Source organism: Cellulomonas cellasea (assembly GCF_006538745.1).
Classification (GTDB): domain Bacteria; phylum Actinomycetota; class Actinomycetes; order Actinomycetales; family Cellulomonadaceae; genus Cellulomonas_A; species Cellulomonas_A cellasea.
On record NZ_BJLR01000043.1, the window covers coordinates 1 to 55,801 of the forward strand.

Annotated in this window: 54 protein-coding genes (1 of these 54 cut by a window edge); 37 read left to right on the forward strand and 17 right to left on the reverse strand. The window is 75.2% G+C overall.

Features of this window, described 5'->3' with window-relative positions:
- The 8 genes from CCE01nite_RS21890 to CCE01nite_RS22450 form a co-directional block, all read right to left on the reverse strand.
- On the reverse strand, positions 1-384 hold a 384-nt coding region (locus CCE01nite_RS21890; protein ID WP_218026497.1), incomplete at its 3' end, for a hypothetical protein.
- On the reverse strand, positions 381-914 hold the full coding sequence (locus tag CCE01nite_RS20310; protein WP_141372912.1) for a DUF6318 family protein: 534 nt from the start codon (positions 912-914) through the stop codon (positions 381-383). The genes CCE01nite_RS20310 and CCE01nite_RS21890, both read right to left, overlap by 4 nt.
- Positions 915-1,237: 323 nt before the next feature.
- Complete coding sequence (locus tag CCE01nite_RS20315; RefSeq protein WP_141372913.1) at positions 1,238-1,528, reverse strand: WXG100 family type VII secretion target; 291 nt, start codon at positions 1,526-1,528, stop codon at positions 1,238-1,240.
- An 89-nt stretch (positions 1,529-1,617) separates the two neighbouring features.
- Positions 1,618-2,529, reverse strand: coding sequence for an HD domain-containing protein (locus CCE01nite_RS20320; protein ID WP_307722762.1), 912 nt, complete (start codon positions 2,527-2,529; stop codon positions 1,618-1,620).
- 68 nt (positions 2,530-2,597) lie between these two features.
- Positions 2,598-4,382 (reverse strand): sensor histidine kinase, encoded by a 1,785-nt coding sequence (locus CCE01nite_RS20325; protein WP_246056795.1) that lies wholly within the window; start codon positions 4,380-4,382, stop codon positions 2,598-2,600.
- Positions 4,379-5,113 carry a response regulator transcription factor gene (locus CCE01nite_RS20330; RefSeq protein ID WP_141372914.1) on the reverse strand — a complete coding sequence of 245 codons (735 nt, stop codon included), beginning with the start codon at positions 5,111-5,113 and terminating at the stop codon, positions 4,379-4,381. The genes CCE01nite_RS20325 and CCE01nite_RS20330 overlap by 4 nt, the downstream gene beginning before the upstream one ends.
- Positions 5,114-5,341: 228 nt before the next feature.
- Positions 5,342-6,067, reverse strand: a complete 726-nt coding sequence (locus CCE01nite_RS20335) for a PspA/IM30 family protein (protein ID WP_141372915.1) — start codon at positions 6,065-6,067, stop codon at positions 5,342-5,344.
- Positions 6,068-6,157: 90 nt separating this feature from the next.
- Positions 6,158-8,215 (reverse strand): TPM domain-containing protein, encoded by a 2,058-nt coding sequence (locus CCE01nite_RS22450; RefSeq protein WP_218026498.1) that lies wholly within the window; start codon positions 8,213-8,215, stop codon positions 6,158-6,160.
- A gap of 304 nt (positions 8,216-8,519) precedes the next feature.
- On the opposite strand from CCE01nite_RS22450, the gene CCE01nite_RS20345 reads away from it, so the two are divergent.
- From CCE01nite_RS20345 to CCE01nite_RS22295, 3 genes are all read left to right on the forward strand, one after another.
- Positions 8,520-9,299, forward strand: coding sequence for a type 1 glutamine amidotransferase (locus tag CCE01nite_RS20345; RefSeq protein ID WP_246056797.1), 780 nt, complete (start codon positions 8,520-8,522; stop codon positions 9,297-9,299).
- 193 nt (positions 9,300-9,492) lie between these two features.
- Positions 9,493-9,840, forward strand: a complete 348-nt coding sequence (locus tag CCE01nite_RS20350; RefSeq protein WP_141372917.1) for an ArsR/SmtB family transcription factor — start codon at positions 9,493-9,495, stop codon at positions 9,838-9,840.
- A complete protein-coding gene (locus CCE01nite_RS22295; protein ID WP_176594920.1) occupies positions 9,833-10,849 on the forward strand; it encodes an SRPBCC domain-containing protein in 1,017 nt (338 codons plus the stop codon). Before CCE01nite_RS20350 ends, CCE01nite_RS22295 begins: the two co-directional genes overlap by 8 nt.
- Before the next feature lie 111 nt (positions 10,850-10,960).
- Here CCE01nite_RS22295 and CCE01nite_RS20360 read toward each other — a convergent pair whose 3' ends face one another.
- Positions 10,961-12,655, reverse strand: a complete 1,695-nt coding sequence (locus CCE01nite_RS20360) for a DNA repair helicase XPB (RefSeq protein ID WP_141372918.1) — start codon at positions 12,653-12,655, stop codon at positions 10,961-10,963.
- On the reverse strand, positions 12,648-15,647 hold the full coding sequence (locus tag CCE01nite_RS20365) for a helicase-associated domain-containing protein (protein ID WP_141372919.1): 3,000 nt from the start codon (positions 15,645-15,647) through the stop codon (positions 12,648-12,650). The genes CCE01nite_RS20360 and CCE01nite_RS20365 overlap by 8 nt, the downstream gene beginning before the upstream one ends.
- A gap of 141 nt (positions 15,648-15,788) precedes the next feature.
- On the opposite strand from CCE01nite_RS20365, the gene CCE01nite_RS20370 reads away from it, so the two are divergent.
- From CCE01nite_RS20370 to CCE01nite_RS20385, 4 genes are all read left to right on the forward strand, one after another.
- Positions 15,789-17,045 (forward strand): EAL and HDOD domain-containing protein, encoded by a 1,257-nt coding sequence (locus CCE01nite_RS20370; protein ID WP_141372920.1) that lies wholly within the window; start codon positions 15,789-15,791, stop codon positions 17,043-17,045.
- Positions 17,046-17,182: 137 nt separating this feature from the next.
- The gene (locus CCE01nite_RS20375; protein WP_141372921.1) at positions 17,183-17,566 is read left to right on the forward strand and encodes a cold-shock protein; all 384 of its coding nucleotides are present in this window, start codon (positions 17,183-17,185) and stop codon (positions 17,564-17,566) included.
- A gap of 1 nt (position 17,567) precedes the next feature.
- Entirely contained in the window at positions 17,568-18,833 is a 1,266-nt protein-coding gene (locus CCE01nite_RS22555; protein ID WP_141372922.1) for a DUF3027 domain-containing protein, read from the forward strand.
- A complete protein-coding gene (locus CCE01nite_RS20385; protein ID WP_141372923.1) occupies positions 18,830-22,246 on the forward strand; it encodes a sacsin N-terminal ATP-binding-like domain-containing protein in 3,417 nt (1,138 codons plus the stop codon). Before CCE01nite_RS22555 ends, CCE01nite_RS20385 begins: the two co-directional genes overlap by 4 nt.
- Before the next feature lie 163 nt (positions 22,247-22,409).
- On the opposite strand, the gene CCE01nite_RS20390 is transcribed toward CCE01nite_RS20385, so the two are convergent.
- The 6 genes from CCE01nite_RS20390 to flgN form a co-directional block, all read right to left on the reverse strand.
- Positions 22,410-22,643: a DUF2530 domain-containing protein gene (locus CCE01nite_RS20390; RefSeq protein ID WP_034633452.1), complete on the reverse strand. Its 234-nt coding sequence runs from the start codon at positions 22,641-22,643 to the stop codon at positions 22,410-22,412.
- A gap of 145 nt (positions 22,644-22,788) precedes the next feature.
- A complete protein-coding gene (locus tag CCE01nite_RS20395; protein ID WP_052104361.1) occupies positions 22,789-24,012 on the reverse strand; it encodes an EAL and HDOD domain-containing protein in 1,224 nt (407 codons plus the stop codon).
- Between the two features lie 83 nt (positions 24,013-24,095).
- The gene (locus tag CCE01nite_RS20400) at positions 24,096-24,530 is read right to left on the reverse strand and encodes a flagellar assembly protein FliW (protein WP_034633454.1); all 435 of its coding nucleotides are present in this window, start codon (positions 24,528-24,530) and stop codon (positions 24,096-24,098) included.
- Positions 24,527-25,396, reverse strand: a complete 870-nt coding sequence (gene flgL / locus CCE01nite_RS20405) for a flagellar hook-associated protein FlgL (protein WP_246056798.1) — start codon at positions 25,394-25,396, stop codon at positions 24,527-24,529. The genes CCE01nite_RS20400 and flgL overlap by 4 nt, the downstream gene beginning before the upstream one ends.
- A gap of 16 nt (positions 25,397-25,412) precedes the next feature.
- Entirely contained in the window at positions 25,413-26,846 is a 1,434-nt protein-coding gene (gene flgK, locus CCE01nite_RS20410; RefSeq protein ID WP_034633459.1) for a flagellar hook-associated protein FlgK, read from the reverse strand.
- 10 nt (positions 26,847-26,856) lie between these two features.
- Complete coding sequence (gene flgN, locus CCE01nite_RS20415) at positions 26,857-27,342, reverse strand: flagellar export chaperone FlgN (protein WP_034633462.1); 486 nt, start codon at positions 27,340-27,342, stop codon at positions 26,857-26,859.
- A 463-nt stretch (positions 27,343-27,805) separates the two neighbouring features.
- Between flgN and CCE01nite_RS20420 the strand changes: the two genes are divergently transcribed.
- The 17 genes from CCE01nite_RS20420 to CCE01nite_RS20500 all read left to right on the forward strand — a co-directional run bounded on the left by CCE01nite_RS20420 (position 27,806) and on the right by CCE01nite_RS20500 (position 42,811).
- Positions 27,806-28,687 carry a sigma-70 family RNA polymerase sigma factor gene (locus CCE01nite_RS20420; protein ID WP_034633464.1) on the forward strand — a complete coding sequence of 294 codons (882 nt, stop codon included), beginning with the start codon at positions 27,806-27,808 and terminating at the stop codon, positions 28,685-28,687.
- 201 nt (positions 28,688-28,888) lie between these two features.
- Entirely contained in the window at positions 28,889-30,052 is a 1,164-nt protein-coding gene (locus tag CCE01nite_RS20425) for a flagellin N-terminal helical domain-containing protein (protein WP_034633466.1), read from the forward strand.
- A 164-nt stretch (positions 30,053-30,216) separates the two neighbouring features.
- Positions 30,217-31,605, forward strand: a complete 1,389-nt coding sequence (fliD, locus tag CCE01nite_RS20430; protein WP_052104362.1) for a flagellar filament capping protein FliD — start codon at positions 30,217-30,219, stop codon at positions 31,603-31,605.
- A 29-nt stretch (positions 31,606-31,634) separates the two neighbouring features.
- On the forward strand, positions 31,635-32,090 hold the full coding sequence (locus CCE01nite_RS20435; RefSeq protein WP_034633468.1) for a flagellar export chaperone FliS: 456 nt from the start codon (positions 31,635-31,637) through the stop codon (positions 32,088-32,090).
- A 25-nt stretch (positions 32,091-32,115) separates the two neighbouring features.
- A complete protein-coding gene (locus tag CCE01nite_RS20440; RefSeq protein ID WP_084142879.1) occupies positions 32,116-32,457 on the forward strand; it encodes a hypothetical protein in 342 nt (113 codons plus the stop codon).
- Positions 32,458-32,733: 276 nt separating this feature from the next.
- Positions 32,734-33,078: a flagellar basal body rod protein FlgB gene (locus tag CCE01nite_RS20445; protein WP_034633499.1), complete on the forward strand. Its 345-nt coding sequence runs from the start codon at positions 32,734-32,736 to the stop codon at positions 33,076-33,078.
- Positions 33,078-33,479, forward strand: a complete 402-nt coding sequence (gene flgC / locus CCE01nite_RS20450) for a flagellar basal body rod protein FlgC (protein ID WP_034633470.1) — start codon at positions 33,078-33,080, stop codon at positions 33,477-33,479. The genes CCE01nite_RS20445 and flgC overlap by 1 nt, the downstream gene beginning before the upstream one ends.
- Positions 33,479-33,814, forward strand: coding sequence for a flagellar hook-basal body complex protein FliE (fliE, locus tag CCE01nite_RS20455; protein ID WP_034633474.1), 336 nt, complete (start codon positions 33,479-33,481; stop codon positions 33,812-33,814). Before flgC ends, fliE begins: the two co-directional genes overlap by 1 nt.
- Positions 33,814-35,412 carry a flagellar basal-body MS-ring/collar protein FliF gene (fliF, locus tag CCE01nite_RS20460; RefSeq protein ID WP_034633477.1) on the forward strand — a complete coding sequence of 533 codons (1,599 nt, stop codon included), beginning with the start codon at positions 33,814-33,816 and terminating at the stop codon, positions 35,410-35,412. Before fliE ends, fliF begins: the two co-directional genes overlap by 1 nt.
- Positions 35,412-36,416 (forward strand): flagellar motor switch protein FliG, encoded by a 1,005-nt coding sequence (fliG, locus tag CCE01nite_RS20465; protein WP_034633479.1) that lies wholly within the window; start codon positions 35,412-35,414, stop codon positions 36,414-36,416. The genes fliF and fliG overlap by 1 nt, the downstream gene beginning before the upstream one ends.
- A complete protein-coding gene (locus tag CCE01nite_RS20470) occupies positions 36,409-37,230 on the forward strand; it encodes a FliH/SctL family protein (RefSeq protein WP_141372924.1) in 822 nt (273 codons plus the stop codon). Before fliG ends, CCE01nite_RS20470 begins: the two co-directional genes overlap by 8 nt.
- Positions 37,227-38,570 (forward strand): FliI/YscN family ATPase, encoded by a 1,344-nt coding sequence (locus CCE01nite_RS20475; RefSeq protein ID WP_141372925.1) that lies wholly within the window; start codon positions 37,227-37,229, stop codon positions 38,568-38,570. The genes CCE01nite_RS20470 and CCE01nite_RS20475 overlap by 4 nt, the downstream gene beginning before the upstream one ends.
- Positions 38,567-39,019, forward strand: a complete 453-nt coding sequence (locus tag CCE01nite_RS20480; RefSeq protein WP_141372926.1) for a flagellar export protein FliJ — start codon at positions 38,567-38,569, stop codon at positions 39,017-39,019. Before CCE01nite_RS20475 ends, CCE01nite_RS20480 begins: the two co-directional genes overlap by 4 nt.
- Positions 39,016-39,741 (forward strand): C40 family peptidase, encoded by a 726-nt coding sequence (locus tag CCE01nite_RS20485; RefSeq protein WP_141372927.1) that lies wholly within the window; start codon positions 39,016-39,018, stop codon positions 39,739-39,741. The genes CCE01nite_RS20480 and CCE01nite_RS20485 overlap by 4 nt, the downstream gene beginning before the upstream one ends.
- Complete coding sequence (locus CCE01nite_RS20490) at positions 39,738-41,123, forward strand: flagellar hook-length control protein FliK (RefSeq protein ID WP_141372928.1); 1,386 nt, start codon at positions 39,738-39,740, stop codon at positions 41,121-41,123. The genes CCE01nite_RS20485 and CCE01nite_RS20490 overlap by 4 nt, the downstream gene beginning before the upstream one ends.
- A 12-nt stretch (positions 41,124-41,135) precedes the next feature.
- Positions 41,136-41,588, forward strand: coding sequence for a flagellar hook assembly protein FlgD (locus CCE01nite_RS20495; RefSeq protein ID WP_141372929.1), 453 nt, complete (start codon positions 41,136-41,138; stop codon positions 41,586-41,588).
- Positions 41,589-41,626: 38 nt separating this feature from the next.
- Positions 41,627-42,811, forward strand: coding sequence for a flagellar hook protein FlgE (locus tag CCE01nite_RS20500; protein WP_141372930.1), 1,185 nt, complete (start codon positions 41,627-41,629; stop codon positions 42,809-42,811).
- Between the two features lie 127 nt (positions 42,812-42,938).
- Here the strand turns inward: CCE01nite_RS20500 and CCE01nite_RS20505 are convergent, their stop codons facing one another.
- A complete protein-coding gene (locus CCE01nite_RS20505) occupies positions 42,939-43,847 on the reverse strand; it encodes a formate/nitrite transporter family protein (RefSeq protein WP_141372931.1) in 909 nt (302 codons plus the stop codon).
- Positions 43,848-44,200: 353 nt separating this feature from the next.
- Between CCE01nite_RS20505 and CCE01nite_RS20510 the strand changes: the two genes are divergently transcribed.
- The 13 genes from CCE01nite_RS20510 to CCE01nite_RS20570 form a co-directional block, all read left to right on the forward strand.
- A complete protein-coding gene (locus CCE01nite_RS20510) occupies positions 44,201-44,542 on the forward strand; it encodes a flagellar FlbD family protein (protein ID WP_246056800.1) in 342 nt (113 codons plus the stop codon).
- Positions 44,542-45,309, forward strand: coding sequence for a motility protein A (locus CCE01nite_RS20515; RefSeq protein ID WP_141372932.1), 768 nt, complete (start codon positions 44,542-44,544; stop codon positions 45,307-45,309). The genes CCE01nite_RS20510 and CCE01nite_RS20515 overlap by 1 nt, the downstream gene beginning before the upstream one ends.
- Positions 45,306-46,283, forward strand: a complete 978-nt coding sequence (locus CCE01nite_RS20520) for an OmpA/MotB family protein (RefSeq protein ID WP_281282416.1) — start codon at positions 45,306-45,308, stop codon at positions 46,281-46,283. The genes CCE01nite_RS20515 and CCE01nite_RS20520 overlap by 4 nt, the downstream gene beginning before the upstream one ends.
- A 2-nt stretch (positions 46,284-46,285) precedes the next feature.
- Complete coding sequence (locus CCE01nite_RS20525) at positions 46,286-46,819, forward strand: flagellar basal body-associated FliL family protein (protein WP_141372933.1); 534 nt, start codon at positions 46,286-46,288, stop codon at positions 46,817-46,819.
- A 157-nt stretch (positions 46,820-46,976) separates the two neighbouring features.
- A complete protein-coding gene (locus tag CCE01nite_RS20530; RefSeq protein ID WP_141372934.1) occupies positions 46,977-47,933 on the forward strand; it encodes a flagellar motor switch protein FliM in 957 nt (318 codons plus the stop codon).
- Positions 47,933-48,643 carry a flagellar motor switch protein FliN gene (fliN, locus tag CCE01nite_RS20535; RefSeq protein ID WP_141372935.1) on the forward strand — a complete coding sequence of 237 codons (711 nt, stop codon included), beginning with the start codon at positions 47,933-47,935 and terminating at the stop codon, positions 48,641-48,643. Before CCE01nite_RS20530 ends, fliN begins: the two co-directional genes overlap by 1 nt.
- A complete protein-coding gene (locus CCE01nite_RS20540) occupies positions 48,643-49,377 on the forward strand; it encodes a flagellar biosynthetic protein FliO (protein ID WP_141372936.1) in 735 nt (244 codons plus the stop codon). The genes fliN and CCE01nite_RS20540 overlap by 1 nt, the downstream gene beginning before the upstream one ends.
- Positions 49,374-50,258 (forward strand): flagellar type III secretion system pore protein FliP, encoded by an 885-nt coding sequence (fliP, locus tag CCE01nite_RS20545; RefSeq protein ID WP_371861066.1) that lies wholly within the window; start codon positions 49,374-49,376, stop codon positions 50,256-50,258. Before CCE01nite_RS20540 ends, fliP begins: the two co-directional genes overlap by 4 nt.
- Before the next feature lie 2 nt (positions 50,259-50,260).
- Positions 50,261-50,533: a flagellar biosynthesis protein FliQ gene (fliQ, locus tag CCE01nite_RS20550; RefSeq protein ID WP_141372937.1), complete on the forward strand. Its 273-nt coding sequence runs from the start codon at positions 50,261-50,263 to the stop codon at positions 50,531-50,533.
- A 19-nt stretch (positions 50,534-50,552) separates the two neighbouring features.
- Positions 50,553-51,311, forward strand: a complete 759-nt coding sequence (locus CCE01nite_RS20555) for a flagellar biosynthetic protein FliR (protein ID WP_174774719.1) — start codon at positions 50,553-50,555, stop codon at positions 51,309-51,311.
- Positions 51,308-52,516 (forward strand): EscU/YscU/HrcU family type III secretion system export apparatus switch protein, encoded by a 1,209-nt coding sequence (locus tag CCE01nite_RS20560; RefSeq protein ID WP_141372938.1) that lies wholly within the window; start codon positions 51,308-51,310, stop codon positions 52,514-52,516. Before CCE01nite_RS20555 ends, CCE01nite_RS20560 begins: the two co-directional genes overlap by 4 nt.
- Before the next feature lie 17 nt (positions 52,517-52,533).
- Positions 52,534-54,591 carry a flagellar biosynthesis protein FlhA gene (locus CCE01nite_RS20565; protein WP_141372939.1) on the forward strand — a complete coding sequence of 686 codons (2,058 nt, stop codon included), beginning with the start codon at positions 52,534-52,536 and terminating at the stop codon, positions 54,589-54,591.
- Positions 54,569-55,801: the 5' portion of a hypothetical protein gene (locus CCE01nite_RS20570; protein WP_141372940.1), read on the forward strand. The gene runs 18 nt beyond the window's last position; the window shows 1,233 of its 1,251 coding nt (coding positions 1-1,233); its start codon is at positions 54,569-54,571; the stop codon falls past the right edge of the window. The genes CCE01nite_RS20565 and CCE01nite_RS20570 overlap by 23 nt, the downstream gene beginning before the upstream one ends.

The window sequence follows — 55,801 nt, forward strand, 5'->3', positions numbered from 1 at the left end:
CGGTGCGTCTGCGGTGGTGCGGGTGCGGGACCACAGGGGGAGCAGCGGGGCGATGCCCGGGCCGCAGTCCGGTGGGGTGATCGCTCCGTCGCCGGGGTCGCACGCGCCGTCGAGGGTCGAGGTGAGGAACTGCGAGGACACGTCGCACATCTCCGCACGGGCGTACTCCACCAACCTCGCCGCCGGGACGCCGGACGCCTTCGCGGACAACCACCCGCTCTCTTGAGCCGCAGCTCTCTTCGCGTTCAGATCGATGGCACTGTCTTGCGCCACCGCACCGATCTCATCAGCATGAGCGACGCCGGCGCCGAGAAGAGACAGCGCGGTCGCGGCAAGAATCCCACCGACCGCCGGGCCCAGGCGGGAAGCCCTCGGTGCGTTCATGCGCTCGGAGTCGCCTCAGCAGCACGGATGACCCAGCGCTCAGAGTCGCGTACCACCGCGAGCGTGAACGCGTAGTTCTGTGCGGGCCCGCTGCGCACTGGTTCTCCTTGCAACCCGACGACGGTCCACTCGCCCTGGGCAACATCGAGCCGGACGGAGAACCAGACACCGGCTTCGACCTCTGCGCTCTCACGCGGGACGAGTGTCAGCTCGGTCCCCTCCTGCCGCTGACCGAGCGCGTGCATCTCGTCGACGCTGGACGAGACGCTCGCGCAGAAGACGCACTCCGGGTGGCTCAGTGCCTTCCACGCCGTGAGGTCGCCGGTGTTGTAGACGTACGGGTACAGCGACAGGAAGTACGTCGCCGCGGCGACCGCTCCGTCAACACCGGGGTCGTCCATCGCGGTCGGCCGCTCCGGCTCCGGCGTGGTGGTCGGCGTCGGCGTGGGCTCCGCTGTCGGGCTCGCGCTCGCCGTGCGCGTGGGTGTCGGCTCGGCCGCAGGCTCGCCGGTGCACGCCGTCAGCGACACCGCCAGCACCACCACGGCGCCGACAGCCGCGGCATCCGCCCGTCGGAAGCGGCGGAGGCGTCGAGCAGGGCGGCGGGCGTCGTCGGCCGCACGAGGCGAAGGCATGCCCGCGAACCTAGCGAAACCGGGGCGGGCCGGTCACTGCTCGTCCGACATCTGTGGACGACGCGAGCGGCCGCGTCGTCGAGCGGATCGGTGCTTCTGCCGGTTCACACAACCCTTGCGCACGCGACAGGGTTGTGTGAACCGGTCCCGGCGAGAGGGCAGCGCTCCGGCGGAGGGCGGGAGGTGCGTGGTGCACCGTCCCGCCTCCCGCCACGGCGTCACCGCAGGAACAGCCGCGACGCCTGGTCCTCCGCGTCCGAGTACGTGCGGGCGGCGGCGGACAGCGCCGCAGTGATGTGGTCGAGCGACTGCTCGACGCGCGCCTGCGTCGCGGACCACTCGGTCATCACGCCGGCGAACGCCGTGGCAGCGCCGCCGCGCCAGGCGCCCTGCAGCTCGGCGAGCTGGCGCTGCATCGCCGCGACCTCGCCGCGGACGGCCGTCGTGCGGGCCTGCACCCCGGCGGCTGCCTGCGCGACCAGCGCGCTGTCGACCTCGTACCTGCTCATCTCGTCCTCCTGTGCTCGTGGAGGTCCGGACGCTACGCAGGCGACGTCGCGGTCGAGCGCCGCAGCCCGAGGGGCGTCGGCGCCGCGCGTCAGCGGCGGGCTGTGGGCGGCTGAGCGGCGACCGACGTGCGCACGCCCGACGCGCTCTCCCCGGCCACCGGTGCGCCCGTGCCCGTGCCCGGGGCCGTCGCGTCGCCCTGGCCGGACGGCGTCGTCCCGCCCTCGCCCGGCGCCCCCGCCTCGGCGGCTGCCGGCGCGTGCCCGTCCGAGGGCGCCGTGCCCGACTCCGCGTTCGCGGCGTCGATCTTCGCGAGCTCCTTCTCGAGCCGCTGGAGCTCGGCGCCGAGGTTCTGGCGCGCCGCCTCCTCCCACGCCGCACCGAGCGGGCTGACGAACAGGCTCGTGCGGCCGAGGAGCTTGCGGACGATGTTCACCCGGGCCCGCACGTAGTGCTCGACGGGCAGGTGCGCGTACTCGGCGCGGATGTCGTGCAGGTAGGACTTGTAGCGCTGCGGCTCGGCGGCCAGCATCGCGAGGTCGGCGTCGCACAGGACGGCGCAGTCGAAGTCCGACGCGTCGGTGTTGTGACGTCGGAGCGCTACCACCAGGTCGTGGACGCGGCGGGCGCGCTTCTCGGAGACCCCGAGCGCCGTGAGCTCCTCGAGCGCGAGGCGCGCGCTCGCGAGCTCGTCCTCGCCGCCCCGGTTCGCGTACGCCGCGGCGTCCGCGGAGTCGAAGATCGCCCCGTGGTACCAGGCCGCGAGCCGCACGAGCTCCGGCTCGTGGGTCTCGGCGGCGAGCTCGTCGACGCGCGCGAGGACGTCCACGAGGTGCTTGAGGTTGTGGAAGTCGCGTCCCTTGGAGGACCAGCGGTCCACCAGGGCGACCCCTGCTGTCTTGATCTCCTCCGGCGGAGCGGTGGCTCCGGCCCCGAGTGCGCTGCGGACGAACGCGGAGAGCAACCACTGCGGTGCGTCGTAGACGCCCATGACCAGCCTCACGAACGGTGACCCTTGCTTCGGACCCGACATCGTAACCACGGTGCCGCGCGACGGCATACGCCTCGACGTCAGTGTTCGTCGTGGGCGGAGGTGGCCGTCGTGCGTGCGTCGTCGGGCTCCGTGCCCGCCTCGCCGGCGTCGTCCCCGTGCTCGTCCCCGACGTCCCCCGGCTCCGCGAGCGGGAGGCTCACGCGCACCGTCGTCCCGCCGCCCGGGGTCTGCGCGAGGCTCACCTCGCCCCGGTGCGCCGTGACGATCGCGGCGACGATGGCCATGCCGAGCCCCGCGCCACCGCCCGTGCCCCCGCCGGCCGTCCCGCCGCGCGTGCGGCTCGCGTCGACCCGGTAGAACCGCTCGAAGACGCGCGCGGCGTGCTCGGGGTCGATCCCCGGGCCGTGGTCGCGCACCTCGAGCACGCCCTCGCCGGGCCGGTCGCCGACCACGCCGACCGCGAGCTCGACCGGCGTTCCTGCGGGCGTGTGCTGCACGACGTTGCCGACGAGGTTCGACACGACCTGGCGGAGCATCCGCTCGTCGCCCGCGACGACGCAGGACCGGATCGGGGCACCGTCGGGGCCGAGCAGCGCCGTCGCGCGCGACGGGTCGAGCGCGTGCAGGTCGCTCAGCGCGTCGGCCGCGAGGACCGCGAGGTCGACGTCGGCGAGGTGCATCGGGCGGCCGTCGTCGAGCCGTGCGAGCGCGAGCAGGTCCTCGACGAGCCCGCCCATCCGGGTCGCGGACTCCTCGACGCGCCGGAAGGTGTCGTCGACCTGGTCGCTCTCGGTGAGCGCGCCCATCCGGTAGAGCTCGCCGTACCCGCGGATCGCGGCGAGCGGGGTCCGCAGCTCGTGCGAGGCGTCGGCCACGAACCGCCGCATGCGGGCCTCGGACGCCGTGCGGTCCGCGAACGCGCTCTCGATCTGGGCGAGCATCCCGTTGAGCGCGGCGCCGAGCCGGCCGACCTCGGTGGTCTCCGGGGCGGTCGGGACGCGCCGCGACAGGTCCCCGGCGGCGATCGACGCCGCGGTCGACTCGATCTCGCGCAGCGGGCGCAGCGAGCGGCGGACCGCCCAGCTCCCGGCGAGCGCGCCGAGCACGATGATGCCGAGCCCGCTCGTGAGCAGCAGGAGCGTGATGCGCTTGACGGTGCGCTGGACGTCGCCGAGCGGCAGGCCGACGCTCACGGTGCCGATGGCCTCGCCGCCGGTCGACATCGAGAAGGCGACGAACCGCCACGACGACCCGGGGCGGCTGCTCGGGACGTCGAAGGGGCGGCGCTCGGTCGCGCGGGCCTCGGCGGGGGTCAGCTCGGGCGGCGCCGGGACGCCGTACTCCCGGTAGGTCGTGTCCCGGCCGGAGATCGTGCGGCCACCGAGGACGTCCCGCACGACCAGCACGTAGTCCGTGGGCACGAACGAGGCGGCGCCCGGGCGGGCGTCCCCGAACAGGCTGTCGGCCTCGCGCTGCGCGAGGTACTCGGCCTCCGTCGCGAGGCGCCGGTCGACCTGCCCGACGAGGTAGCGCTCGAGCAGCGTCGCCGTCGTCAGCCCCGCGATCATCAGCCCCACCGCGAGCAGCGCCGTGATGATCCCGACCAGCCGGGCGCGCAGCGGGACGCCGAGCCAGGCGCCGCGGGCACGGTCCGCCACGAGCGCGGACCGGGAGGGGGTCGACGGGGCGGCGCCCTCGGCCGTCGGCCCCTCGCCCGGCACCGGCTCCTCGCCCGGCGCCGGCGCCGGCGCCGGCCCGGTCGTCGGCTCGGGTGCGGCCGCCTGCGGCACGGCGGCCGCCTGCGGCTCACCGGCGGTGCGCGACCGGCCCGGGGCGGGAGCGCCGGCGGGCGTCGCGCTCACGGGGTCGCGACGCGGCGCAGCAGGTACCCGACGCCGCGCTTGGTCTGGATGAGCGGCTCGACGGGCTGCCCGCCCGGCCCGGTGACCTGGTCGACCTTGCGGCGCAGGTAGGAGATGTACGACTCGACGATGTTCGCGTCGCCGCCCCAGTCGTACTGCCACACGTGGTCGAGGATCTGCGACTTCGACAGGACCCGGCCGGGGTTGAGCATGAGGTAGCGCAACAGCTTGAACTCGGTGGGGGACAGGTCGACGACCTGACCGGCGCGGCGCACCTCGTGGCTGTCCTCGTCGAGCTCGAGGTCGCCGACGCGCAGGATGCTCGACTCGTCGACGTCGCCGGGGTGGGTCCGGCGCAGCACCGCGCGGATCCGGGCCACGACCTCCTCGAGGCTGAACGGCTTCGTCACGTAGTCGTCGCCGCCGACCGTGAGCCCGGTGACCTTGTCCGAGGTGTCGTCGCGCGCGGTCAGGAACAGGACCGGGACGTGCTGGCCCTTCTCGCGCAGCCGCCGGGTCACCGTGAAGCCGTCCATGTCGGGGAGCATCACGTCGAGCACGACGAGATCGGGCTCGACCTGGCGGGCGAGGCGCAGCGCGGAGGCGCCGTCGGCCGCGGCGTGCACCTCGAAGCCGGCGAAGCGCAGCGACGTCGCGAGCAGCTCGCGGATGTTCGGCTCGTCGTCGACGACGAGCAGGCGGGCCTCGGGCTGCGCGGGGGTCCCGGTCATGGTCCCAGTGTGCGGCGCGGGGCTGGGAGCGACCTGGGAGGGCGCTGCGGACGGCGTGGCGTCGGCCGGTGCGGCACATGCCCACTCGGGTGGTCCGGCGACGCGCGCCCCGGCCCGCAGCGCGCAGCCCGTGCTGCGGGGCCTTCGCAGCGGGCGCGCCGACGCCCGCGGTCCGGCCGCTCGGGGAGCAGCAGGGCGCGCGGGCGTCGGCGGGGGAGCGGTGGTGCGTCAGGCCGGGGCGGACCCGCGCTTGAGGGCGGCGAGCCGGGCCTCGACCTCGAGGTTCTGCCCCGACGCCTCGAGCTCCTCGAACTGCGCGTCGATCGACGACGCGGCGAGCTCGGCGTGGCCCTGGACGCGGGCCTCCTCGCGGCGCACCTTGTCCTCGAAGCGCGAGAGCTCGCTCGTCGGGTCGAGCACGTTGATCGAGCCGAGGGCGTCCTGCAGCTGCGACTGCGCCTGGGCGCTCTTCTGGCGGGCGACCAGGTTGTCCCGGCGGGTCTTCAGGTCCGCGAGGCGCTCCTTCGACGCCGACAGCCCGGCCTTGAGCTTCTCGACCGTCTCGGTCTGCGACGCGATGAGCGGCTCGGCGTCCTTGGCCTCCTGCTCCGCGGCGATCTGCTTGCCGAGCGCGACCTTGGCGAGGTTGTCGAACTTGTCGGCCCCGGCGGCGTCACCGGCCCCACGGAGCGAGTCCGCCTTGGACGACGCGGCGAGCGCCTTCTGCCCCCAGCTCGCGGCCGCGGCGACGTCCTCCCGGTGGTCCGCCTCTGCCAGGCGCAGGTTGCCGATCGTCTGGGCGACGGCCTCCTCGGCCTCGGCGATGTTGTTCGTGTAGTCGCGGATCAGCTGGTCGATCATCTTCGCGGGGTCCTCGGCCCGGTCGAGCATCGCGTTGATGTTGGCGCGGGCCAGCGTCGTGATGCGGCCCAGGATCGTCTGCTTCTCGGTCATCGTGCGTCCCTCTCGTCGTGCGACGCGCCCCGGTGGGTCGTCGTCGCGCCTGGTCCTGCGTCGTGCCGTCCTCGCGGTCGGTCGGGTCCGTCAGAAGCGACCGCCCCCGCCGAAGCCCCCACCGTCGCCGCCACCGCCTCCTCCGCCGAAGCCCCCGCCGCCGAAGCCCCCGCCGCCGAAGCCGCCGCCCCCGCCGCGCAGCAGCGAGTCGAGCAGGATGCCGCCGAGCACCATCCCGCCGACGTTCGACCCGCCCCCGCCGAAGCCGCCGTACCCGGAGCGCTGGCGGCGCTGGTCCTCCCAGTCCTGCACGTCGAGCTGCGCGAGCTGCTGCGCCTCGTTCGCGAGCTCCCCGGCCCGGTGCGCGAGGGACAGCGCGCCCGTCGCGTCGGTCGCGGCGTCACGGTGCGCCTGCTGGGCGAGGCGGGCGGCCTCGGAGAGCCGGGTCCGCGCCTCGGGGCCGACGGCGCCGCGGCGGGTCTCGATGTAGTCGTGCACCGCGCGGATGTGCGACGCGAGCCGCCCGAGCTGGTCGTCGAGCTGCGCGCGTGCCCGGGCCTCGTGCTCGGCGCGCTCCCGGAACGGCTCGAGGGTCTCGTCGAGGCGGGCCTCGGCGGCGCGCACGTCCCGCAGCGCGGCGAGCGGGTCGCCGCCCGTGCGCGCGGCCTCCGCAGCGGACGCCGCCGCCCGGCCGGCCTGGACCGCGGCCTGCACCGCGGGCTCGCGCGGCGCGAGGCGCTCGGCGTCGGCGAAGTCCGCGCCGATCGAGGCGATCGCGGCGGTCAGGTCGGTGCCGGCCCGGGCGAGGTCCTGGCCGGCGCGGTCGACCGCGTCGAGCAGCGTGACGGCCTGCGCGACGGCGTCCTGCGCGGCGCGGGCGGCGCCGACGGCGGCACCCCGGTCGTCGGCGGTGAGCGCCTCGCGGCCCCGGGCGACGGACTCGTGCGCCCCCGCGAGCAGGGCCGACGCCTGGTCCGGGTTGGGGGTGACCGACGCGAGCGCCGCCGCCGGATACGTCGTCGCGAGCTGGGCGACCGTCGCGCGGGCGGGCTCGACGCGCGCGGCCACCTCGGTCGCGCGCTGCTCGGCGTCGTCGAGCACCTGCGGGGCGCGCGCCTGCAGGTCGCGCATCTTCTCGAACTCGTCGGTGTGCGCGTCGAGCGAGTCGGCCGCGACCTGGCACGTCTCGATGATCGCGATCATGATCTGCCGCGCCTGCGGCTCGGTCTCGGGCGTCGAGTCGTCGAGCTGCTGGCGCCACCGGAACGCCTCGGACACGCGGGCCCGGGCCTCCTCGAGCGCGGCGCCGAACTGGCGGGTGGCCTCGAGCCCGAACTGCGCCTGCGCGAACCCGAGCTCCTGCGCCGACGTGGTGAGCGCGTCGTCGATCGCGACGAGCGCCTGGCTCGCCCGGCGGTTGAGCTCGGGGGTCGGCAGCGCGGCGAGGCCCTGCGGCGCCGCGCCCGCGGGCTGGGCACCGGCCTTCCCGGCGGCCGAGCGGCGGCGCACGAGCGAGCGGACCACGAGGATCCCGAGGACGACGACGAGCCCGATGACCAGCAGCGTGCCGAAGCCGCCGCCGCCCCCGCCCGAGGCCGCGGTGCCGGTCCCGAGCGCCGCGTCGCGCAGCCCGTCCGCCGCGGCGACCGCCGCGCCGCCCCAGTCACCGGCGGCGAGCCGGGGCTCCACGAGGTCGACCCGCACGCGCGTGGCCTCCTCCTCGGTGATCTCGCCCGCGCTCTGCACCCACATGCCGTAGCGGCGGTCGTCGACCGCGACGGCGAGGATCACGTCCTCCGCGCCGAGGCCCGATGCGGCCGCGGTCTCGCGCGCCCACTGCTCGCCCTCCCGCCCGGAGAACCCGTCGACGAACACCACGAAGAGGTCGTACGCGGTGTCCTGGGACAACCGGTCGAGGCTCGCCTCGACCTCGGCGGTGCTGCCGGTCAGCGCCCCCACCTGGTCGGTGATGCGGCTCGGCACGTTCAGCGGCTCGACGGCGGCCGCGGGCGACGCGGGGCCGAGGGCCGCGAGGAGGCCGAGCAGCACCGCGCAGGCGGCCGCCGCGCGGGTGATCCACGGGGCCGGTGCCGCGCGGGTGAGCTCGGGGGTGGAGGCGGACGGGTCCGGGACGCGACGGTGGCTCACCCGTCGATCCTCGACCGGGCGGGGCGGGCGTGCAAACGTGGGGAGGCCGGTTCGCCCGGAGGTGTCGGTGCAGGTGGGCGGCAGGTCGGGCGCACGCCGGTGGCTCCGTCGTGGTCGTCGACCCCTGGCTGGGCGGCGGGGTGGGCGTTCTGCGGGCCCGGGACGACCGGTCGGTGCGCAACCCCCTGGCCCGGATCCGGGGCGCAGCGGACATGTCGGACGCGCGTGAGCCGGGTCACCTGAACGGTGCACGGCGTGACGTGCGGGTTTACGTCCTCGGCGGGGCCGGGAGTACCGTCGGCGCGTGACTTACCAGACTCCCGGTGTCCCCGCCACCTCTGGCGCGCGTGTCGTGACCGTCATCCAGAACAGCCCCGAGGTCCCGCTCGACCGGTTCGCCGACTGGCTGACCGGCGTCGAGCTCCGCACCGTGCACGCCTACGCGGGCGAGACGGTGCCCGCGTCGGCCGACGAGGTCGGCGACGGCCTGGTCGTGCTCGGCGGCCCGATGTCCGCGGTCGACGACCAGGTCGCCCCCTGGCTGCCCGCGGTGCGGGCGCTCCTCGCGGACGCCTCGACGTCCGGCGTGCCGACGCTCGGCCTCTGCCTCGGCGCGCAGCTCCTCGCCGTCGCGCGCGGCGGACGCCTCCAGGTCGCCGCGCCTCCCGGGCGCGAGGCCGGCGTGATCGACGTCCAGTGGCGCCCCGAGGCGGTCGGCGACCCGATCCTCGACGGGCTGCAGGACCTCGACGTGGCCGACGACCGCCGCAGCACCCCGCAGCCGAGCATGCACGCGGACGCCGTCGTCGACCTCCCGCGCGGTGCCACGTGGCTCGCGTCGTCGGCGACGTACCCGTACCAGGCGTTCCGCGTCGGGTCCGCGTGGGGCCTGCAGTTCCACCCCGAGGCCGGCCCGGAGCTGCTCGCGGCGTGGGCGGCGACGCACGACGACGTCGACGCCGCCGCGCTGCGCGCCGAGTACGACCGCCGGGCCGACGAGGTCGCCGCGGGCGGGCGGGCCGTCGCGCAGGCGTTCGCGCTGCTCGTGAACGAGCGCGCCGACACGATGCCCGAGCTCGTCTGACCGTTCCCGCACGTGCGTCGCGCACCCCCGGTCCCTCGTGGGCCGGGGGTGCGCGTGTGTCCGGTCGCTGTCGCTCCGAGGTGCGGTCGCGACGCGCGGGAGCCTGTGGCGGCGTCGGCCAGGGCGTTGACACCCCGACGACCGCGCGCGTAGTTTACCAAGTGGAAAATTAACCGAGCGGTACAGTAGCGGTGTGACTGCCGATCCGCTCAGCCTGACGTTCGCCGCCCTCGCCAGCCCGGTGCGCCGCGCGATCCTCGCCCGGCTCGCCGAGGGGGAGGCGACCGTCAACCAGATCGCGGAACCGTTCGACCTGACGCTCCCCGCCGTGTCCAAGCACCTCAAGGTGCTCGAGCAGGCGGGTCTGATCAGCCGGGGCCGTGAGGCGCAGTGGCGGCCCTGCCGGCTCGAGCCGGCGCAGCTCGACACGGCGTCGGAGTGGCTCGACCGGTACCGGAACGTCTTCGCCGAGCGGCTGGACCTGCTCGACCGCGAGATCCGACGACTGCAGCGCGACACCCGAGGGGCAGACCATGACTGACACCGAGCTGATCATCGAGCCCGGCCGGCAGGACCTCGTCATCCGTAGGACGTTCGACGCACCCGCCGCGCTGGTCTGGGCCGCGTACACCGACCCGGCCCGCGTCCCTGCGTGGTGGGGCGGCTCGCGGTTCGACACCCGCGTCGACGAGATGGACGTGCGCCGCGGCGGCAGCTGGCGCTACGTCACCACCAACCGCACGGACGGCACCGAGTACGCGTTCCGCGGGGTCTACCACGACGTCGTCGCCGGGGAGCGGATTGTCGCGACGTTCGAGCTCGAGCAGGGCGGCCCGGGCTACCTGCAGCTCACGACCGACACGTTCACGGAGCACGACGGCGCGACGACGCTGACCAGCGTCGTCCTGTTCCAGTCGGTCGAGGACCGGGACGGGTGGGTGCCGACCGACATGGAGTCCGGGATCCGCGACGCGACGGAGCGGCTCGACGCGGTCGTGCGGGAGGCGTCGGCGGGGGCGCAGGGGTCTGCCGACGCGGCGGCGCCCGTCGACCCGGCGGCGCGGCGGCTCGACGTCGTCGCGAGCCGCACGGTCGCCGCGCCGGTCGAGCAGGTGTGGGCCGCCTGGACCGAGCCCGAGGGCGTCCGCGCCTGGTGGGGACCGGCGGGCTGGACGTGCCCCGAGGCGGTCATGGACGTGCGGGTCGGTGGCTCGTCGCGCGTCACGATGCGCTCGCCCGACGGCCACGACATGCACAACCTGTGGACCTGCTCGGCCGTCGAGGCCCCGCACCGGCTCGCGTTCGTCCTGGAGTTCTGCGACGCCGAGGGCCGCGTCGTCGACCCCACGGAGCTCGGCCTCCCGCCGGGGATCCCCGTCCCGGTGCCGCACGTCCTGACGTTCGAGGATCTGCCCGGGGGCGGCACGCGCCTGACCGTCACCGAGCACGGCTACACGTCCGAGGCGACGCAGCAGATGTCCCTCGCGGGCCTCGAGCAGACCCTCGACAAGCTCGTCGGGAGCCTCGTCGGCGCCCGCGCGGCGGGGTGACGCCGCCAGCTCCGGCGCGCCGGCGGTGAGGCGCGGGCCCGGCAGCCGTGCGGCGCGGCAGCCCCGGTGCGGGTGCACCGGGGCGACCGCGCCCCCGAGGGGCGGGCGGGGTCAGTCCGCCGCGGGCTCGCCCGCCGCGAGGTCCTCGGCGTCGAGGATCGTGTACGCGTAGCCCTGCTCCGCGAGGAAGCGCTGGCGGTGCGCCGCGAAGTCCTGGTCGACGGTGTCGCGCGCGACGACCGCGTAGAAGTGCGCCGTCCGCCCGTCGCCCTTGGGCCGCAGGAGCCGGCCGAGCCGCTGCGCCTCCTCCTGGCGGGAGCCGAACGACCCCGACACCTGGATCGCGACCGACGCCTCGGGCAGGTCGATCGAGAAGTTCGCGACCTTGCTGACCACGAGCTTCGTGATCTCGCCCGCCCGGAACGCGTCGTACAGGCGCTGGCGCTCGGTGACCGAGGTCGCGCCGGTGATGACGTCGGCCTGGATGTGGTCGGCGAGCTCCTCGAGCTGGTCGAGGTACTGGCCGATCACGAGCGTCGGCTCGCCCTCGTGCCGCGCGACGAGCTGCTCGACGACCCGGTTCTTGCCCGGTGCCGTCGCGGCGAGGCGGTACTTGTCCTCGGGCTCGGCGGTCGCGTAGAGCATCCGGTCGCGCTCGGGCAGCGTGAGGCGCACCTCGACGCAGTCGGCGGGCGCGATGTAGCCCTGCGCCTCGATGTCCTTCCACGGCGCGTCGAACCGCTTGGGCCCGATGAGGCTGAACACCTCGTCCTCGCGCCCGTCCTCTCGCACGAGCGTCGCGGTCAGGCCGAGGCGGCGGCGCGCCTGCAGGTCCGCGGTCATGCGGAAGATCGGCGCGGGCAGCAGGTGGACCTCGTCGTACAGCACGAGGCCCCAGTCGCGGGCGTCGAGCAGCTCGAGGTGCGTGTAGACGCCCTTCCGCTTGGTCGTGAGCACCTGGTAGGTCGCGATCGTGACGGGCTTGATCTCCTTGCGGGCGCCCGAGTACTCGCCGATCTCGTCGGCGGTCAGCGTCGTGCGCTTGACCAGCTCGTCGCGCCACTGCCGGGCGCTGACCGTGTTGGTCACGAGGATGAGCGTCGTCGTCTGCGAGCGCGCCATGGCCCCCGCGCCGACGAGCGTCTTGCCCGCGCCGCAGGGGAGCACGACGACGCCCGAGCCGCCGTGCCAGAACCCCTCGACGGCCTGCTTCTGGTACGGCCGCAGGTCCCACGGCTTCGGCTGACCGTCCGGACCGAGGTTCGACTGGCCTGACGTGTCGAGCGCGATCGCGTGCGCCTCGCCGTCGACGTACCCGGCGAGGTCCTCCGCGGGCCAGCCGAGCTTGAGCAGCACCTGCTTGAGGTGGCCGCGCTCGCTCGGGTGCACGACGACGTCGGTGTCGTCGATCCGCGCGCCGACGAGCCCCGCGGTGCGCTTCGAGCGCAGCACCTCGGCCATCACGGCCCGGTCGAGCGCGTGCAGGACGAGCCCGTGCACCGGGTGCTGGACGAGCTGGAGCCGCCCGTACCGTGCCATGGTCTCGGCGATGTCGACGAGCAGCGCGTGCGGCACCGGGTAGCGCGAGTAGTCGAGCAGGACGTTGACGACCTGCTCGGCGTCGTGGCCCGCGGCGCGCGCGTTCCACAGGCCCAGGGGCGTCAGCCGGTAGGTGTGCACGTGCTCGGGGGCGCGCTCGAGCTCGGCGAACGGCGCGATCGCCCGGCGGCACGCCTCCGCCTGGTCGTGGTCGACCTCGAGCAGCAGCGTCTTGTCGCTCTGCACGATCAGGGGGCCGTCAGTCATGCGTCTCCTCGGTCGGGGCGCCGGGCGGGGCCGGCGGGTCGTGCTCGTCGTGCGTGCTCGTGTCGGGCAGGGTGTGCTCGGTGGCGGGTGGCTCGGGGGCGGACGGCACCCGGGTCACGGAGGCGATGCGGTGCACCGCGACGGTCAGCTCGGCGTCCCTCGCCGCGTCGACCGCGCGCAGGCGGCCGGCGTCGACCCGCAGCGGCCGCACGAGCCGGCGCTGCGGCACCCCGTGGTGGTCGACGAGCTCGACCCACACCTGGGCGCGGTCGGCGACCGCCTCGCGCAAGATCCCCAACGCCGTCGCGGGGTCGGCTGTTCCCTCGGCGGGCTCGCCGGCCGGACGCGTCGTCGACGCGGTGCCGGTGGACCGGGCGGCCGCTGCCGCTGTGCCCACGTTGCCGGCGTCGGGGCCGGTGACGCCCTCGCCGTGGTGCGCACCCGCCGTGCCGGGCGCCGTGCTCGGCGGCACGGCCGCGGTGCTGCCCGACGACGCGCGGGCGGCCGCGTCCGAGGTCCCGGGCGCGGTGCCCGACGACGCGCCGCCCGCTGTGCCCGACGACGCGCCCCGTGCTGCGGCGGACATGGTGCCGTTCGCGGAGCCGGTGCCCGGCCCGTCGACGCCCTGGGCGGCCGCCCGCTCGTCCGACGCCGTTCTCGCCCGCTCGGCGTCCACGAGCCGCTGCTGCGCCTCCCGGAGCTCGAGCGCGCGTGCCTGCGCCAGGCGGTCGGCCTCGCGCGCGGCCCGCTGCACCTCCTCGGCGCGGCGCAGGTCGGGCACGAGCGCGGCGAGGCGCTCGCGGCGTGCGGCGCTCGGGGGCGCGCCGTCGTCGGCGGGGTGCGCGGGCGAGACCGGGGCGAGGCGGCGGCTGCGGCCGTGCACGCGGCGCACGACCCGCTCGGCGTGCACGATCTGCCCGTTCGCCCCCTCGGCCACGGGCGCGAGGCCGCGGTCGCGCAGTGCGGCGAGGAGCTCGCGCGTCGAACCCTGCGAGCCCAGCACGGTGGGCGCGAGCCGCACGAGACCGAGCGGCGCCAGCCGGGTGTCCTCGACGAGTCCGGCGAGCAGCGCCGGGTCCTCGGCGCGCACGTAGCTGCTGATCGCGCCCGCGCGGAGCCGCCCGTGCCGGCGCGCGGCGTCGCGCACGAGGTACTCGAGCGGCTGCGGGACCGGCCCGCGGGAGTGCGCGGCGAGGTCCGCGAGGAGCTCGTCGGCGGTCGTCCCGGCGTCGAGCGCGGCACGCACGCTCTCGGGCGTGAAGCGCACGGTCAGGGCGCCGCCGCGGGACTCGACCCGCGCCGCGCGCTCGACGAGCGCCTCGAGCGCGGGCGACGGCCGGCCCGGGATCACGCCCGTGAGGTCGGCCTGCAGGAGCATCTCGTCGACCGTCGCCCCGAGGGCGCCCGCGAGCGCCTCCGCGACGGGGTCGGCGACCGGTCCGGCGCGCCGCTCGAGCACGAGGCCCGGGCCACCGTCCGAGCCGGTGACCGCGGTCAGCAGCGCGCGGCCCGCGGGCGCGAGGGCCCCCGCGGCGACGACCCCGAGCAGCGTCGCCTCGCGCAGCGTCGCGGCGACGGCGTGCTCGGGCGGGACGCTGCGGGGTGTGCGCCACGTGAGCTGGTCGAGGACCTGCGCCGCGTCGAGCGTGACCCCGGGGGCCACGTCCGCGAGCACACCGAGCACCGAGCGCCGCAGCCGGGGCGCCCAGGGGCGCACGAGCTCCGGGTCGAGCGCGGCACGGACGACGCCGCGGTCGTCGCGCGTGCCGACGAGCCACGCCGCCCGCGCGGTCGAGAGCCACGTGCGCGCGAGCGTCGACCAGCGCGTCGGCAGCTCCGCCGCGAGCCACTCGTCCACCGCCGCGGTCGGCGCGAACGACGGCGTCTCCTCCTCGTCGTCGACCACGAGCCCGGCGGCGCCGGCGAGCTCGACGACGAGGGCGGCCTCGGTCTCGTCGACCTCGAGCCGCCCCGCGACCCGCCGCAGCTCGCGCACACCGAGGCCCCCGGCCCGCAGCACCGGGGCCGGCTCGATCTCCCACGCCCGCACGAGCCCGGCGACGAGGCGCACGACCTGCTCGGCGGCGCGGCCGGACTCCGCGGCGACGACCTCGGGGCTGAGCGCCCCGGCGCGCGAGGCGAACCCGCCCTCGCCCCCCACCCCGCCCGAGGGCACCGCCGGGTGCCGCGCGAGGGTGCGGTGCGTGCGGCCCTCGCGCAGCGCGAGCGCGACGGCGCGCGGCAGGAGCACGTGGCGTGCGTCGCCCGGCACGAGCAGGCCCTGGCCCAGCAGCCACTGGACCGCCTCGCGCGCGGGCGTGCGCGGTGCGGGCAGGACGCCGACCGGCGGACCCCACGCGAGCGCGTCGAGCACCGAGCGCGCGCCCGGCGGCACCTCGCGGAGCAGCGCCCCCACCGTCCCCGGGCGCGCCGCGGGGCCGTCCGCGCCGTCGCCGGCGTCCGACGGGCGGGCGAGACCGGCGGGGTAGGGCCCGAACAGCTCCGCGAGGCCCGGCGCGGGCACGAGCGGTGAGTCGTCGTCGGGCGCGCTCGCGGCACCGCCACCGCCACCGGCACCGGCACCGGCCCCGGCGCCCGCACCGGCAGCCGCCTCACCGGTGCCCGCACGCGCGTCCGGGTCGTCGGGCACGTCCGGGGCGTCCGGACGCACGAGCAGCAGCCCCCGCGCGCGGTCGAGGGCGTCCCGCACGAGCGCGACGTCGGCGGCGTCGGTCGCCCCGAGCGCGCGCAGCACGTCGTCCGCCGTCACGGGGTCCGACGGGCCGTGCAGCGCGACGACGGCCTCGACGACCTGCAGCACCGCCGCGTCGACCCCGGCCAGCGCACGCTCGAGGCTGCTGCGGCTCGTCGCCCGCGCGGCCAGCGAGGACAGCGTCGACGGCGAGGGGGTGGCCAGGTCAGGGCGGCGCAGCAGCAGCGCGACGAGCTCCTCGTCGCTCCGCGAGCGCAGGTACGCACTGAACGTGGCCATCCGCTCCACGATACGTGGGCACCACATCCGGCCGCGCCACGTCCTCAACCCGTCCCCGCACGCGCCGATGGACAGGAGGACCGGCCGACGTCGCCGGGAGCGCCGACCCCCGGCGCGCAGCCCACGTGCAGGAGTCCAGGGATGACGCAGGCGCCGGTTCGGGTCGACCCGCGCCGCACCCACGAGGTCTGCATCGCGCGGCAGGGCATCCACGACCTCGTCGGGCGGCCCGTCGGCCACGAGCTGCTGTTCCGGCCCACCGCGAGCAGCACCGTCTCGGGCGTGCGTCCCGGCATCGACGACGACGAGGCGACCGCGACCGTCATCTCCGCGACGCTCGGCGAGTTCGGGGTGAGCGACGTCGCCGGGGACGGCCTGCTGTTCGTCAACGTCCCGCGCTCGTTCGTCGTCGGCTCGCTGCCCGTCGCGCTCGAGCCCGACCGCGTCGTGCTCGAGGTGCTCGAGCGGGTCCCGGCCGACGAGGAGGTCCTCGCCGGCGTGCGGGCGCTGCGCGAGCAGGGCTTCGCGATCGCGCTCGACGACTACGTGCCCGGCGACCACCGCGCGCCGCTGCTCGAGCTGTGCGACTACGTCAAGGTCGACATCGAGGACCTCGGCGACCGCCTCGCGGACTTCGCCGCGGAGCTGCGCGAGCAGTGGCCCGACGTGACGCTGATCGCCGAGCGCGTCGAGACCGAGGCCGACCTGGAGGCGGCCCACGCCGCGGGCTTCGACCTGTTCCAGGGCTGGTTCTTCCGCCGGCCCGTCGTCCTCACGCGGCCGGCGCTCGCGCACCACGCGCTCGTCGCGGGTCGCCTGCTCATCCGGCTCGGGGACCCGCAGGTGTCGTTCCGGGTCGTCGCGCGCCTGACCGCGGCCGACCCGTCGATCGCGCTCAAGGTCCTGCGCGTCGTGAACTCCGCGGCCGGCGCGGGCCGCCCCGTCCGCAACCTGCACCAGGCGCTCGTGCTCCTCGGGCGCGAGCGGTTCCGCGCGATGCTCATCCTCGAGATCCTCGTGACCGCCGGGCACCACGACGACGAGCTGCCGCTGCGCTCGCTCGCCCGCACCCGCGCCGCCGAGCTGCTCGCCCCCGGGGCGCCGCTCGAGGCGTCGACTGAGGAGCTCGTGCGCATCGTCTCGGAGCTGCTGCGGGTGCCCGTGAGCGAGCTCGACCCCGCGCTGCACCGCGCCCGCCCGAGCGCCGAGGCCCTCGGTGCGTGCGACGTCCTCGCCGCGTACCTCCAGGCGGTCGACGTCGACACGACGCCGGCGATCGGGGCGCCCTTCACGGCGCTCGACGTCTCGCACGCCTACCTCACGGGGGTCAAGGAAGCGCGGGCGCTGCTCGCGACGGTCTTCTCGCCGGTCGAGCGCCCCGACGGCTGGGACGACTGAGCGCCGGCTGCGGCCGTCGCGTGCCCGGTGCGGGCCGGTCCGCCGCAGGCCCCGCCCGGGGGCGTCGGGTGCCGCGAGCACATCACGGGCAGGTAGCCTTGAGCGTTACGACATCCATCGACACCTCAGGGGTTGCAGTGCCCACCGGCAAGGTCAAGTGGTTCGACACCGAGCGCGGCTTCGGCTTCATCGCCAGCGACGCGGGTGACGAGGTGTTCCTGCACGCCTCGGCGCTGCCCGCGGGGGTCACCGCGCCCAAGCCCGGCACCAAGGTCGACTTCGGCGTGGCCGACGGGCGACGCGGCCCGCAGGCGCTGTCCGTGAAGTTCCTGGACCCGGTGCCGTCGGTCGTGAAGGCGACCCGCAAGCCCGCCGACGACATGGCGATCATCGTCGAGGACCTCATCAAGGTCCTCGACAAGGTCGGCAACGACCTGCGCCGTGGCCGCTACCCCGACAAGGCCGCCGGCGAGAAGTACGCGTCGCTGCTGCGTGCCGTCGCCGACAACCTCGAGGGCTGACATGGCCGCCGCCACGAAGGACGCCGTGCTGGGCTCCGCCGTCGAGCTCGCGCGCCAGGCCGCCGTCGAGCTCGCCGAGCAGGCGGGCGACGTCGGCGAGCACCTCGGCCACGTCGTGGACGGCGAGCGGCTCGTCTCGCACCGCTTCGCGTGCACCGCGCGCGGCTACCGCGGCTGGGTCTGGACCGTGACGCTCGCGCGCGTCGCCCGCTCGCGCACCGCGACCGTCTGCGAGGCCGTGCTGCTGCCGGGGGACGACGCGATCCTCGCGCCCGAGTGGCTGCCGTGGTCCGACCGGCTGCGCCCCGGGGACATCGGTCCCGGCGACGTCCTGCCGTTCCGTGCCGACGACCCGCGCCTCGAGCCCGGGTGGACGCCGACCGGTGACGAGGAGCTCGACTCCGTCGCGATCGAGGAGCTCGCGCTCGCGCGGGCCCGCGTCCTGTCGGCCGACGGCCGGAACGAGGCCGCGAACCGCTGGTACGCCGGGCCGCACGGGCCGACGTCCCCCGGGTCGCTCGCGTCCGCCGCGGCGTGCGGGAGCTGCGGCTTCCTCGTGCCGCTCCAGGGCTCGCTCGGCACCATCTTCGGCGTCTGCACCAACGCGTGGTCGCCCGACGACGGCACGGTCGTGAGCATCGACCACGGCTGCGGCGCGCACTCCGAGACCGACGCCGAGCCGCAGGCCAGCGAGTGGCCCGCGCCGGACCACCACCTGGACGAGCACGACGTCGAGGTCGTGCAGCTCGCTCCGGCCGCCGCGGTGGCGGGCGTGGCGGACGGCGCCGACGTCGACGCGGCTGCCGCGGACACGGCGGTCGAGGCCACGGCTGACGACACGACGGCTGACGACACGACGGCTGACGACACGACGGTCGACGACACGGTGGTCGACGGCACGGCGGCTGCCGACACGGCGGCCGACGAGGCCGCCGACGACTCTGCTGCGGTCGACGCGCCCGAGGTCGTCCCGGTCGTGTCGGGCGACGCGGTCCTCGGCGCGGACACCGAGCCGGCCGACGCGGCGGACGCCACCGACGAGCCCGCCGCCGACACCGACCCGCTCGCGGGTGAGCACCTCGCCGAGCTGGGCTCCGAGGCCGACCCGGAGCCGGGCGACCCGACCGACGAGCCGTCCACCGCCGGGGCTCCGGCCGACGAGACCGCTCCGGCCGACGAGACCGCGCCGGCCGACGAGACCGTCGCCCCGTCGGACGTCCCCGCGGAGCCCGCCACCGAGACGGTCGAGCCGAGCCCCGAACCGTGAGCCCGGACGCCTTCGGCACCGCTGCGCTGCGCGCGGCCGTGCTGGAGGCGTGGCGTGCCTCGCCCGCGCGCCTGCGCGAGGACGCCAACACCGAGGAGGACCACGCCCGCGGCTACTACCGCGACCGCGTGCTCGTCGAGCTGGCCCAGAACGCCGCCGACGCGGCGTCCCGTGCGGGGGTGCCCGGGCGCCTGCTGCTGCGCCTCGCGTCGACGCCCGACGGGTCGGTGCTCATCGCCGCGAACACCGGCGCACCGCTCGACGAGGCTGGTGTCGCGTCGCTCGCGTCGATGCGGGCGTCGGCGAAGCGGGAGGGCTACGTCGCGCCGGCCCAGCCGTTCGGGCGGGGGCCGGCGGTCGTCGGGCGGTTCGGCGTGGGGTTCGCGGCGGTGCGCGCGGTCGCCGACGAGGTCTCGGTGCTCTCGACCAGCGGGGGCGTGCGGTTCTCGCTCGCGGACACCGTCGGGCTGCTCGCGGAGGCGTCGGCGGACGTGCCCGCGCTGGCGGACGAGGTGCGCCGACGCGACGGCTCGCTGCCCGCGCTGCGGCTCCCGCTGCCGGCCGAGGGGTCGCCGCCGACGGGCTACGACACCGCGGTCGTGCTCGAGCTGCGCGACGAGGTCGCGGCCGACGAGGTCCGTGCGCTGCTCGCCGCGGTGGGCGACCCGCTGCTGCTGGCGCTGCCGGGGCTCGTCGAGATCCTCGTCGAGGACGACGGCGCGCCGCGGCCCGTGCGCCGGGTCGCGGACCTGCACGAGCGCTGGCACGTCGCGTCCGCGCACGGGGAGCTCGACCTCGCGCTGCTCGCGGACCGCCCGGTCGAGGAGCGCACCGCACGCGGCTGGCGCGTGACGTGGGCGGTCCCACGCTCCGCGGCGCACGCCGGGCAGGGGGACGTGCTCGCGTCCGGTGGGCCGCCGCCGGCGGCCGCGACGTGGACCCCCGTCGTGCACGCCCCGACGCCGACCGACGAGCCGTGCACGCTGCCCGCGCTGCTGATCGCGACGCTCCCGCTCGACCCGTCGCGCCGGCACGTCGCACCGGGCCCGCTCACGGACGCCGTCCTCGCGCACGCCGCGCACGTCTACGCGATGCTCGCGTCCGGCGCGGCCGAGCGTGGCGACGACCCGCTCGCGCTCGTCCCCACGGGGCTGCCGGCCGGGTCGCTCGACGGCACGCTCCGCCGGCTCGTCGTCGAGCGCCTGGCCCGCACGCCGCTGCTGCCCTCGGGGGCCGCGGCGGTCCCTGCACCGGGCGGGTCCGGGCGGCGATCCGAGGACGAGGCGGTCCCGTCGGACGCGAGCACGTCGTCGGAGCACGGGCACGGGCCGGCGCCCGACGGGACGCGGGGCGACGCGAGCCGCGTGCGGGGCGACGTGCCGGGCGCGGGCCTCGTCGAGCCCGGGCGCGCGGTCGCGGTCGAGGGCGAGGTCGGGCGCGACCCCGCGGCCGTCCGCGCCCTCGCGGCGCACGCGCGCGGGCTCGTGCTGCTCCGGCCGGGCAGCGAGACCGCCGCGCGCACGCTCGGCGTCGAGGTCCGCCCGCTCGCCGACCTCGTCGAGGAGCTGCCGGCCGTCCGGGGCGCGGAGCCGGGGGAGTGGCGGGACCTGTACGCGGCGCTCGACGGCGCGGCGCAGGACCCGGCGACCCGCGAGGCCCTCGGCGCGCTGCCGGTGCCGCTCGCCGACGGCCGGGTGGTCCGCGGCGCGCGCGGGCTCGTGCTGCTCGACGAGGCGGACCGCCGCCCCGACGTGCTCGACGCGCTCGGCGTCCTCGGCCGGTGGGGGCTGCGCGTCGTGCACCCGGACGCCGAGCACCCGCTGCTCGCGCGGCTCGGCGCGACGACCCCCGACGCCGCGGGCCTCCTCGCGCACACCGCCGTGCGGCAGGCGGTGCTCGACCAGGCCGACGACGACGACCTCGCGCTCGCGAGCGACGTGACCGACGCGGTGCTCGCGCTCGTCGCCTCCGCGGTGGCGGAGCGGGGGGACACCCCGGCCGGCGCCGGGCCGCTCGCCGCGGTCGCCCCGTGGCTCGGGCTCCTCACGCTCCCCGCCGCGGACGGCGAGCCCACGCCCGCGCACGGTCTCGTGGTCCCGGGCTCCACGGCGGCGACGCTGCTCGACGACCGCGTCCTCGCACCCGTGCAGGTCGAGCTCGTCGAGCGCTGGGGGCGGGACGTCCTCGTCGCGGTCGGCGTGCGCGAGGACCTGGTCGTCGTGCACGTCGGGGACGTCGTCGCCGGGGCGGTCGACCTCGCGTCCTCGGACGCCGACGCGCTCGCCGCGGGGTCGCTCGACGCCTGGGAGGACTACGCGGAGGTGCTCGCGGACGTGTTCGGCGCGGGCGCGTACGTGCCCGACGTGCGCGCCGTCGCGGACCTCGACGCCGTCGGGCCCGGGCAGTGGCCCGCGGTGCTCGCGCGGCTCGCCGGGCGCCCGGACCTGCGCGGTGCGCTGCTCGACCCGGTGCGGGCCGAGGGGTCCGCGGCCGGCAGCGCGCCGTCGTACACCGCGTGGTGGCTGCGCGAGCGCGCGGACCTCGGGCTCGGGCGACCCTTCGCCGTCGGCGGCGCGCACGACGACGCCCTGACCCGGCTGCTGCCCGCCCCGCCGGACGTCCTCGCGGGCATCGACCCGGAGGTGCAGCGCGCGCTCGGCGGCGTCGGCTCGCTCGACGGCCTGGACCCGGGCGCGTGGCGGCACGTGCTCGACGGGCTCGGGGCCGCGGGCTCCCCGGTGACCCTGGCCGTCGCCGCGGGCCTCTGGCGCACGTGGGCGGCGCTCGCGGACGGGCGCTCGGGCACGGGCACCGGCCCGGGCGACGAGGTCGAGCTCGTGCCGGCGCTGGTCGGGCCGACGCGCGTCGCGGTCGTGCACGCCGACGACGCCGCCGTCGCCGACTCCCCGATGTGGTGGCAGCGCACCGACGTCGCGGCGCTCGTCCCGGCCGCGGCCCCGGCCCCGGCACCCGTGCCAGGCCCCGCCCCCGACGGCCCTGCACCTGAGGGCACCGAGGGGCCGACGCCCGCCGCGGCGCTCGCGGCGCTGCTCGGGCTGCCGCTCGCGTCCGACCTGGCGGACGGCGTCGTCGACACGGACGGGCCCGCGGACGCGGGGCAGGGCGGTGACGTCGTGCCGACCCCCGAGGCGGTCCTGCGCCTGCTGCCCGAGGCGCCGGCGACCTGGGTCGAGCACGACGAGCTGCGGGTCGACGGGGTGCCCGTGGACTGGTGGGTCGAGGGGACCGGGCCGCGGGCCGTCGTGCACGCGACGCAGCTCGCGGCGCTGGCGCGGGGGCTCGCGCAGGCGGCCGGGCGCTGGGCGGACCGGCACGCGGTCGAGATCGTGCTCACCGAGCCGGGGCGTGCGGACGAGATCGCGGTCGAGCAGGCGGCGGACCCCGCGCCCTGACGGCGCCCGGACGCCCGGACGCGACCCGGTCGGGCTGCGCGCGAGCCCACCCGGTCGGACCGCCCGCGGGCGACCCCGTCGGGCCGGCTGCGACCGCCCGGGACGGTCGCTGTCCCGCGGGACCGCCGTCCCGCGGTGCGGCCGCGGGGCCGGGGAGCGCCGGCTAGCGCTGGCGCCGGGCCCAGAGCAGCCCGAGGCCGCCGAGCAGCACGCCCACGAAGCAGGTCGCGATGACCGCGGACGTCACCTCGACGCCCGGCCACAGGACCATGACCGTGAGCGCGACGAGCCACCCCACGCTGCCGACGACGAACGCCGGCCCAAGGCTCACCGGGGCGGGCTCGGGGGCGGGCTTGCGGCGGTCGGGGTGGAGCACGAGCTCGATCAGCGAGGGCACGCCCCCAGGCTACGGGGGTCCCGCCGCTCCGCGGGCAAGGTGCCGGGCCGCCGTCACCACCAGGAGGTGTCCTGGGTCGTGCAGGTGCCGCGGGCCTTCGCCGTACCCGGGCGGCGTCAGGGCGACGCCGGTCCGGCCGGTCGGCTCAGGCCGGGGCGGCGACCGCGAGCGCCGTCGCGGTCGCGAGCGCCTCGGGAACGACCGCGAGGCACGCCTGAGCGACGTCGTAGGGCTCGAGGCCCGTCGCCCGAACACCCTCGATGTCGTTCTCCTCGAGGGCCAGGACCGCGGCGAGCGCGGGCCCGTAGGGGCCGGAGAAGCTGCGCAGCGCGTCGGCGACGTCCGCGGACACCCCGGTGCGCTCGACGAGCTCGTCGACCGCGATGCGTTGGTGCGCCCCGACGGCGGAGAGCAGCCCGACGGTGTACGCGGCGTCGGCCCCGGTCACGGCCCGGCAGGACAGCGCGCGCGTGAGGATCGACCAGAGCGGGCCGATCGTCGTGGGCTGCGCGTCGATGAGCGAGGCCATCGCGACCGCGGAGAGCTGGTGGGGGCCCACGAGCACGACGGCCTGGTGCACCGAGTCGACCTTGCGGCGCAGCGCGAACGTGCTCGCGTTGACCAGGTGCAGGACGCGCATGGCGAGCTCGGGGTCGGACCCGACGGTGCGGACGACCGCGGCCTGGTCGATGTGGTTCTGCGTGAGGAGCTGCAGCAGCTCGAGGCACTGGAGCTCGCCCGCGGTGAGGCTGCGGCCCACGACCTCGGGGTCGCGCTCGAACATCGGGCCCTGGAGCATCTCGACGCCGAGGTCGAGGCCGGCCTTGATGCGCTCGCGGCTGTCGGCGCGCTCGGCGATCACGAGCACGCCGGAGCCCTGGGCCCGCGCGACGAGCATCGCGAGCCGGTCGTAGCCGCGCCCGATGTCGATCTTGACGAAGTCCGCCTGGTCCAGCAGGGCGTCCTGCGCGACCGTGCCGGTGTAGTCGGCGAGCGCGATGCCGAAGCCGCGCTGGCGCGCGACGGCGACGAGGCCGGCGACGTCGGGGAGGTGGGTGAGCTCGGGCGTGACCTCCAGGACCACGCCGGACGACGGGCGCAGGAGCGCGACGTCGCCGAGCAGGATGCGGGGCGTGGCGCGCAGGAACACGACGTGGTCACCGGCGAGCCGCGGGAGGTCGAGCCGGGCGTACTCGGCGTCGGCGAACCCCGCGATCTCGTGCTCCGGGACGGCCTCGCCGGCCGGGTCGAGCGCGGCGACGCGGACGGCGTAGCCGTAGACGGACCGGTCGACGTAGACGACGGGCTGCCGCAGCACGCTGATCTCGCTCACGCGCGTGGGGGTGCCCGGGTCGTCGATGACGCTCATGGACTGGTCTCCTGGATCGAGAGAGGTGTGTCGCCCTGCCCATCGGCAGGCGACGGTCCCCGGTGAGGGGCCGTTCGGGCGACTCAGGCGAGCGGCGCGCGCAGCGGCCAGTCCTCGTCGACGACGGTCTGGACGGCGGCGCCCGTGACCGGGTCGACGACGAGCGGCGCGAGCAGGTTCGCGGTCGCGGGGTGCGGGCCGTCGGCGGGGTGCACGACGACGAGCAGGACGAGGCGCTCCGCGGGGCCGCCGACGGCCGCGACGGCGTCGGTCGAGACCGCCGGGGCGTAGTCGGGGAAGAACGGCTGCGGCACGACGACGAACAGGCGCACCGGCTGCGCGCCCGCGGCGGGCACGGAGCGGATCGCGTGCAGGACGCCGATGTCGTCGAGCGACGTGACGTCGAACTCGGTGTGCCCGGGCAGGCCCGGCAGCGGCTCGCGCAGGTGCAGCGTGGTGGGGACGTGCACGCCGGTGAACGGGTGCGCCTGGTGCTCGGTCACGGTGGTCTGGCTCATCGCAGGAACTCCATCAGTGTCGGCTGCAGGACCTTGCCGGCCGCTCCGAGGGCGCCCTGGTAGGCGACCTCCTGCATCTGGAGCTCGAGGATGATGCCCGCGAGGTCGACGTCCTCGATCGCGGACAGCTGGGCCTTCGTGGACTGCTGGGTCTCCAGCAGCGTGCTCTGCGCGTCCTGCACGCGGTTCTGGCGCGCACCGACTCCGGAGACCTGCGTCAGCATCGACTCGAAGCGCGAGTCCATCGCGGCCAGGTGGGAGGTGACGTCGCCACCCGAGCGCAGGGTCGCGGAGACGGTCTCAAGGAGCGCGAACACCGAGCTCGCCCCCTCCCCGTACACGGCGGCACCGTCGGCGTCGACGCGCACCGAGGTGTTCTCCGCGACGCGGCGCTCGACACCCGACCCGGGTGTGCCGGTGAACACGTAGGTGTCGGTGAACGCGACGCCCGCGTCGGACGTCCCGGCGAACACGCTCCGCCCCAGGTAGGACGTGTTGGCCTGCTCGAGCAGCGCCGCGCGCAGCCCGTCGACCTCCGCGGCGAGGGCCTCTCGGGACGTGGCGCCGAGCCCGCCGTTGCCGCCCTGGACCACGAGGTCGCGTGCACGGCGCATCGAGGTCAGCGACGACGTGAGCGCCGAGTCGACCGTCGTGAGCCAGCCGTTGCCGTCGTCCGCGTTGCGCGCGAACTGCGTCTGGGCCCGCTGCTCGCCGCGCAGGCGGAGCATGTCGGAGGCCCCGGCGGGGTCGTCCGAGGGGACGTTGATGTTCTTGCCGCTCGACATCTTCGCCTGCAGGTCCGCCATCTTCGACAGGTTCTGCTGCAGGTTCCCGAGCGTCGAGCGCTGGACCGTCTGGTGCGTCACGCGGTTGATCACGGTGCTACCTCCCGACCACGCCGGTGCGGTTGATGAGTGTGTCGAGCATCTCGTCGATGGCGGTGAGGACCCGGGCGGCCCCCTCGTACGCGCGCTGGTACGCGAGCATGTTCACGGCTTCCTCGTCGGTGTCGACGCTGGCCTGGGAGAGCTGCTGCGCCGCGGCGGACGCGCGGGACGTCTCGGCGACGTTCGCGCGGGAGGCGGCGCTCGCGGTGCGGACCCCGAGGCTGACGACGGTGGCGCTCCAGCTTGCGTCGGGGCCGTCCTTCGCTGTGCCGAGCTTGGCGAGCGCGTCCCCGACCGAGCCGTCGAGCGGCCCCTTCGCGGGGTTGCCGACCGCCACGTGGCTCGGGTCGGTGATCGCCACGCGCAGTCCGAGCGCCGCGGGCTTGCCGGCGTCGATGGTGAAGAACGCACCGCCCGGGGTCGTGCCGTCGGCGCGCGTCGCGGTCGAGTGCAGCGCGTTGACCTGGGTCGTGATCCGGGTCGCGAGCGCGTCGTACGACGCGGCGGCCTCGGTGAGCATCCCGCCCGAGCCGGCCGGCGTCCCCGGGGGAGCGGTCACCGACAGCAGGCCCGCGACGCGGCCACCGTCGAGCCCGACGGACAGGCCGGGCTTGCCGGCCCAGCCGACCGTGACCGCGGCGCCGCCGGTCGCCTGCGCGAACGTCGTCGCGCCGGTGACCTCGAGCGTCTTGGCCTTCGCGCCGTCGACGAGCGTGTTCCCGGCGACGTACACGTCGAGCTGGCCGTCGGGGCGCGTGCGGGTGGTCGCGCCCACGAGACCCGAGAGCTGCACGACGAGCTGGTCGCGCTGGTCGAGGAGCTCGTTCGCGGCAGCACCCGAGTTCGTGATCGCGAGGATGCGCGCGTTGAGGTCCGCGACGTTCGCCGCGGTCGTGTTCACCTGGTCGACGAGGCCCGCGGTCGTGGTGCGTGCGTGGGACCACTGCGACTCCGCGGCGTCGTAGAGCGACGCGACGCGGTCGACGACGGCCTGCGCCGTCTCGAGCAGGACGGCACGTGCGGAGTCCTTGTCCGGGGTGTTCGACACGTCGCCGAACGCGCCCCAGAGGTTGCTGAGCTGCTTGGCGAGGCCGGTCGTCGACGGCTCGCCGACGCTCTTCTCGAGCTGCGTGTAGGCGGCGGACTGCGCGGCGAGGTAGGACGCGCCGGCCGTCTCGGTGCGCACGCGGGCGTCGAGGAAGGCGTCGCCGAGGCGCGAGACCCCGGTGACGTTCACGCCGAGCCCGACGCCGTCGGACGTCGAGAACATCGAGGCGACGCTGGCCGCGGGCAGCGCCGACATCGCGGCACGCTGGCGCGTGTAGCCGACGGTGTTGGCGTTCGCGACGTTCTGGCCCGAGACGTCGAGGGCCTGACGCTGGGCGATGAGCGAGCTCAGCGCGGTGCCGAGTCCGGAGAAGGTGCTCACTGGTTCCCTTTCAGAACGACCGGTCGAGCAGCTGCGCGCTGCGGTCGTGGGGCGTGCTGGCCATGCCCTGCACGTCGTAGGTCTGGACGGTGTCCTGCATCGTCATGAGCGTCTCCTGCGTCGCGCGGTGCGACATCGCGAGGAGCTCGCGGTTGCCGTCGGCGAGCTGGCCGATCTCGGCGGTGAGGGTCACGAACGCGTCGCGGTGCGCGCGCAGCAGCTCGTCCCACGGCGGGGGAGCGTGCTGGGAGATCTCGAGGAGGCTCGCACCGGGCTCCATGCCGAGCAGCGCGGCGACCTCGTCGGCCTCGACCGAGCGGCCGAGCTCGGCGTCGCGGATCTGCTCCAGCACGGTCTCGACCTCGCGGGTCGCGTGACCGAGCCAGCGGGTGCGCCCGCTCGTGAGGACGAGCTGCTCCTCCTCGAGCTTGAAGAGCAGGAGCTCCAGGAGGTGCCGTTCCTTCCACAGGACGTCGGACAGTCGGGCAAGGGCCACGGGGCGGACCTCCTCTCACGTCTCTCGTGCGCTCTCCGGCGCAGGGGTTCGGGTGCTTCTGGCTCCTCTATCGGCCGGCGTGCCCGCATGCTGACGATTCCGGCGCGATCTCTCGCGGACCGCGTGGACACCTGCGAGCGGTGACGGCCGGCGTGCGGCGCACGGGCCGCGTCCTTGCTTCTCGCGTGGGCGCGCGCGAGGCCGGACGGGCGGCGCCTGAACCGGACGATCGTGGGCAGGTGCGGCGAGCCGGTCCTGGACGTCCGTCCAGGTCAGGGCCCTCACCCGGGTGGATCGGTGTGATCTGAGTCACACTCGGATGGCGCAGCGGGAAACCTATGGGCAGCGATGGGCGATTCGCTCACCCACATCGTCCGATTCGTTCTCGACGGTTGCCTCGGTGCCCCCACTTGAGCGCTCACACGGGCTCAAGCCGGGGCTCAGGGACCCCGAAATACGTGAGGTGACAACCACCAGCGGACACCCCACGGACGAGCTCGTCGTCGCGAACCTGGCCCTCGTCGGCTACCAGGTCTCCGAGGTCCTCATGCGCGTCCCCCCGACCGTCAGCCGCGACGACCTGGCCTCCGCCGGGCACCTCGCGCTCGTCCTCGCCGCCCGGGCCTACGACCCGACCACCGGCGTTCCCTTCGCCCGCTACGCCGCCCTGCGCATCCGCGGCGCGCTGCTCGACGAGCTGCGGTCCATGGACTGGGCGACCCGCGGCGCACGCCACCGTGCCCGTGAGCTCGCCAGCACGAGCGAGCGCCTCACCGCGACGCTCGGGCGCACCCCGAACCGCGAGGAGCTCGCCTCCGCGCTCGGTACCGACGTCGCGAGCGTCGACCAGGCCCGCCAGGATGCCGAGCGCCGCGTGCTCAGCATCGACTCGACGGTGAACCCGATCGCGGAGCTCGTGAGCGACAAGTCGCCCGGCCCCGAGGAGTCGCTCCTCACGAACGAGCGCCTGCGCTACCTGCGGGCCGGCGTCGACACGCTCCCCGAGCGCCTGCGCGTCGTCGTCGAGCAGCTCTTCTTCCACGACCGGCCCGTCTCCGAGCTCGCCGAGGAGCTGGGCGTCACCCAGTCCCGCATCAGCCAGCTGCGCACCGAGGCCCTCGGCCTCCTGCGCGACGGGCTCAACGCGAGCCTCGACCCCGACCTGGTGCCCCAGGCCGAGCGTCCCGACGGCGTCGCCGAGCGTCGCCGCCAGGGCTACTTCGCGGCCGTCGCCGCGCGTGCCGCGATGGGGGCCTCGGCCGCCGGCGTCACGCTCAGCCCGTCCGTCCCGACGCAGCGTCCTAGCGTCGCCGCCGAGCAGCGCTCGCTCAGCACCGCGTCCTGACCCGCCCGCACCACCACGGTCCGGGGTTGTCACAGCTCTGACCTGCACGACGAGATCCCCCGTTCACCCGGCCGGTAGGCCGAGAGGGTGAACGGGGGATTTTCGTTGCCGAACCTCTCATCAGCGGGGGAGGCCCCCCGATGAGCACGGTGTGGCCATGGACGGCCAGCATCTCGACCCGAATCAAGGAGGAGTTCCATCATGGGTCTCTCGATCAACCAGAACATCGCGGCGGTCAACTCGTACCGCAACCTCAGCAACACGCAGAACGACCTGGGCAAGTCGCTCGAGAAGCTCTCCTCGGGCTTCCGCATCAACCGTGCGGCCGACGACGCTGCCGGTCTCGCCATCTCCGAGGGCCTGCGCTCGCAGGTCGGCGGCCTGAAGGTTGCGGCTCGCAACGCGCAGGACGGCATCTCGGTCGTGCAGACGGCGGAAGGCGCGCTCACGGAGGTCCACTCGATCCTCCAGCGTGTGCGTGACCTGGGCGTCCAGGCCGCGAACGACTCGAACAACACGGCGGCGCGGACGAACATCGCGACCGAGGCGTCCAGCCTGGTCTCGGAGCTCGACCGCATCGGCAAGTCGACGAACTTCAACGGCACCAAGCTGCTCGACGGCTCGGCCGGCACCCTGAACTTCCAGGTCGGCGCGGACGGCGACTCGAACAGCCAGATCAAGGTCGACCTGTCGACGGCGAACGTCTCGCAGATCGCCTCGGCGCTCTCGGTCGGCAACAAGGGCGCGACCTTCGCGCTGACGGACGCCGGTGCCCAGGCCGTCACGGGTGCGACGACCTTCAGCACGACCGACGGCACGACGACGTCGGAGGTCTCCGTGACCCTCGGTGCGGCGGGCGACTACAAGACGGTCGAGGACGTGGCGGACGCGCTCAACGCGGACAAGACCTTCTCCGGCAAGCTCGTCGCCTCCGTCACTCGTGACGCCACGGGCGTCGCAACCGGCCTGAACGTCAAGTCGGTCACGGGTGCGACGGTCGACATCGGCACCACGCCGAACGCCACCGGCTTCACCGGCACGGGCGCTGCGGGCGGTGCGGGCGCGCTGGACTTCAGCACGAACGCGGGCGCCCAGGCCGCGATCAAGCTCGTCGACTCGCAGATCGGCAGCGTCTCCACGGCTCGCGCCAACCTCGGTGCGCTGCAGAACCGCTTCGAGCACACGATCAAGAACGTGAACGTCGCGGTGGAGAACCTGTCCGCGTCGGAGAGCCGCATCCGCGACACCGACATGGCGTCGGAGATGGTCTCGTTCACGCGGGCCCAGATCCTCTCGCAGGCCGGCACGTCGATGCTCGCGCAGGCCAACCAGATCCCCCAGGGCGTGCTCTCGCTCCTGCGGTGACCTGAGGGCTGACCACGCGGGGTGACCCTCCGCGCAGCCCGCACAGCACCACACGACCGGCGGTGGGTGGACGAACCGTCCGCCCGCCGCCGGTCGCGCATCCAGGACCGCCCGGTCGCCAGCACCGCCTGCCGGCCGGCTCAGCACGAAGGACGGGGAACCTCATGGTGTCGATGGGCATCGACGGGATGGTCAGCGGTCTGGACACGACCAGCCTGATCAACCAGCTCATGCAGGCCGAGGCGATGCCGCAGACGCTGCTGAAGACCAAGCAGACGAGTACGACGAGCTTCGTCACCGCGCTCCAGTCCCTCAACACCAAGGTCGCCTCGCTCGCGGAGGCTGCGACGACCGCGACGAAGCCCGTCTCGTGGCAGGCGTACAAGGCGACCGCCTCGGCGACGTCCGTCACCGCGACGACGACCGCGACGGCGCTGCCCTCGGAGCTGAGCTTCAAGGTCACCTCGCTCGCGAGCAACCAGGTGTCGATCCTCGACTTCCCCGGCGCCTCGGGCGCGTTCACCGGGACCCCGCCCACGTTCACCATCCGCACGGACGCCGACTCGACGACCGGCACGGCCAAGGACGTCACCGTGACCGCGGCGTCCGACTCGGTCGAGGACGTCGTCAAGGCGATCAACTCCACCACCGCCGCGGGGGTCAAGGCCGTGGCCGTCAAGGTCGACGGCACCTACCGCATCCAGCTCACCGGCTCCGAGACCGGCGCGACGAAGGACTTCGAGGTCTTCGCCGGCGCGGCCGGAACCCTCACCGGTGCGTCCGTGCCCGTCGCGAAGAACGACCTGCGCACGGCCCGTGACGCGGAAGTCCTGCTCTGGGCCGGCAGCGGCGCCGAGAAGGCCGTGAAGTCCACCACCAACACGTTCGCGAACGTGCTCGACGGCGTGAGCTTCACCGTCTCCGCGCTGACGAAGGCGGACGAGCAGCCGGTCACGCTCACGGTCGCACGCGACGACGCCGCGGTGAAGAAGCTCGCGTCCGGCCTCGTCGGCGCACTCGGCGTCGTCCTGTCCGACGTCACCTCGCGCACCTCCACGACGACGAAGACCGGCGAGGACGGCCGCAGCGTCGTCACGGGTGGCCTGTTCAGCGGTGACTCCGCGGTCCGCGGCCTCGCGCAGCAGCTCCAGACGGCCGCGTCGTACCCGGTCGACGGGGTCTCGCCGACCACCGTCGGCATCGTCGTGGGGCGTGACGGCACGTTCACGTTCGACGAGGCCAAGTTCTCCGCGGCGCTGGCCGCCGACCCCGCGAAGGTCGAGAAGGTCATCTCGGGGCTCGCCCAGCGCGTCGCCGACGTCGCGACCAAGGCGTCCGACAAGGTCGACGGCAGCCTGACCGCCAAGATCACCAGCCAGCAGGGCGTCGTCAAGGACCTCGGCAACCAGATCGCCAACTGGGACCTGCGCCTCGCGACGCGCCGCGCCGGGCTGCAGAAGACGTACGCCTCGCTCGAGGTCAGCCTCTCGGGCCTGCGGTCGCAGTCCTCCTGGCTCGCGGGCCAGCTCTCGTCGCTGTCCGGCTCCCGCTGACCGCCTCCCGACCACCGAAGGACACAGCCATGTACGACGTCCGCTCCCGGTACCTCGCCGACACCGTCGCGACGGTCGGGCCCTCGCGTCTGCTCACGATGCTCTACGACCGGATGGTGCTCGACGTCGAGCGCGCCGAGAAGGCGCTCCAGGCGGGGGACAAGGTCGAGGCGACCCAGCAGCTCGCGCACGCGCAGGACATCCTCGCCGAGCTCATCTCGAGCCTCGACGTGGGCGCGTGGGACGGCGGCCCGGGCCTCATGTCGATCTACACGTTCCTGCTCTCGGAGCTCATCGAGACCTCCATGACGGGCAGCGCCGAGAGGGCCGCGGCGTGCCGCGAGATCATCGCCCCGCTGCGCGACGCGTGGCACGAGGCCGCGGCGTCGCTCGCCACCGCTCCGGCAGCCCCCGTCGTGCCGACCCAGCGCTTCGGCGCCGAGCCGGGCGCCAGCACCGGGCTCGGTGTCCTCGGTGTCGGCTGACCAGGGGATCGCGGCCCCTGCGGGGATGCACGCCGGCCTCCACGCCGTGACGGCTCCCGCGTGGGACGCGGCCTGGTCGCACGCGCTGACCGAGCTCGAGCTCGACGTCGCGGAGGCCGAGGCGCTCCTGCGCGCCGACCACGCGGGTCCCGTCGAGCTGCGCTCGCAGCAGTGGGTGCCGCCCACCGGGCTGGGCCCGCTGCCCGCGCCCCTCGTCGAGCGCGCCCAGGCGCTGCTCGACCGCCAGCTCGACGTCGCCCGGCGCACCGCCGCGGCCGCCCTGCTGAGCCGCCGTCACCTCGTCGCCGTCGACGCGATGCGCGAGCGCCCGCCGGCCGTGCCGGTGTACCTCGACACCCAGGGCTGAGCCCCACCGCACCCCGCCCGTGCACCGGAGTCCCGCACTCCGGTGCGCGTCGTCGTGCCAGGGCGCTGCGCCGCACCCGGACACCGCGGGACAACCCGAGCGACGCGGCTCGACCGTCCGGGTGAGGAGAGGGTGAAGCCCGGCCTGACCGGGGAAAAGACCTCAGGTCACCCGGGTGGAACCCGATGGGAGGCGTGAGCACGGATCGCTCACCCAGCAGGCCACGGATCGGCCGACCCCCAGCACCATCGTCGGTGAGGTGTACCCCGCATGGGCATGTTCGACTCCGTCGGCTACGTCGCGCTCAACAGCGCGCTCGACGGCCTCGCGCTGCGTCAGCGCACCATCGCGGAGAACGTCGCGAACATCCAGACCCCCGGCTACCAGGCCAAGCGCGTGCAGTTCGAGGCCGAGCTGAGCCGCGCGGTCGGGACCGGGTCGAAGGACGCCACGGTCGCGGGCGTCGCCCGCTCGCTCGAGCCGACGCGCGAGGACGGCAACAACGTCAACCTCGACGCCGAGACGCTGCTGAACGTCGACACCAACCTGCGCTACCAGCTCGCGACCCAGGCGGTCGACGGCACCTTCTCGAGCGTGCGCGCCGCGATGAGGACGAGCTGATGACGATCTTCGGGGCGATCGGCGTCGCCGGCAGCGGACTGACCGTGTACCGCAAGTGGCTCGACGCGGTGAGCGACAACCTCGCGAACATGTCCACGGTGCGCTCGTCGAACGAGGCGGCCTACCAGGCGAAGTACGTCGTCGCGAGCGAGATCCCCACCGCGAACGGCGGCGGCGTGCAGGTCGCGGGCATCGAGCTCGGCGACGCCGAGGGCCGCATGGTCTACGAGCCCGACCACCCGCTCGCCGACGAGGGCGGCTACGTCCGCTACCCCGACATCGACATGTCGTCCCAGATGTCCCAGCTGATCATGGCGCAGCGCGGCTACCAGGCCAACGCCGCCATCGTCGACCGTGCCAAGGCCACCTACGAGGCCGCTCTCCAGATCGGACGTTCCTGATGAGCATCCCCGCGATCTCCGGCATCTCCGCCGGCGTCTCCCCGGTCGCCGCGACCGGCTACCTCTCCGGCCCGACGGGCGCCACGGGCGTCGACGCCGGCGCCTCGACCGACGGCGGAGCCGGCTTCGCCTCCGCGCTCGGCTCGATCGACAACCTGCAACAGCTCCAGTCGACGAGCAACGAGCTCTCGGTCAAGGCCGTCACGGGTGACCTCGACGACGTGCACGACTACACGATCGCCGCCGCCGAGTCGAAGCTCGCGCTCGAGCTGACCGCCGCGGTCCGCAACAAGGCCGTCGAGGCGTTCTCCGAGATCATGCGGATGCAGGCCTGATGCCCGCGCAGCTCACCGGGGCGCTGGGCAAGCTCACCGCCGCCGTCAAGCAGTTCTCCCTCGCGCAGCGCACCCTCGCGCTCATCGGCCTCGCGGTCCTCGTGCTCGGCGCGGTCGCGCTCAGCAGCTGGGCCGCCAAGCCCACGCTGAGCCCCCTGTTCACGGGGCTCTCGGCCACGGACGCCTCGGCGGTCGTCGACCAGCTCGACGCCGAGGGCGTCGCCTACGACCTGACCGACGGCGGCGGCACGGTGCTCGTGCCCGCCGACAAGCTCTACGGCATGCGCCTCAAGCTCGCCGCGGCGGGCCTGCCCGCGAACACCGACGGCGGCGGCTACTCGCTGCTCGACGACATGGGCATGACGTCCTCGGAGTTCCAGCAGGAGGTCACCTACCAGCGGGCGCTCGAGGGCGAGCTCGCCAAGACGATCGGCGCGATGCAGGGCGTCGAGGCCGCGACCGTCAAGCTCGCGCTCCCGCAGGACAGCGTCTTCGTCTCCGAGAAGGCCGACCCCACGGCGTCCGTGTTCATCCGCACCAAGACCGGCGTCGAGCTCTCGGGCGACCAGGTCCAGGCGATCGTGCACCTCGTGTCCGCGGGCATCGAGGGCATGAAGACGACCGACGTCGCCGTGATCGACGCGGCCGGCAAGGTCCTCTCGACGGTCGGCGCCAACCCCACGGGCGGCATGTCCGGCCAGCAGACCGGCGAGTACGAGGCCCGCGTCAAGGGCGCCGTGCAGGCGCTGCTCGACCAGGTCGTCGGCGTCGGCAAGTCCGCCGTGACGATGACCGCCGAGCTCGACTACGACCAGACGCAGCGCACGAGCGAGTCGTTCACCGCCAAGCCCGAGACCCCGCCGCTCGCGTCGTCCACGACGACCGAGGAGTACACGGGCACCGGCGGCGGCAACGCGACCGGCGTGCTCGGCCCCGACAACATCGCCGTCCCGTCGGGCGAGGCCGGCAACGGCACCTACACCTCGACGAGCGAGGACGTCACGAACGCGATCGACAAGGTCACCGAGCAGACGACGACCGCGCCGGGCAGCGTCAAGCGCCAGTCGCTCGCCGTCGTGGTCGACGCCGAGGCGACCGCCGCGATGGACCTCGCCGCGCTCACCGCGACGCTGAGCGCCGCGGCCGGGATCGACGCCGCGCGGGGCGACACCATCGCCGTGCAGCAGATGCTCTTCGACACGAGCGCCGCCGAGACCGCGCAGGACGCGCTCGCCGCCGCCGACCGGCTCGCCGAGAAGGAGCAGCAGGAGACGCTGATCCGCCAGGCCGCCATCGCCGGGGTCGTGCTGCTCGTCGTGCTGGCGCTGATCATCGCCGCGGCCCGCCGGTCGCGCCGCAGCCGCCGTGAGTCGCTCGACATCGGCGAGCTCCTGCCGATCCGCGAGCCCGACCCGATCGGCATCGAGGGCGCCGGCGACGGCCTCCCGGCGCTGCCCGTGGGCGACACGGTGCCCGAGCTGCCCGACGCGCTCGCGGTCAAGCGCGCCGAGATCTCCGCGCTCGCCGACGAGCAGCCGGCCGAGGTGGCCGACCTGCTGCGCGGCTGGCTCACCACGTCCGGAAGCGGTCGCCGCTGATGTCCGCGACCCTGACCGGCACCCAGAAGGCCGCGATGCTGCTCCTGCAGCTCGGCCGCGACCGCGCCGCCCGCGTCATGGCGCAGCTCGACACCGACGAGATCGAGGCGCTCACCGCCGAGATCATGCGGCTCGAGCGCGTCGAGCAGGGCCAGGCCGACGAGGTCCTCGAGGAGTTCTACGACGTGTCCGTCGTGGGGCCCGGGGTCGGCGGCGGCATGGCGTACGCGCAGGCGCTGCTCGAGTCCTCGCTCGGCAGCGAGCTCGCCGCGGGCATGCTCGCGCGGCTCCAGACCACGATGGCCGGCCAGCCGTTCGAGTTCCTGCAGAACGCCGACGCGCGCCAGGTCCTCTCGCTGATCAGCAACGAGCACCCCCAGGCCGTCGCGCTCGTGCTCGCGCACCTGCGCCCCGAGCACGCGTCGGCGATCCTCGCGGGCCTGCCGGGCGAGCTCCAGGGCGACGTCGCGCACCGCATCGCGCTCATGGAGCGGGCCTCGCCGGACGTCGTCAAGGTCATCGCCGAGAACCTGCAGCGCAAGGCCTCGACGGTCCTGACGCCCACGGAGATGTCCGCGATCGGCGGCGTCCAGCCGCTCGTCGAGATCATCAACCGCGCCGACCCGACCACGGAGAAGCTCATCCTCGAGGGCCTCATGTCCCGCGACGAGGCGCTCGCCGACGAGGTGCGCAGCCGGATGTTCGTCTTCGGCGACATCGTGCTGCTCGAGGACCGCGCGATGCAGCTCGTGCTGCGCTCGGTCGAGACCTCGGAGCTGTCGATCGCGCTCAAGGGCGTCTCGACCGAGGTGCGCGACAAGATCCTGCGCAACCTGTCGGAGCGGGCGCGCGAGAACCTCGTCGAGGAGATCGAGCTGCTCGGGCCCGTGCGCCTCTCGCAGGTCGAGGACGCGCGCGCGCAGATCGTGCAGTCGATCCGCCGGCTCGAGGAGAGCGGCCAGATCGTGATCCGCCGCGACGGTGAGGACGAGTACGTTGCCTGACCTCTTCGGCGCCGTGCTGCGCCCGTCCGCCGCTGCGCAGTCCGAGGCGCCGGTCGCCCGGTCCGCGTTCACCGCGCAGACGGGCGCCCCGACGGCCCCGTCCGTGCCCACGGCCCCCTCGGCGCCCGTGCCGGCCGTCTTCGAGCGCGTCTCCTCGGCGACCGCCACGCACGCGGTCGAGGCCGAGCGCGAGCGGGCCCGGTCCGCCGGGTACGCCGCGGGCTTCGCCGCCGGGGCGTCCGAGGCCGCCCGCGCCGCGCAGGTCGAGGCCGAGCACGTCGCCGCCCGCCGCGCGTCGGAGGACGCCCGCCGTGCCGCGGAGCACGCCGCCGCGCTCGACGCCCTCGGGCGCGCCGCGCAGGTCGCCGCCGCCCGGACCGCGCCCGTGCTCGCGCACGCCGAGGCCCGGCTGCACGCCGCCGCGCTCGAACTCGCCGCCGCGGTGCTCGGCACCGAGCTCACCGACGGCGAGCGCTCCGCCCGCGCCGCCCTGGCCCGTGTGCTCGGCCACCCGCTCGTCCCGGGCGTGCACACCGTGCGTCTGCACCCGCGCGATGTCGCGGCGCTCCAGGCCGCCGGCGGGGTCCCCGCCGCGGCGGGCGTCGAGGTCGTCGCCGACCCCGCGCTCGCCCCCGGCGACGCGGTCGGGGAGCACCCGGACGGGTACCTCGACGGGCGCATCGACGCCGCGCTCGACCGTGCCCGCGCCGTCCTGCTCGCCGAGGTCGGGTCCGCGCCCGCCCTGTCCGCCGCGGGCCGCGAGCACGCCGCCGCCGGCCACGTCCTGCCGCACCAGCGGGGGTACCTCGCATGAGCGCGCTGAGCTTCGCCCCGCACGCCGTCACGTCCGCGTGGGACCGTGCGCTCGGCGCGAGCGCGCCCGAGGTCGTCGGCACCGTGCGCGGCGTGGTCGGGCTCACCGTCGAGATCGCCGGGACCGGCTCCGCCGTGGGCGACCTCGTCGAGATCGACCTCGAGGACGGCACGCGCGTGCCGGCCGAGGTCGTCGCCGCGCAGGGCCCGTCCGCGCGCTGCATGCCGCTCGGCCCCACGCACGGCCTGCGCGCCGGGATGCGCGTGCGCCCGACGGGCGCCGAGCTGACGGCACCGGTCGGCCACGGTCTGCTCGGGCGGGTCCTCGACGGGCTCGGCCGGCCCATCGACGGCAAGGGCCCGCTGCGCGCCGACGCGTACGTCGGGGTCAACGGCACCGCGCCGCACCCGCTCGAGCGTGCCCGCGTCGACGCCCCGCTCGACCTGGGCGTGCGCGTGCTCGACACGCTCGTCACGGTCGGCCGCGGCCAGCGCATGGGCCTGTTCGCGGGCTCGGGCGTCGGCAAGTCGAGCCTGCTGTCGATGGTCGCGCGCGGCACCGACGCCGAGGTCTCCGTGATCGCCCTCGTCGGCGAGCGCGGGCGTGAGGTCCGCGAGTTCCTCGAGGACGATCTGGGGCCCGAGGGCCTGGCCCGCAGCGTCGTCGTCGTCGCGACGTCCGACGAGCCGCCGCTCGTGCGCCTGCGCTCCGCGTTCGTCGCGACCCGCATCGCGGAGCACTTCCGCGACGGCGGCAGCGACGTCGTGCTGATGATGGACTCCCTGACCCGCGTCGCCATGGCGCAGCGCGAGATCGGCCTCTCGGTCGGCGAGCCGCCCGCGACGCGCGGCTACCCGCCGAGCACGTTCGCGCTGCTCGCCCAGCTGCTCGAGCGCGCCGGCACGGCGTCGAGCGGCTCGGTCACCGGGATCTACACCGTCCTCGTCGACGGCGACGACCACAACGAGCCCATCGCCGACGCCGCGCGCTCGATCCTCGACGGCCACGTCGTGCTCGACCGCCGCCTCGCCGTCCAGGGCCACTTCCCGAGCGTCGACGCGCTCGGCTCGATCTCCCGCGTGGCGTCCCGGGTCACGACGCGCGAGCAGCGCGACCTGGCGACCCGGCTGCGGTCGGTCATGGCCGCGCGCCGCCAGGCGCAGGACCTGCTCGACGTCGGCGCGTACGTCCCGGGCAGCAACCCGCTCGTCGACGCGGCCGTGACGCACCGTCAGGCGATCGACGCGTTCCTGCAGCAGGACCTCGCCGACGCCGCCGGGTCGCACGACTCGTGGCAGCGGCTCGCCGCGCTCGTCGCCGCGATGGGGCCGCTGTCATGAGCCGCACCTTCCGCCTCGCGAGCCTGCTGCGCCTGCGGTCGGCGGCCGAGGAGCGCGCCGCCGTCGAGCTCGCCGACGCCGCCCGGCTGCGGGCGCGCGCCGAGGCCCGCCGGCACGACACCGAGGTCCAGCTCGGCTCGGCCGCGATGCCCGCGCACTCCGACGAGCTGCACTTCCGTGCGGCCGTCGCGGCGCGCGTGTCGCTCAGCGGCCTGCTCGCCGAGCGCACGGTCGAGGTCCGCGTCGCGGACGACGGCGTCGACCAGGCGCACGCGGTCTGGGCGAGCGCCAAGGCCCGCGCCCGTGCCCTGGAGAAGCTCGAGGAGAAGCACGACGCCGAGGTCCGCGCCGAGGACGAGCGCGCCGAGCAGCTCGTGCTCGACGAGGTCGCCGGGCAGGCCGCGCGCCGCGCCGCGCTGCGGGCGGGCACCCCGGAGGTGACCCGGTGACCGGGATCGCCGCCGTCCAGGCCCGCATGAGCGAGCTCGACCGCCTCGTCGCGCCGCAGCCGGTCGTGCCGCGCACGACGTCGGCCGTCCTGCCGGCCGTCGCGCCGACCACCCGCACAGCAGGCCTGGGGGGCCCCGGGACCGGGACGTCCGACGCGACGTTCGCCGCCGCGCTCGCCGCGCTCGGGGTCGACGCCGGCTCCCTCGGCCTCGCGGCCACCGCCGCTTCCGCCCCGGCGGCGCCGGCCGCTGCGGCCACTGCGTCCGGTCCGACCGGCGCGAGCCTCGTCGAGGCCGCGACGAAGTACGTCGGCACGCCCTACGTGTGGGGTGGGGAGTCGCTCGCCGAGGGCGGCCTCGACTGCTCGGGCCTCGTGCTGCGGTCGCTCGCCGACCTCGGCGTGACCGACGTCCCGCGCACCGCGCGCCAGCAGATGACCCTGGGCACCCCGGTGGCCTCGCTCGACGACGCGCGGCCGGGCGACCTGGTCGTCTTCGGCGGCGGGACGCACATCGGCATCTACGTGGGCGACGGCCGGATGGTCGACGCGCCCAAGCCCGGCCAGGACGTCACCGTCCGCGACGTGTACACGACCCCGACGGCGATCCGCCGGGTCCTGCCAGCAGAAGGAGCAGCGCCGGTGAGCGCCACCACGACCGCCCAGGGGGCCGCCGCCGACGCCGCGGCGTTCGCCGCACGCCTCGCGGGGGTGACCGCGTGACCGCGCTGACGATGGCGGGGGCGCCCGCGTCGACCGCGACGAGCAGCACGCGCAGCCCCGCACGCACGAGCGCGGGAGCGCCGCGCGACGCGTTCGACCAGGTCCTGCGCAGCGAGATCGGCGACCGGTCCGCGCGCCCCGACCCGAGCACGCGCCCGGCGGGGGAGCCCGGCCCGGCCCGGACCGGCGCAGCGACCCGCTCGGGTCAGCCCCAGGGCCGTCCCGACGACGCGGCGCGGGCCGACTCCTCCGCGAGCGCCCCCGCGGCCCCCGCGGCCGGGACGGCGGACGGCGCCGGTGCGCCGGACGCGACCGCCATCGCGGACGGCGGCCCGGTCGTGACGCCGCCGACCCCGCTCGACGCGGCCGCCGCCGCGCTGCAGCTCGCCGTCGCCGCGGCCGAGGCGACGTCCGCCGCGACCGCCACGGCGACCGGCACGGCGTCCGGCACGGCGACCACCGGCACGGCGACCGGCGCGCTCGACCTGCTCGGGGCACCGGCGACCGACGCGACCGCGACCACGGCCTCGGCTGCCGCAGCGGCCGCCGCCGGGCAGGCGTCCGTGACGGCGACCCCGGCGACCGGCGCACCCGCGCCCACCGCGCCCGGGACCCCGGCGACCGCGCCCGCGACCGTCCCGACGGCCGACGGCTCCGCGTCGGGCACCGCACCGTCCCCGGCGCCCGCACCCGCCGCCGCACCGGAGGCCGCCCGCACCGCCGGCCCCGCCGCCCCGGCCGCGGCAGCCACCGCCGACCTCGCGCCGACCGCGGACCCGCGCACGGTCCGCGACGCCGCGGCGCTCCCGGTGACCCTCACGACCGCCTCGACCCCCGCCCCCCAGCCCGTCGCCCCGGCGGTCGGCGGGGTCGTCGCCCCCGACGCCGCGGCGGCCACGGCCGCACCGGCCGCCGCGCGCGGCACCGAGCAGGCACCGGCCCCCGCCCCGCAGGTCCCGCTCGCCGAGCAGCTCGGCGCGCGCCTGGCCTCGGTGCGCGGCCTCGGCGCCGGGCAGCACGTGCTCACGCTCGCGGTCGACCCGGAGCACTTCGGGCCGGTCCGCGTCGTCGCGCACATCACCCCGGACGCGGTCCGCATCGAGCTCCTCGGCGCGACCGACCAGGCCCGCGAGGCGCTCAAGGGCTCGCTCGCCGACCTGCGCCGTGACCTCGCCTCGGCCGGCCTCGACGCCGACCTCCAGCTCGGCTCGCGCGACCCCGGCCAGCAGGCCGGCGCGCAGGCCGACGCCCGCCGCGACGCGCTCGCCGCGCGCTCCGCCGCCACCCGCGCCGGCTCGGACCCGTCCGACGCGGCCTCCGACGTCCCCGCCCGACCCGCGTCGCCCGCCAACCCGGCCGGCACGCTCGACCTCCTCGCCTGACCAGGGAGCACCATGACCATCGACGTGTCCTCCGCCTACGGAGCGCAGGCCGCAGGCGCCACCCCGCCCGCCAAGGCCGCGACCAAGGAGCTCGACAAGCAGGCGTTCCTGCAGCTTCTCACCACCCAACTCCGCAACCAGGACCCCAGCTCGCCGATGGACAGCTCGGACCTGATGGCCCAGACGACCCAGATGACGACCATGGAGCAGCTGATCGAGCTCACCACGACCTCGCGCGAGAGCTTCTCGCTGCAGATGCGCATGGCCGCCGCGAACCTCGTCGGCAAGGACGTCACGTACACCGGCGCCGACGGGAAGGTCGCGACGGGCACCGTCTCGGCCGTCTCGTACGCAGGCGCCGTACCCGCCGTGAAGGTGGGGGACATGGAGGTCCCCCTCGACTCGGTCGCGAGCGTCACCGCACCCGCGGTGCCCACCACGCCCACGACCACCCCAGCCTCCTGACGCGCGAGCGTCGCACCCACCACCGAAAGGGACCTCCCATGCTCCGCTCGCTCTTCTCCGGCATCTCGGGCCTCCGCAGCCACCAGACGATGCTCGACGTGACCGGCAACAACATCGCCAACGTCAACACCACGGGCTTCAAGGCCTCGCAGGTGCAGTTCCAGGACACCCTGAGCCAGGTCGTGCAGAACGCCGGCGGCGCGCAGGCCGGCAACGGTGGTACCAACCCGGCGCAGGTCGGCCTCGGCGTCAAGGTCGCCGGCATCACCACGAACTTCACGCAGGGCGCCTCGCAGCTCACGGGCCGCAGCACCGACATGATGATCCAGGGCGACGGCTTCTTCATGGTTCGCAAGGGCGCCGAGACGTTCTACACGCGCGCCGGGTCGTTCGACTTCGACGCGACCGGCCAGATGGTGCTCCCCGGCGAGGGCGCGCTCGTGCAGGGCTGGCTCGCCGGCCCCGGCGGGACGATCGACACCAACGGCCCGGTCAGCGACCTGAGCGTGCCCGCGGGCCGGCTCATGGAGGCCAACGCGTCGACCGAGGCGGTCTTCGGCGGCAACCTCAAGGCCGACGCCGCGGTGGGCACCTCGCTGGAGCGCGTCGTGCAGCTGTTCGACGAGACCGGCAACGCGCGCGAGCTCGCCCTGACGTTCACCAAGGGCGCGGCGGGCTGGACGATGTCCGCGACCGACGGCACGTCGACGTACCCGACGACGCCGCTCGTCTTCGACGCCACCACGGGCGCCCTGACGTCGCCGCGGACGTTCGCGGTCGGCGCGGTCACGGTCGACCTGAGCACCGTCTCGGGCTTCGCGGGCGTCGACACGATCGCCAAGAAGAGCCAGGACGGCTACGCCGCCGGGACGCTCGAGTCGTTCGCGCTCGCCGCGGACGGCACGATCACCGGCTCGTTCAGCAACGGGCTCAAGCAGGCCATCGGCAAGCTCGCGATGGGCAGCTTCACCAACCCGGCCGGCCTGTCCAAGGCGGGCGGCTCGCTCTACCGGACGAGCGTCAACTCGGGCGACGCGCAGATCGGCGCCGCGGGCACGGGCGGCCGCGGCAGCCTCGCGGGCGGCGCGCTCGAGATGTCGAACGTCGACCTGTCGAGCGAGTTCACGAACCTCATCGTCGCCCAGCGCGGCTTCCAGGCGAACTCACGCGTCATCACGACGTCCGACGAGCTGCTCCAGGAGCTCGTCAACCTCAAGCGCTGACCGACGACCCCCGGGTCCCGGGGTGGTGGACGACGCAGGGCCCCTCGCGTGCGGCGCGAGGGGCCCTGCGTCCGTGCTCCCCGGGGCAGGGCGGCTCGGTGCCAGACAGGTGCCGGGCAGGTGCCGGTCAGGCGCCGGGCGTGGGGGACGCGCTCACGCGCAGGTCGACGGCGTCGCGGGTGACGTCCGCGGCGTCCTCGCGACCGGCGTCCGTGCGCTCGGGCGCCGCCTTGTAGTGCGTGAGGTAGATCGCGGCGCCCGTGAGCAGCAGCCCGCCCACGAGGTTGCCGAGCACCGTCGGGATCTCGTTCCACAGGGCGTAGTCGACCCACGTGAAGTCGGCGCCGAGCATGAGGCCGACGGGGAACAGGAACATGTTGACGACCGAGTGCTCGAAGCCCATCGCGAAGAACAGCATGATCGGCAGCCACATCACGACCACCTTGCCGAGCACGTCCTTGGCGAGCAGGGCGCCGACGACGGCCGTCGAGACCATCCAGTTGCACAGCATCCCGCGGACGAAGACCGCACCCCACCCGCCGGCGCCGTGGGCCTCGTAGCCCAGCGTCCGCTCGTGGCCGATCGCGGCGAGCTTCTGGCCGTACGCGGCGAACGGGTTCGCCGCGTCGTCGATCGTCGTGTCGAAGCCGAACGTGACGAAGACGGACACGAGCACCGCGACCATGAGCGCGCCGAGGAAGTTGCCGGAGAACACCAGCCCCCAGTTCCGCAGCACCGCGCGGGCGGTCACGCCGGGGCGTCTCGCGACCCACGCGAGCGGGCCGAGGACGAACATCCCGGTCAGCAGGTCGTAGCCGAGCAGGTAGAGCAGGACGAAGCCGATGGGGAACAGCACGGCCCCGACGACCGGCAGCCCGGTGTCGACGGTCATCTTGACCGCGAAGGCGGCCGCGAGCGTCAGGAGCGCGCCGCCCATGAACGCCCGCACGAGGGTGTCGCGCGTCGACATGTGGACCTTGATCGCTCCGGTGTCGACCAGCGAGGTCGCGAGCTCGGGCGGCTTCACGTAGGTCATCTGGGTCTCCTTGCGAGCGGCGCTGCACGGCGCAGCGGCATCGACGTCCACGCCCCGGTGGCTCGGCGTCGAGCCCGGGGCCGGTGCGGGCGGTGCCAGCACACCGGACGCACGTTGCCGGTCCGCGCGCGGCGTGTGACGCCGCGGTCAACTTCTGTTCACGCGCGAGGCGGCCCTCCTGTGAGACCGCGCGCGCGCACCCCGGACGGACGGACGGCCGCGCGCGTAGGAGGCGCGCGTCGCCGGGCAGCCCCCGGGCGGGACGCCTCACAAAGCGGGACCCCGTGCCGATCAGGGCAGAGAACGACGACAAGGCCTATGGACGGGCCGGACGACGAAGAGAACCAGGGACGGTGGCTGTGATTGTCGTGACGCGCCTCAACGGGCCGCAGTTCGGGGTGAACCCGGACCTGCTGCTGCGCATCGACAGCGCCCCGGACACCATCCTCACCCTCATCGACGGCACGAAGTACATCGTCGAGGAGTCGATGGCCGAGGTCATCGACTCGATCCGCGAGCACCGCGCCCAGCTCCTGGCCCGCGCGCAGGACCTGCACACCGGTCCCGCCGCCGACGCCACCCACGCGCCGCTCCACGAGGTCGGCTCGCGCACCGCCACCCCGGCACCGCGCACGGGTGCGCACGACGCGCCCCTCGCCCAGCCGGTCCCGATCCGCCCGAGGGGGAACCGCTGATGGATCCCGCCGGCCTCATCGGCATCGTGGTCGCGTTCGGCGCGATCTTCGGCGCGCTGCTCCTCGAGGGCGCCGACCCGATGTCCATCTTCCTGCCCGCGCCGCTCCTGCTCGTCTGGGTCGGCACGATCGGGGTCGGCGTCGCCGGCCACACGATGAAGGACGTCGTCGCGTCGTTCAAGGCGGTCCCGCGCGCCATGCGCAGCAAGGCCCCGGACCCGGCCGCCGCGGTCGAGACGATCGTCGACCTCGCCGACCGGGCCCGCCGGGAGGGCCTGCTCGCGCTCGAGGACGCCGCGCGCGACATCGACGACCAGTTCCTGCGCAGCGGGCTCCAGGCCGCGATCGACGGCACCGACCCCGAGGACCTGCGCACGATCCTGGACGACAAGATCGCGACCAAGCGCACCGCGGACCGCGTGCACGCCAAGTACTTCGCCGACATGGGCGGCTACGCGCCGACCATCGGCATCATCGGCACGGTCATCTCGCTCGTGCACGTGCTCGAGAACCTGTCCGACCCCTCGGCCCTCGGCCACTCGATCGCGGCGGCGTTCGTCGCGACGTTGTGGGGCATCCTCTCGGCGAACGTCGTGTGGCTGCCGATCGGTGCGCGCATCAAGCGCATCTCGGACCTCGAGTGCACGCAGATGGAGGTCACCGTCGAGGGGCTCCTCGCGGTGCAGGCCGGCGCGAACCCGCGACTGGTCGGCGAGCGCCTGCGCAGCCTCCTGCCCGAGCAGGCCCCGAGCGAGGCAGCGGCGTGAGCGCCCCCGCCGCGACGCGCCCGAAGGGCGGGACGTCGAGCCACGGCTCGAGCGCGCACGCCACCAAGAGCGCGCCCCGGCGGAGGCACAAGGGCGGCCACGAGGAGGAGCACGTCAACCACGAGCGCTGGCTCGTGAGCTACTCCGACATGATCACGGTCCTCATGGCGCTGTTCATCGTGCTGTTCGCGATCAGCCAGGTCGACCAGCAGAAGTACGTCGAGCTGCGCGACTCGCTCGCGGCCGGGTTCAACACGAGCTCGAACCCGTCGATCCTCGACGGCACGTCGGGCACGCTCGACGGCCAGAGCATCGAGCCGAAGACGTCGGCCGCCCAGGGCACCGCCGGGATGGTGAACGCGGACGCGGGCCTCGGCCAGCAGGGCGCGAACCCGTCGCCCCCGCGGGTCGCCGCCGACCCGGACCCGCCGGGGGTCGACCCCGAGGTCCTCGCGGCCGCGCAGGCCGAGGCGGCGCGGCTCCAGGGCCTGCGCGACCAGCTCGCGGCGCAGCTCGCCGCGAACGGGCTCGGTGACACCGTGCGCTTCCGCATCAACGAGCGCGGGCTCGTCATGGGCCTCGTGGCCGACGACGTGTTCTTCGCCGCCGCGAGCGCCGTGCTCACGCCGACCGCGGCGCGCGTGCTCGACGTCTCGGGCCCGACACTCGTCGCGATCCCGGAGAACGTCTCGGTCGAGGGGCACGCCAACACCGTGCCCGTGTCCGGCCGCTACCCGACCAACTGGGAGCTGTCGTCCGACCGCGCGACGCAGGTGCTCCGGCACCTCGTCGAGGCCGACGGCATGCCCGCGAACCGCATCATGGCCGTCGGCTTCGGCGACGCCCGCCCGCTCGTGGCGGGCGACGGCCCCGAGGCGCTCACGGCGAACCGCCGTGTCGACCTCGTCATCCTCAGCAGCGCGCCGGAGCAGGTCCGCAACCTGCTGCCGGCCGTCCTCGGAACGGAGGGGTAGAGATGCCCATCGAGCAGCGTGTGATGTCGTCCCCCGGCAAGATCGGGGCCCGCAACCCGGCCGGCAAGATCGGCGCGAAGACGCCGGCCCCCGCCGAGGAGGAGGCCCCCGCGAAGGGCGGGAAGAAGAAGCTCCTGATCATCGTGCTCGCCGCGGTGCTCGTGCTCGGCGGCGCCGCCGCCTGGTACTTCCTGATGGGGCCCGGTCACGCCACGGAGGGCGAGGCGCACGCCGAGCCCGAGCCCGAGCCGGGCGCGGTCCTGACCGTCGAGCCGATCAGCGTCAACCTCGCCGCGGGCCACTACCTGCGCATCGGCCTCGGGCTGCAGATGACCATCGACGCGGGCGGCCACGGCGAGCCGGACCCGTCCAAGGCCGTCGACCTGATGATCGCCAAGTTCTCCGGCCGTGACATGGCGGCCGTCTCCGACCCCGCGACCCGCGACGCGCTCAAGGCCGAGCTGCTCGCCGAGATCGAGGAGGCCTACCACGGGGAGGTGATGGACCTCTACCTGACGAACTACGTCACGCAGTAGCACCGCTGCTGCCCCCGGCTGCCACAGCCGGGTCGTTCGGGGCGCCATGGAGGGCGCCGCACCGCTCCGTCGTACGCGTCGGCCCAGGACGGGCCGTGGGCGGAGATGTTCACCCAGCCGGCTCAACGAGTTCCTCACATCCCGGCGCGGACCGCCGATGAGTGCTCTCGTGACGGTCCAGGACACCCCAGCCACCTCAGTGCGCCCTGCGCAGCGGCGCAACCGCGCGCACGAGCCCGAGGCGTACGACTTCCGCCGGCCGACGACGCTCGCCCGCGAGCACGCCCGGCTGCTGGAGATGGCCTTCGAGACGTTCGCCCGCCAGTGGGGCACGCAGCTCACCGCGCGCCTGCGGGTCATGTCCGGCGTGACCTTCGACGGCGTCGCGCTGCTCTCCTACGACGAGTACGTCCGGGCACTGCCCTCGACGACCGCGATGGTGCTGTGCACGGTCGAGCAGACCCGCCAGACGGCGGTCGTGCAGATGCCCGTGAGCGCGCTCATGGTGTGGATCGACTACCTGCTCGGCGGCAACGGCGTCGGCGACGAGCGCGAGGGCCGCGAGCTCACCGAGATCGAGCTGACGCTGGTCCGCGACCTGCTGCAGCACGCGCTGGGCGACCTGTCGTACGCGTTCGCCGCGCTGCTCCCGCTCGACGTGAGCGTGCGCTCGGTGCAGTACAACCCCCAGTTCGTCCAGGCCGTCGGCGCGTCCGACTCGGTCCTCGTCGCGACGTTCACGCTCGCGTCGGGGGAGCGCGAGGACACCGCGACCTTCATGCTCCCCGCCGAGCTGCTGCTCGCGTCGCTGCGCGCCAACGAGGGCACCGACGCCCGGACGGCCGACGAGCGCCGCGCGCACGCCCTCGCCCTCGTCGAGCTCGACGCCGCGGTGCAGGAGGTCCCGGTCGACGTCTCGGTGCGCTTCGCGCCCGTCACGGTCAGCCCCCGCGACGTCCTCGGCCTCACCGTCGGCGAGGTCCTGCCCCTGTCCCACCCCACGACGAAGCCGCTGGACGTGGTCGTCGACGGGGTCGTGCTCGCACGAGCCGCGGCCGGGAACAACGGTTCCCGGCTCGCCTGCATGGTCGTCACCGTCGAGGAGAACCACTGATGAACCCCACCGCCACGCTCACCGACACCGCGCTCGCCGCGGCGACCGCGGTGGCCCGGCTCGTGCCCGCGACCACCCCGCTGACGGCCGTCCCGGCGCGTCCCGGCACGGGTCCCGCGCCGACCGCCACGGCCGTCGTCGCGTCGTTCGTCGGCTCGCCGAGCGCGGACCTCGTGCTCGTCGCCGAGGAGGCCGTCGCCGGTGCGCTGCTCGCGGGCGCCGAGGGCGGTGCGCCGCTCGCGCTCGCCGACGCGCTGCGCCCGGCGCTCGAGGGCGCGTGCGCGGTGCTCGGCGCCGGCGTGCTCGACTCGGCCCGCACCGAGCCGGCCGGGACCGCGGTCGCCGACGACGCGCTGCTGTTCGCCCTCGAGCGCGACGGCGTCGCGCAGGCCTGGTTCGCGCTGCGCGTGCGCGCCGAGCCCAGCGCGGTCGTGCAGGTCCCCGGCGTCCCGGCGCAGCGGGCCAGCATGCACGTGCTCTACGACGTCGAGATGACGCTCACGGCCGAGCTCGGCCGGACGCGCCTGCCCGTGCGGCAGGTCCTCGAGCTCACGCCCGGCGCGGTGCTCGAGCTCGACCGCGCCGCCGGCAGCCCGGCGGACATCATGGTCAACGGCCGGCTCGTCGCGCGCGGCGAGGTCGTCGTCGTCGACGAGGACTACGGCATCCGGATCACGGAGATCGTCGCGGGCGAGCAGGGCACCCTCTGATGGACGACGGTCCCGTGCTGCTGCTGCGCGTGCTGGTCTCGCTCCTGTGCGTCGTCGGCCTGATCTGGGTCGTCGCGCGCAAGGTCGGGGCGACGCCGGGCCGCCGTCTGCCCGCGGGGCCGTCGCTGCAGGTCGTCGGCCGGCAGTCGCTCGGCCGGCACGCAGGCGTCGCGGTGCTCGCGGTCGGCAACCGCCGCCTGCTGCTCGGCTACGGCGAGCAGCAGGTCACGATGCTCACCGAGCTCGCCCCGGTGCTCGACACCGCGCCCGCGTCCGGCCGTGAGGTCGCGACCCGGCCGGCCGGGACGGCGCTGCCCGCCTCGCTCACGGCGTTCGTCGCGGCGCGCCGCGGTGGCCGCCCGACCGCCGCCGCGGTGCCCGCGGACGTCCCGGTGACGCCGCCCGCGGCGGGCGACGTGCTGCTGCGTGCCCCGCTCGACATCGACGCCCTGCTCGCCGGCGCATCGACGTCCCCCGCCGCGGCGTCCTCGACGGCACCCGCCGCCGCCGTCCCGGTGGCCGACCCCGCGGGCGCCCCGGCGGACGACGCCGCGCCCGCCGCCGCCCGCTCCACGGCTCCCGCCCCGGGAACCGCCGCGCCCGTCCCGGCCCGTCCGGTGGCGCCCGCGGTCCCGACGCAGGCCGCCGGCTCGGCCCTCGACGGCTCGATCCTGTCGCCCGCGACGTGGCGCCGCGCCGTCACCTCGCTCCAGGAACGCACGGTCCGCCGGTGAACCCGACCGCCCCGCGCGCCGCCGCGGCCACCCGCGCCGCCGTCGTGCCGCTGACCCCCGCGCGCCGTCGCGCCGTCGTGCTCCTGCTCGTCGCGGCCCTCGCGCTCGTGCTGCTGCTCGTCGGCGCGGGCTCCGCGGACGCCGCGCCGACCCCGCCCGAGCAGCCGGCCGCCCCCACGGCCCCGGTCGACCCGGGCGGCTCGGCGGGTGACACGGTGTCGGTCGACATCAACGGCGTCAACGGCACGCCGAGCAGCTCGATCGTCGTGCTGCTCGCGATCACGCTGCTCTCGGTCGTGCCGGCGCTGCTCCTGATGATGACGAGCTTCACGAAGATCTTCGTCGTCCTGGCCCTGACCCGGAACGCGCTCGGCCTCCAGGGCGTCCCGCCCAACCAGGTCATCGCCGGCCTCGCGCTGTTCCTCAGCCTGTTCATCATGGCGCCGGTCGTCGGCGACGTGAACGAGCTCGGCGTCCAGCCCTACCTCGCCGGCCAGCTCACGTTCACGCAGGCCGTCGACGTCGGCTCGGGCCCGCTGCGCGACTTCATGCTCGACCACACCCGGGAGTCGGACCTCGCGCTCATCACGCGCGCCGCGGACCAGCCCAACCCGGAGAGCCCCGAGGCCGTCCCGATGCTCACGCTGATCCCGGCGTTCATGCTCTCGGAGCTGCGGGCCGCGTTCATCATCGGGTTCGTCGTCTTCGTGCCGTTCCTCGTGATCGACATCGTCGTCTCCTCGGCGCTCATGTCGATGGGCATGATGATGCTCCCGCCCGTCATGGTCTCGCTGCCGTTCAAGCTGCTGCTGTTCGTGCTCGTCGACGGCTGGGGCCTCGTCGTCACCGCGCTCATCGGCTCGTACATGGGCGGGGGCTGAGCGTGGACACCAACGCCGTCCTCGACATCGGGCTCGACGCCCTCGTGCTCGCGGCCAAGCTCTGCGCCCCGGTGCTCGTCACCGCGCTCGTCGTGGGGTTCGTCGTGTCGCTGCTGCAGTCGATCACCCAGATCCAGGAGGTCACGCTCAGCTTCGTGCCCAAGGCGCTCGCCGCCGCGGCCGCGCTGCTCGTCTCGGGCCACTGGATGATCTCCGAGCTCGTCTCCTTCACGAACGACCTGTACGCGCGGATCCCCGCGCTGCTGGGCGGCTGACGCCGTGGAGCCGCTGGGCATGACGCTGCCGCTCGCGACCGTCGAGACCGCGATGCTCGCGAGCGTGCGGATCGCCGCGTTCCTGGTGATCGCGCCGCCGTTCGCGCACCGTGCCATCCCGGGCCAGGTCAAGGCGATGCTCGCGCTCGGGCTGGCGCTCGCGGTGACCCCGCGCCTCGAGGCCGCCGGGGGAGCGCCCACGTCGACGCCCGCGTTCGTCGGCGACCTCGTGGTGCAGGTCGTGATCGGCGGCGGGCTCGGCTTCCTCGTCGCGCTCGTCTTCTCCGCGGTCCAGGCGGCGGGCACCCTGATCGACCTGTTCGGCGGCTTCCAGATGGCGGCGGCGTTCGACCCGATGCAGATGACGAGCGGCGCCCAGTTCGCGCGGCTCTACCAGCTCACGGCGCTCGTCCTGCTGTTCGTGACGAACGGCTACCAGATGGTGCTCGCGGGCCTCGTCCGCACGTTCGACGCGCTGCCGCTCGGCGCGACGCTGGACCTCGGGGTCATGGCCGGGTCCGTCACCGAGGGCCTCACGCAGATGTTCCTCGCGTCGCTGCAGATCGCAGGCCCGCTCGTCGTCATCCTCTTCCTCACCGACGTCGGGCTCGGGCTCCTCACGCGCGTCTCGCCGGCGCTCAACGCGTTCGCGCTGGGCTTCCCGCTCAAGATCTTGATGACCGTCACGTTCGCCGGCTTCGCGTACCTCGCGATGCCCGGGCAGATCGAGGGCCTCGTCTCGACCGCGGTGCGCACCGTCCTCGGGGTGTCCGCATGAGCGGCGGGGACGGCGGGGAGAAGACCGAGAAGGCCACCCCGCAGCGGATGAAGGAGGTCCGCAAGAAGGGCCAGCTCTCCCGGTCCCAGGACCTGTCGGCCTGGGTCGGCCTCGGGGCCGCCGCCGTGGCGCTGCCGATGGTGCTGGAGCGCGGGGGCGACGCCGCGGTCGCGCAGCTCACGGCCGTGCGGGACGTCGCCGCGAACCCCGAGCCGGCGCTCGCGGTGCAGGCGCTCGCCGACGCGAGCCGCTCGATGGGCACGACGCTGCTGCCGATCCTCGCGCTCGTCGTCGTCGTGACCATCGCCGTCGCCGCGGGCCAGGGCGGGATCCACCCCCGCAAGGTCACGGTCCACATGAAGCAGCTCAACGTGTTCAAGGGCGTCAAGAACATGGTGTCGGGGCAGTCGCTGTGGCAGGGCGCCAAGACGCTGCTCAAGACCGCGGTCGTCGGCCTCGTGCTCTATGCCGGCGTCCAGGCGCTCGTCCCCGTCCTGATGGGCTCGGGCCAGCTCTCCGTGAGCCAGCTCCTCGGCGTCGCCGAGGGCGGCGTGACCGACCTCCTGCGCGGCGGCATCGTGGCGGGCGTGGCGCTCGCGGTCCTCGACGTGATCGTCGTCATGAAGCGCAACCGCAAGCAGACGCGGATGTCGATGCAGGAGATCAAGGACGAGAACAAGCGCACCGAGGGCGACCCGCTGCTCAAGGGCGCGATCCGCTCCAAGCAGATGGCGATGAGCCGCAACCGCATGATGGCGGCCGTCGCCGACGCCGACGTCGTGCTGGTCAACCCGACGCACGTCGCCGTCGCGCTGCGCTACGAGCCCGGCACCGGCGCACCGCGCGTCGTCGCGAAGGGCGCCGGGGCGGTCGCGACGCGCATCCGTGCCGAGGCGACCGACAAGCGCGTCCCGATGGTCGAGGACATCCCGCTCGCCCGTGCGCTGCACGCGGCGTGCGAGGTCGGCCAGGAGGTCCCCGAGTACCTGTACACGGCGGTCGCCCGCATCCTCGCGTTCGTCATGGCGCTGCGTCGCCGCGGCGCCGCGCTCGGTCAGCACCGCCTGCCCACCGGCCCGAGCGAGCTCCCGCCGGAGGCCGCGAACCCGCGCCGCCGGCCCGCCCGCGGCGCCCCGTCCACGAGCCCGTCGAGCCCGTCGACCCCCGAACCCCGTCCGTCCGCGACCGCGGGCGCGACCTCATGACCCCGGAAGGTCAGCGCATGAAGAACCGGTCGATCACCCAGTACGCGGTGCCCGCGGGCGTCGTGGGCATCGTCCTGCTGCTCGTGGTGCCGCTGCCCGCGGCGATGCTCGACGTGCTGCTCGCCGTCAACATCACCGCGTCGCTCGTCATCCTGCTGACGAGCATGTACGTGCGGCGCCCGCTCGACTTCTCGGTGTTCCCGTCGCTCATCCTCGTGTTCACGCTGTTCCGGCTCGGGCTCAACGTCGCGAGCACGCGCCTCGTGCTGCGCGACGGGTACGCGGGCGCGGTCATCGACGCGTTCGGGCACTTCGTGGTCGGCGGCTCGCTCGTCATCGGGCTCGTGATCTTCCTGATCCTCGTCGTCATCCAGTTCGTCGTGATCACCAACGGCGCCGGCCGCGTCGCCGAGGTCGGGGCGCGGTTCACCCTCGACGCGATGCCCGGCAAGCAGATGGCGATCGACGCGGACCTCAACTCCGGGTTGATCGACGACGACACCGCCCGCCGCCGCCGCGCCGACGTCGCCGCCGAGGCCGACTTCTACGGCGCCATGGACGGTGGCTCGAAGTTCGTCAAGGGCGACGCGATCGCGGGCATCATCATCACGGTCATCAACCTCGTCGGCGGCTTCGTCATCGGCATGGTCCAGATGGGCATGTCGGCGCCCGAGTCGCTCGAGCGGTTCAGCCTCCTGACGATCGGCGACGGCCTCGTCACGCAGATCCCCGCGCTGCTGCTCTCGGTCGCGACCGGCATCGTCGTGACGCGCGCGACCGCCGAGGGCGACCTCGGGTCCGCCGCGTCCAAGCAGCTCCTGCAGAGCCGCCCCGCGCTGCTCATCGCCGGGGTCGGCGCCATCTGCCTCGCGCTGCTGCCGGGCATGCCCAAGCCGCCCTTCGTGCTGGTCGGCGCGTGCCTGCTGATCGCCGCGCAGCGGCTCGGTGCCGCCGAGAAGCGTGAGGCCGCCGCGGGCGAGGTCCAGGTCGCCGCGGAGGCGGTCGCGCCGTCCGCGGACAGCCCCGAGCAGCTCATCGAGCAGATGCGCGTGCACACCCTCGAGATCCTGCTCGCGCCCGACCTCGTCGACCTCGTCGGCTCGGGCCCGGACCAGGACCTGCTCGTGCGGGTGCGCGGGCTGCGCCGCAAGATCGCGATGGACCTCGGGATCGTCGTGCCGCCGGTCCGCACGCGCGACTCGGTCGACCTGCCGCGCGCGACGTACGTCGTGCGGATCGCGGGCGTCGAGGTCGGGCGCGGCGAGGCGCCCGGTGGCCGGGTGCTCGCGCTCGGCGACGACCTGGGGTCGCTGCCGGGGCAGAGCGTCGTCGAGCCGGTGTTCGGCCTCGCGGGCAAGTGGGTCCCGGCCGAGCTGCGGCACGCCGCGGAGATGGCGGGCGCGACGGTCGTCGACCGCGTCTCGGTGCTCATCACGCACCTCGGCGCGATCATCACGCAGAACGCCCCGCGCCTGCTCGGCCGCGAGGACGTGCGGGTCCTGACCGAGGGCGTCAAGCAGGTCAACCCGTCGGTGGTCGACGAGCTCGTGCCCGGCCTCATGTCCCTCGGCGAGGTCCAGCGCGTGCTGCAGGGCCTGCTCGCCGAGGAGGTCGCGATCCGCGACCTGTCCCGCATCTACGAGGCGCTCACCCTGCGCGCGAAGGTCACGACCGACCCCGAGCAGCTCGTCGAGGCGGCGCGCGGCGCGCTCGGCCCGGCGCTGACCGCGCAGTACACCGCGGGCGGCGCGCTGCGCGTCCTCACGCTCGACCCGGGCCTCGAGCAGTCGCTCGTCGAGAACCTGCGCCCGTCGGACGCGGGGTCGCAGATCCTCGTCGACCCGGCGCGCCTCGAGGCGATCCTGGCCCAGCTCGGCAACGCCGTCGCCGCCGCCGAGGCGAGCGGGAACCCCGTCGTGCTCGTGTGCGCGCCGGCCCTGCGCCCGGCGATGCACCGGCTCGTGCTGCTCGGCCTCCCGCGGCTCCCGGTCCTCTCGTACTCCGAGGTCACGGGCGCCGGCATCCGGATCGAGACCGTCGGGGTGGTGACCGGTGTCCACGCGATTGCTTCTTGAGGGCGGTGACCTCGCCGAGCTCATGGTGCACGTGCGCGAGGAGTTCGGGCCGGGCGCCCGCATCGTGCGCGCCGAGCGCATCCGCACCGGCGGCGTCGCGGGGTTCTTCGCGCGCGAGCGCTACGAGCTGACCGTGGAGGTCCCCGAGCCTCCGCGCCCGCGTCCGCGCGCGCTGCGCCAGGGACCGCAGCCCGCGGCGGCCGGCCCGGTCGGCATCGACGCGCTCCTCGCCGCCGCGGAGGCCGCCGAGGCCGACGACCCGGCGTCGCTCAGCACGGGCGCCGCGGCGGGGTCCGTGCCGGTGGACGACGGTGTGCCGCGCGTCTCGACCGGCGCCGAGTCGTTCGCGTCGGTGCTCGAGCAGGTCCGGGCCATGGCGGGCGGCCAGCCGCTGCCCGCGGACGTCGAGGTCCCGGCGCCCGCGGAGCGCGTGTTCTCCCCGCTCGCGCCGCCGGCCGTCCCCGGACGCACGGAGGACGACGCGGTCGTCCCCGTCGTGCTGCCCGCGGCGCCGGTCCCCGCGCCCGTGATCGACGCATCCGTGATCGACGCGGTCGCCACCCCCGCGGCGGCAGGCTCGCGCGAGGCGCTCGTCCGGCTCGGCGTCCCCGCGCGCCTGCTCGCCGACCTGCCCGCGGGCGCACCCGCGACCCTCTCGGGGCTGCTCGCGCACGTGCCCGACGCCCCGCACCTCGTGCGCACGCGCGGCTCGGTCGTGGTCGTCGTCGGCCGCGGCGAGGACGCGATGACCGTCGCGGGCCAGCTCGCCGAGCGCCTGCGTCAGGCGCCGGCCGGCATCGTCCTCGCCGGCGAGGTCGAGCACGTACCCGGCCGCGGCCGGCGGCTCACGACCCCCGCCGCCGCCGAGCGCTGGCGCACGCGGTCCGGGGAGTCCGGCGACGTGGCGCTCGTCGTGCTCGGCGTCGGGCCCGAGCCGGAGGACCGCGGCCACGCCGCGGCGATCCTCGCGGCGCTCGACGCCGACCAGGTGTGGGGCGTCGTCGACGCACGCGACAAGGCGCGCGACTGCGAGCGCTGGCTCGGCGAGGTCGGCGCGCAGCGGGCCGTCGACGTGCTCGCGGTGCGGGGCCTGTTCGAGACGACCGAGCCCGGCACGGTCCTCGACCTGCCCGTCCCGGTCGCGTGGATCGACGGCATCCCGGCGACGCGGGTCGCGTGGGCCGCGGCCCTGAGCCAGCACCTCGGGCGC

Excerpts from the sequence above, each read along its gene's own strand:
- CCE01nite_RS20445 (WP_034633499.1), top strand. The coding sequence starts at position 32,734 with ATGTTCGACTCCGTCGGCTACGTCGCGCTCAACAGCGCGCTCGACGGC.
- CCE01nite_RS20365 (WP_141372919.1), bottom strand. The coding sequence starts at position 15,647 with ATGGCCACGTTCAGTGCGTACCTGCGCTCGCGGAGCGACGAGGAGCTC.
- CCE01nite_RS20555 (WP_174774719.1), top strand. The coding sequence starts at position 50,553 with ATGACGCTGCCGCTCGCGACCGTCGAGACCGCGATGCTCGCGAGCGTG.
- CCE01nite_RS20500 (WP_141372930.1), top strand. The coding sequence starts at position 41,627 with ATGCTCCGCTCGCTCTTCTCCGGCATCTCGGGCCTCCGCAGCCACCAG.
- CCE01nite_RS20395 (WP_052104361.1), bottom strand. The coding sequence starts at position 24,012 with ATGAGCGTCATCGACGACCCGGGCACCCCCACGCGCGTGAGCGAGATC.
- CCE01nite_RS20425 (WP_034633466.1), top strand. The coding sequence starts at position 28,889 with ATGGGTCTCTCGATCAACCAGAACATCGCGGCGGTCAACTCGTACCGC.
- CCE01nite_RS20565 (WP_141372939.1), top strand. The coding sequence starts at position 52,534 with ATGAAGAACCGGTCGATCACCCAGTACGCGGTGCCCGCGGGCGTCGTG.
- CCE01nite_RS22295 (WP_176594920.1), top strand. The coding sequence starts at position 9,833 with ATGACTGACACCGAGCTGATCATCGAGCCCGGCCGGCAGGACCTCGTC.
- CCE01nite_RS20505 (WP_141372931.1), bottom strand. The coding sequence starts at position 43,847 with ATGACCTACGTGAAGCCGCCCGAGCTCGCGACCTCGCTGGTCGACACC.
- fliF (WP_034633477.1), top strand. The coding sequence starts at position 33,814 with ATGCCCGCGCAGCTCACCGGGGCGCTGGGCAAGCTCACCGCCGCCGTC.
- CCE01nite_RS20440 (WP_084142879.1), top strand. The coding sequence starts at position 32,116 with ATGCACGCCGGCCTCCACGCCGTGACGGCTCCCGCGTGGGACGCGGCC.
- CCE01nite_RS20560 (WP_141372938.1), top strand. The coding sequence starts at position 51,308 with ATGAGCGGCGGGGACGGCGGGGAGAAGACCGAGAAGGCCACCCCGCAG.
- CCE01nite_RS20370 (WP_141372920.1), top strand. The coding sequence starts at position 15,789 with ATGACGCAGGCGCCGGTTCGGGTCGACCCGCGCCGCACCCACGAGGTC.
- CCE01nite_RS20435 (WP_034633468.1), top strand. The coding sequence starts at position 31,635 with ATGTACGACGTCCGCTCCCGGTACCTCGCCGACACCGTCGCGACGGTC.
- CCE01nite_RS20335 (WP_141372915.1), bottom strand. The coding sequence starts at position 6,067 with ATGACCGAGAAGCAGACGATCCTGGGCCGCATCACGACGCTGGCCCGC.
- CCE01nite_RS20315 (WP_141372913.1), bottom strand. The coding sequence starts at position 1,528 with ATGAGCAGGTACGAGGTCGACAGCGCGCTGGTCGCGCAGGCAGCCGCC.
- CCE01nite_RS20495 (WP_141372929.1), top strand. The coding sequence starts at position 41,136 with ATGACCATCGACGTGTCCTCCGCCTACGGAGCGCAGGCCGCAGGCGCC.
- CCE01nite_RS20515 (WP_141372932.1), top strand. The coding sequence starts at position 44,542 with ATGGATCCCGCCGGCCTCATCGGCATCGTGGTCGCGTTCGGCGCGATC.
- CCE01nite_RS20480 (WP_141372926.1), top strand. The coding sequence starts at position 38,567 with ATGAGCCGCACCTTCCGCCTCGCGAGCCTGCTGCGCCTGCGGTCGGCG.
- CCE01nite_RS20525 (WP_141372933.1), top strand. The coding sequence starts at position 46,286 with ATGCCCATCGAGCAGCGTGTGATGTCGTCCCCCGGCAAGATCGGGGCC.
- CCE01nite_RS20530 (WP_141372934.1), top strand. The coding sequence starts at position 46,977 with ATGAGTGCTCTCGTGACGGTCCAGGACACCCCAGCCACCTCAGTGCGC.
- fliD (WP_052104362.1), top strand. The coding sequence starts at position 30,217 with ATGGTGTCGATGGGCATCGACGGGATGGTCAGCGGTCTGGACACGACC.
- CCE01nite_RS20330 (WP_141372914.1), bottom strand. The coding sequence starts at position 5,113 with ATGACCGGGACCCCCGCGCAGCCCGAGGCCCGCCTGCTCGTCGTCGAC.
- CCE01nite_RS22555 (WP_141372922.1), top strand. The coding sequence starts at position 17,568 with ATGGCCGCCGCCACGAAGGACGCCGTGCTGGGCTCCGCCGTCGAGCTC.
- fliG (WP_034633479.1), top strand. The coding sequence starts at position 35,412 with ATGTCCGCGACCCTGACCGGCACCCAGAAGGCCGCGATGCTGCTCCTG.
- flgC (WP_034633470.1), top strand. The coding sequence starts at position 33,078 with ATGACGATCTTCGGGGCGATCGGCGTCGCCGGCAGCGGACTGACCGTG.
- fliE (WP_034633474.1), top strand. The coding sequence starts at position 33,479 with ATGAGCATCCCCGCGATCTCCGGCATCTCCGCCGGCGTCTCCCCGGTC.
- CCE01nite_RS20400 (WP_034633454.1), bottom strand. The coding sequence starts at position 24,530 with ATGAGCCAGACCACCGTGACCGAGCACCAGGCGCACCCGTTCACCGGC.
- CCE01nite_RS20475 (WP_141372925.1), top strand. The coding sequence starts at position 37,227 with ATGAGCGCGCTGAGCTTCGCCCCGCACGCCGTCACGTCCGCGTGGGAC.
- CCE01nite_RS20360 (WP_141372918.1), bottom strand. The coding sequence starts at position 12,655 with ATGACTGACGGCCCCCTGATCGTGCAGAGCGACAAGACGCTGCTGCTC.
- fliN (WP_141372935.1), top strand. The coding sequence starts at position 47,933 with ATGAACCCCACCGCCACGCTCACCGACACCGCGCTCGCCGCGGCGACC.
- CCE01nite_RS20540 (WP_141372936.1), top strand. The coding sequence starts at position 48,643 with ATGGACGACGGTCCCGTGCTGCTGCTGCGCGTGCTGGTCTCGCTCCTG.